This window comes from Vibrio natriegens NBRC 15636 = ATCC 14048 = DSM 759 (assembly GCF_035621455.1).
Taxonomy (GTDB): domain Bacteria; phylum Pseudomonadota; class Gammaproteobacteria; order Enterobacterales; family Vibrionaceae; genus Vibrio; species Vibrio natriegens.
Genome location: NZ_CP141822.1, coordinates 3,114,016 through 3,171,686, shown reverse-complemented (window position 1 = coordinate 3,171,686; position 57,671 = coordinate 3,114,016). Strand labels below are relative to the sequence as shown.

Here is a 57,671-nt window from a genome sequence, read left to right as displayed (position 1 = left end):
ATGGTCGACGGCACCACAACTGATGCGACCGATCCAAAGGACATCTGGCCCGACTTTGTTGATCGCCTGCCAGACAGTATTGGTATGACGGTGATCCGCAACAAAGCCGATCAAACCGGTGAAGAGATGGGGATCTGTCATGTGAACAACCCCACTCTGATCCGCCTGTCGGCAAAAACAGGGACTGGTGTTGACGCCTTACGTGCACATTTGAAAGAGTGCATGGGCTTCTCGGGTAATACCGAGGGTGGCTTTATGGCTCGTCGCCGTCATCTGGATGCATTAGAACGCGCTGCACAGCACCTTCAAATCGGTCAGGAGCAGCTTGAAGGCTATATGGCGGGTGAGATACTCGCAGAAGAGCTGCGCATCACTCAGCAACATCTGAACGAGATTACCGGGGAGTTCAGCTCAGACGACTTGCTCGGCCGTATTTTCTCTTCATTCTGTATCGGCAAATAATATAACGCGCGGTGTTAAGCTTAGGTTTATCACCGCGTTTCTTTTTGTACCCTCGCTCATCGTACGAGCGCAAGTATGGCTTATAAGGAAGATAAATGATCCACATAATTACAGGCAGTACCCTGGGTGGCGCTGAATACGTGGGGGATCACCTGAGTGATCTACTTATCGAGAACGGATTTGAAACCACGATCCACAACCAACCGGAATTGGCGTCAATTGACAATCACGGCACCTGGCTGGTGATCACCTCTACTCACGGTGCAGGTGAATACCCAGATAACATTCAGCCGTTTATTGCCGCACTACAGAATACACCGCCAAAGATGACGGATGTTAGGTTTGCTGTGATTGCAATTGGTGACTCAAGCTATGATACGTTCTGTGCCGCTGGACAGCATGCGTATGATTTACTGGAAGACATCGGTGCAACCCCAATCACAGACTGCTTAAAGATTGATGTCCTTAGCCATGAAGTGCCAGAAGACGCCGCAGAAGAATGGCTAAAAGAGAACATCGAACGATTTTAACTGCCACTTTATCCTACTTACAGAGTCGCATTGCGGCTCTGTCCTACCCGATGTGAATAACTTTTTCTCCAAGCAGCCAATCAACCGATTAAAAAATGAGCAACCAGACTGTGGATAAGTAAGCTAATATCCAGTTACTTTCCTTTAGTTATCCAAAGAACAACTTTGATCGTTTCCCCCCCCTGTGTATAACCACCCATTTTGATCCCAGCTAATCCTCGATCAGATCCAAGCAAGATCACAAGATATGATCCAAAGAAGATCCATGATCTTGTTGATCATTTTTCGGTTATCCACAGAAACGGTCGATCCTAATAATAGATCTAATAAAAGATCATATATATAGATCTTATATATATATTACTTGGAGCTTAAAATGGATAAAGCGAGAAAACGATTTTCTCTGTGGCATAAAGCAGGTAAAATGCTGCTCCTTTATCTGTCCAATAAATCCTTTGAATACCTGAGGTCGGTTCATGCTTTATCACGAAAATTTTGACGTCATTGTTGTTGGTGGCGGACATGCTGGAACGGAAGCCGCACTCGCATCTGCACGTACAGGACAAAAAACGCTTCTCCTTACCCATAACATCGATACATTAGGCCAAATGTCTTGTAATCCGGCGATTGGTGGTATTGGTAAAGGTCATTTAGTTAAAGAAGTGGATGCAATGGGCGGTTTGATGGCGCAAGCTATTGACCATGCAGGTATTCAATTTAGAACGCTTAATGCCTCTAAAGGTCCGGCAGTACGAGCAACTCGTGCTCAAGCTGATCGTGCCCTTTACAAAGCCTACGTTCGCAGCGCATTAGAAAATGCACCAAACCTAACGCTATTCCAACAATCGGTAGATGATCTGATTGTTGAACAGGATCATGTGGTTGGTGTCGTGACTCAAATGGGTCTTAAATTCCACGCCAAATCGGTTGTATTGACGGTTGGTACCTTCCTGGGTGGTAAGATCCATATCGGTATGGAAAGTTCTTCTGGTGGCCGTGCAGGTGATCCACCATCGATCGCACTTGCTGATCGTCTACGTGAACTGCCATTCCGCGTGGATCGTCTCAAAACAGGGACACCACCACGTATTGATGCTCGCACCGTTGATTTCTCTGTACTCGAAGAGCAACACGGAGATAACCCAACACCAGTATTCTCATTTCTGGGTAATCGTGAGCAACATCCACGTCAAATTCCGTGTTTCATCACTCACACCAACGAAAGTACACACGATGTGATCCGCGCTAACCTTGATCGCAGTCCGATGTACGCTGGCGTTATCGAAGGCATTGGTCCTCGTTACTGTCCATCGATTGAAGACAAAGTGATGCGTTTTGCTGACAAAAACAGTCACCAGATTTTTATCGAGCCAGAAGGCCTGACAACCAACGAGCTGTACCCGAATGGTATTTCGACCAGCTTGCCGTTTGATGTTCAGGTACAAATTGTTCGTTCAATGAAAGGTTTTGAGAACGCACACATTGTGCGTCCGGGTTACGCGATTGAGTACGATTTCTTTGATCCTCGTGATTTGAAGCAGACGTACGAAACGAAATTTATCCATGGTTTGTTCTTTGCAGGCCAAATTAACGGTACAACCGGGTACGAAGAAGCGGCCGCTCAAGGCTTGATGGCGGGTTTGAACGCAAGTTTGTACAGCCAGGGCAAAGAAGGCTGGAACCCACGTCGTGATCAGGCTTACATGGGCGTATTGATTGATGACCTATCCACCATGGGCACCAAAGAACCGTACCGCATGTTTACGTCTCGCGCGGAATACCGTCTGTTGCTACGTGAAGACAATGCTGATTTACGTTTAACGGAAAAAGCGCGTGAGCTTGGTTTGGTTGATGATGTGCGTTGGGCACGATTCAATGAAAAAATCGAAAACATGGAAACGGAGCGTCAACGCCTGAAGTCAACCTGGATGAATCCAAACTCAGCGGGCATCGATGAGCTCAACAAACTGCTAAAAACACCAATGGCGCGTGAAGCCAGTGGTGAGGATCTGCTGCGTCGACCAGAGATCTCATACTCTCAGTTGACTCAATTAGACGCATTTGCACCAGCTTTGGACGATCAACAGGCTGCTGAGCAGGTTGAAATCCAGGTGAAATACGATGGCTACATCAAGCGTCAGCAAGAGGAGATCGAGAAGTCACTCCGCCACGAACACACCAAGTTACCGGTTGATCTGGATTACAAACAAGTAAAAGGTCTATCGAACGAGGTAGTGGCAAAATTAAGTGAAGCGAAGCCTGAAAGCATCGGTATCGCATCTCGTATTTCAGGAATTACACCAGCTGCTATTTCTATTCTACTGGTTCACCTGAAGAAGCATGGCTTACTGAAAAAAGGTGAGGACGAGTAATGAGTGTACTTCGAACTAAACTGGATGCATTGATTGCTCAAACCGACCTTGAAGTGTCAGAAAAGCAACGTGATCAGCTGGTCGGTTATGTTGAATTGCTCGACAAATGGAACAAAGCGTACAATTTGACGTCAGTACGTGACCCACTTGAGATGTTAGTGAAACATATTCTTGATAGCATAGTGGTTAGCGCTCACTTACCAGGTAAGCGCTTTATCGACGTTGGTACTGGCCCTGGATTACCGGGTATCCCATTAGCGATCATGAATCCGGACAAAGAATTCTACCTGCTCGACAGCTTGGGTAAACGCATTCGTTTTCTAAAACAGGTCGTGCACACACTAGGTCTGAAGAACGTCACTCCGGTCCAAAGCCGCGTAGAAGAGTTCCAGCCTGAAGAAAAATTCGATGGTGTGTTGAGTCGTGCTTTTGCTTCAATGACGGATATGGTGGAATGGTGTCACCATCTGCCGAAACAGGAAAATGGATTGTTTCTTGCATTGAAAGGTCAGCACCCTAAAGATGAAATAGATCTGCTTCCTGAGTGGTGTTATGTGACCGATGTCGTATCTTTGACTGTTCCTGAGTTGGAAGGGGATCGTCATCTAGTAATCTTATCGCGCAAGGAAAATTAGCGAGGTAGTCGTGTGGGTAAAATTGTAGCAATCGCCAACCAGAAAGGTGGGGTCGGCAAAACAACAACGTGCATTAACTTAGCGGCTTCGATGGCGGCAACAAAGCGCAAAGTTTTGGTTATCGATCTTGACCCTCAAGGTAATGCTACGATGGCCAGTGGTGTTGATAAGTACATGGTGGATGCCACCGCATACGATCTTTTAGTGGAAGACACGCCATTTGAACAAGTGGTGTGCTCTGAAACAACCGGAAAGTATGATCTTATCGCAGCAAACGGTGATGTTACCGCAGCAGAAATCAAACTGATGGAAGTTTTCGCGCGCGAAGTTCGCCTGAAAAATGCGTTATCGTCAGTTCGTGATAACTATGATTTCATCTTTATCGATTGTCCCCCTTCTCTAAACCTTCTTACAATCAACGCTATGGCTGCAGCTGATTCAGTGTTGGTGCCAATGCAATGTGAATACTTTGCGTTAGAAGGTTTAACTGCTCTTATGGATACAATTAGCAAATTAGCGGCGGTAGTGAATGAAAACCTGAAAATTGAAGGTTTGTTACGCACTATGTACGATCCGCGCAACCGCTTATCGAATGAAGTATCCGATCAACTTAAAAAGCACTTTGGTACTAAAGTTTACCGCACAGTGATTCCACGTAATGTTCGTCTGGCCGAAGCGCCTAGCCATGGTAAACCTGCCATGTATTACGATAAGTACTCTGCGGGTGCCAAAGCGTATCTTGCCTTAGCGGGTGAGATGCTTCGCCGCGAAGAAATCCCAGTTTAACTCTAACCTAAGGAATTCAATCCCATGTCTAAGCGTGGTCTAGGAAAAGGACTGGATGCGTTGTTGTCGACCAGTTCATTTGCTCGTGAGAAACAGCATATTGCATCGCAAAGCCAAGCCTTATCAGCAGACGGTGAGTTAATTGAACTCGCGATTGGTCAATTGCAGCCGGGTGTCTACCAACCGCGTAAAGATATGGCACCAGAAGCGCTGGAAGAATTGGCGGCTTCCATTCAATCACAAGGCATCATTCAGCCGATTGTGGTCCGTCAGGTGAATAGTGGCCAATACGAGATCATTGCTGGTGAACGACGTTGGCGCGCTGCTAAGCAAGCAGGATTGAAGCGTGTTCCATGCCTGGTGAAAAAGGTAGAAGACCGCGCTGCGATTGCCATGGCGTTGATTGAGAACATTCAACGTGAAGACCTCAATGTCATCGAAGAGGCGCAGGCTCTGGAGCGTTTGCAAGATGAGTTTACCCTGACTCACCAGCAGGTTTCTGACGTGATAGGCAAATCAAGAACGACGGTCAGTAACTTACTGCGTTTGAATCAGCTTGAGCTTGAAGTAAAGCGCTTAGTTGCTGATAAAAAACTAGAAATGGGCCATGCCCGTGCACTTTTAGCTCTAGAAGGTGAGCAGCAAATCGAAGTCGCTTTGCAGGTTGCAAACAAACAAATGACTGTTCGTCAAACCGAACAGTTAGTAAAAAAGTGTTTAGCGCCACAAAATGAGCAAAAAGGGCAACAAGAAGATACCGAAGCTATGCAAATGTCGCATAAATTAAGCCAGATGCTTGACGCTAAAGTTTCTTTGGTTCGTTCTGCAAGCGGAAAAGCGAAACTGACGATAAGTATTGATGAACCTCACAAATTAGAGCAACTTATTGCCAAGCTTGAGGCCTAAGTGAGATAATTGATTTAGGTCAATTAACTGAATAATTCGAATTTTGTGCGAAAGTTGTCGTTTTGTAAACAAAACTGTAAGTTTTTGATGCAATTTAATTGCATTCGGTTGGACTGAACGTATAATTTTCGCCAATTTCCCTGCACAGAGAGTTTAGTGCGAAGTGGATATTACTAGAGGTACGAATACATGGTAGCTGCGTTAGCTAGACCAGGACGAGAGCTTGCAAGGCAATTGTTAATGATCGAGTCTGGCGCGGTTATTTTTGTGGCTGCAGGAATGGCGTTAGCCGTAAATCCTGATTGGGGACTTTCAGCGTTAATTGGTGGGGGCATTTTTGTCATTGCCAATGCAGTTTTCGCATTATGTGCTTTCATGTTTAGTGGAGCTCGCGCTGCCAAGCGCATCGCTGCCTCCTTCTATACAGGTGAAGTACTGAAAATTCTCATCACGGTTGCACTGTTCTATGTCGCCTACATGTATATGCAGGTGGAACTTGTTCCCCTCAAACTAACCTATTTGCTGGTACTAGGTATTAATATCTTTGCACCAGTGCTATTCATTAACAACAAAAAATAGGATGAGTTATGGCTGCGCCAGGTGAAGCGCTAACATCGTCCGGATACATTGCCCACCACCTTTCTAACCTATCGTTATACAAGTTAGGCTTAGTTGCGGAGGAGACAAGTTTCTGGAACGTACATATCGATAGCCTGTTTTTTTCTTGGTTTACTGGTTTAATTTTCCTCGGAATTTTTTACAAAGTAGCGAAGAGAACAACAGCGGGTGTACCGGGTAAGCTTCAGTGTGCTGTAGAAATGATCGTAGAATTTGTCGCTGATAACGTCAAAGATACGTTCCATGGACGCAACCCACTGATCGCGCCTTTAGCACTGACTATCTTTTGTTGGGTATTTTTGATGAACGTGATGGACTTAGTCCCGATCGACTTCTTACCATACCCAGCAGAACATTGGCTTGGTATTCCTTACCTTAAGGTCGTACCGTCTGCTGATGTGAATATCACCATGGCTATGGCTCTAGGCGTTTTTGCATTGATGATTTTCTACAGCATCAAAGTGAAAGGTCTAGGTGGATTCGCAAAAGAACTTGCACTACATCCATTCAATCACCCACTGATGATTCCGTTTAACCTACTGATTGAAGTGGTATCGCTACTTGCGAAACCTCTATCACTTGGTATGCGTCTATTCGGTAACATGTTCGCGGGTGAGGTTGTATTCATTCTTTGTGCGGCAATGCTACCATGGTACTTACAATGGATGGGTTCACTACCGTGGGCAATCTTCCATATCTTGGTTATTACGATTCAAGCCTTCGTATTCATGATGTTGACAATTGTTTACCTGTCAATGGCACACGAAGATCCTGATCATTAATTTTTTTAGCTTTTTTATTTGGGCACTAAGCCAACAACTATAAATTGGAGATAGTAATGGAAACTTTACTGAGCTTTTCTGCAATCGCCGTAGGTATTATCGTCGGTCTTGCTTCTCTTGGTACAGCGATTGGTTTCGCACTGCTAGGTGGTAAATTCCTAGAAGGTGCAGCACGTCAACCAGAAATGGCTCCTATGCTACAAGTTAAGATGTTCATCATCGCAGGTCTACTTGATGCGGTTCCAATGATCGGTATCGTAATCGCGCTACTATTCACTTTCGCAAACCCATTCGTTGGTCAACTAGGTTAATCACCTTTAACTCGGGACGAGCTTCGGCTTGTCACTGATTAACACTAAGTCCAAATAGAGGGGTAGCTGTTGTGAACATAAACGCAACTCTGCTAGGTCAAGCAATCTCGTTCGCACTATTTGTGTGGTTCTGCATGAAGTATGTATGGCCACCATTGATGCAAGCGATCGAAGAACGTCAAAAGAAAATCGCTGACGGTCTTCAAGCAGCTGAACGTGCTGCTAAAGACTTGGATCTAGCACAAGCCAACGCTTCTGATCAGTTGAAAGAAGCGAAGCGCACAGCAACTGAGATCATCGAGCAAGCGAATAAGCGTAAGTCTCAAATTCTAGAAGAAGCTCGCGAGGAAGCTCAGGCAGAACGCCAGAAAATCCTAACGCAAGCAGAAGCTGAACTTGAAGCTGAGCGTAATCGTGCACGCGATGAGCTGCGCAAACAAGTTGCTACTCTGGCTGTAGCTGGTGCTGAGAAAATCCTTGAGCGTACTATCGATAAAGATGCGCAAAAAGATATTCTCGACAACATTACTGCAAAACTTTAAGTCTGGGGGCGCATATGTCTGATTTGACTACAATCGCACGCCCCTATGCTAAAGCAGCCTTCGACTTTGCGGTAGAAAAAGACCAACTCGACCAATGGGGTCAAATGCTGTCTTTTGCTGCTGAAGTTGCTAAAAACGAACAAATGAGTGAACTGCTAACCAGTTCATTCTCTGCTGAAAAAATGGCAGAAATATTTGTTGCAGTTTGCGGTGACCAAGTTGATGCAAACGGTCAAAACCTTTTAAAGGTGATGGCTGAGAATGGTCGTTTAACGGCCCTTCCCGATGTTTGTGAGCAATTCTTCATTCTGAAGAAAGAGCATGAGAAAGAAGTTGATGTTGAAGTAATTTCAGCGTCAGAACTTTCTGATGAACAGCTTGCAAATATCGGCAGCAAACTTGAAGCGCGTCTTGAACGTAAAGTGAAGCTGAATTGCAGTGTAGATGAGACCCTACTTGGTGGGGTTATTATTCGAGCCGGAGACCTAGTCATCGATGACTCAGCGCGTGGTCGTTTGAACCGCCTGAGCGATGCATTGCAGTCTTAATGGGGATTGGAGCATGCAACTTAATTCCACGGAAATTAGCGATCTGATCAAACAACGTATCGAATCTTTCGAAGTTGTTAGTGAAGCTCGTAACGAGGGTACTATCGTATCGGTAAGCGATGGTATCATCCGCATCCACGGCCTAGCGGACGTGATGCAAGGTGAAATGATTGAATTACCGGGTGGCCGTTTTGCACTGGCACTTAACCTTGAGCGTGACTCGGTTGGTGCAGTTGTAATGGGCCCATATGCTGACCTTAGGGAAGGCATGAAAGTTACAGGTACTGGCCGCATTCTTGAAGTGCCAGTTGGTCCAGAACTACTAGGCCGCGTAGTAAACACGCTGGGTGAGCCTATCGATGGTAAAGGTCCAATCGAAGCGAAAATGACTTCGCCTGTAGAAGTGATCGCACCAGGTGTAATCGACCGTAAATCGGTAGACCAACCTGTGCAAACTGGTTATAAGTCAGTTGACTCAATGATCCCAATCGGTCGTGGTCAGCGTGAACTTATCATCGGTGACCGTCAGATTGGTAAAACAGCACTGGCGATCGATGCGATCATCAACCAGAAAGACTCTGGTATTTTCTCAATCTACGTAGCAATCGGTCAGAAAGCATCGACTATTGCTAACGTGGTTCGCAAACTAGAAGAGCACGGCGCACTACAAAACACTATCGTTGTAGTTGCATCCGCTTCTGAATCTGCAGCGCTACAATACTTAGCGCCATACGCAGGTTGTGCGATGGGTGAATACTTCCGCGATCGCGGCGAAGACGCACTGATTGTTTACGATGATCTATCTAAGCAAGCAGTAGCTTACCGTCAGATCTCTCTACTACTTAAACGTCCACCAGGCCGTGAGGCATTCCCAGGTGACGTATTCTACTTACACTCTCGTCTACTAGAGCGTGCAGCTCGTGTAAGCGAAGAGTACGTAGAGCGTTTCACTAACGGTGAAGTGAAAGGTAAGACTGGTTCTTTGACTGCTCTTCCTATCATCGAAACTCAAGCAGGTGACGTTTCAGCATTCGTACCGACTAACGTAATCTCAATTACCGATGGTCAGATCTTCCTACAAACTGAGCTATTCAACGCAGGCGTACGTCCAGCTGTTGACCCTGGTATCTCAGTATCTCGTGTAGGTGGTTCAGCTCAGACGAAAATCATCAAGAAACTATCAGGTGGTATCCGTACAGCACTAGCTGCATACCGCGAACTAGCAGCATTTGCTCAGTTCTCTTCTGACCTTGATGAAGCAACGAAGAAACAGCTAGACCATGGTCAAAAAGTTACAGAACTAATGAAGCAGAAGCAGTACGCTCCAATGTCTGTATTTGACCAAGCGCTAACTATCTTCGCGGCAGAGCGCGGTTACCTTGATGATATAGAACTAAACAAAGTTCTAGATTTCGAGGCGGCTCTACTATCGTACGCTCGCGGTCAATACGCTGAACTAGCAGCTGAGATCGACAAGTCTGGTGCTTACAACGATGAAATCGAAGCTCAGTTGAAGAAACTGACTGACGACTTCAAAGCAACCCAAACTTGGTAATTAGGTCGGTGGCAGTTTCTGCCACCAACTAACGGAGAGTAACGATGGCCGGCGCAAAAGAGATACGTAATAAAATCGGTAGTGTTAAAAGCACGCAGAAAATTACGAAAGCGATGGAAATGGTAGCAGCTTCAAAAATGCGTCGCTCTCAAGATGCAATGGAAGCTTCTCGTCCATACGCTGAAACAATGCGTAAAGTGATCGGTCATGTGGCAAACGCAAATCTAGAGTACCGTCATCCGTACCTAGAAGAGCGTGAAGCTAAACGTGTTGGTTACATCATCGTTTCGACAGACCGTGGTCTGTGTGGTGGTTTGAACATTAACGTGTTCAAGAAAGCCGTTACAGACATGCAAGCATGGAAAGAAAAAGGTGCTGAAATTGAGCTAGCGGTAATTGGCTCAAAAGCGACCGGTTTCTTTAAACATGGTGGCGCAAAAGTTGCGGCACAGGTTTCTGGCCTTGGTGATAATCCAAGCCTGGAAGACCTAATCGGTTCTGTTGGCGTAATGCTTAAGAAATACGATGAAGGTGAACTGGACCGTCTATACGTAGTGTTCAACAAGTTTGTGAACACTATGGTTCAGCAACCAACGATCGATCAATTGCTACCTTTGCCTAAATCGGACAGCAAAGAGATGCAGCGTGAGCACTCATGGGACTACATCTATGAGCCTGAGCCAAAACCTCTACTGGATACGCTACTAGTGCGTTACGTAGAGTCTCAGGTATACCAAGGTGTGGTAGAGAACCTTGCTTGTGAGCAAGCGGCTCGAATGATTGCGATGAAGGCTGCAACGGATAACGCAACCAACTTGATTGATGATTTGGAACTTGTGTACAACAAAGCCCGTCAGGCTGCGATCACACAAGAACTGTCGGAAATCGTTGGTGGTGCATCTGCGGTTTAAGCTTAGGTAAAACGAAATAGTTTAGAGGATTAACGATGGCTACAGGTAAGATCGTACAGATCATCGGTGCGGTAGTCGACGTAGAGTTCCCACAGAGCGATGTACCTAGTGTATATGACGCTCTAAACGTAACGGACTCAAAAGAGCGTCTAGTTCTTGAAGTTCAACAACAGCTAGGCGGTGGCGTAGTTCGTTGTATCGTAATGGGTAGCTCTGATGGTTTACGTCGTGGAGTAGAAGTGGTTAACACTGGCGCTCCAATTTCAGTACCAGTAGGTACTAAAACTCTAGGTCGTATCATGAACGTCCTAGGTGACGCGATTGATGAGTGTGGTGAAATCGGTGCGGAAGAGACTTACTCTATCCACCGTGCAGCACCAAGCTACGAAGAGCAATCAAACGAAACAGCACTTCTAGAAACGGGTGTTAAAGTAATCGACCTAATTTGTCCATTCGCTAAGGGTGGTAAAATCGGTCTATTCGGTGGTGCAGGTGTAGGTAAGACCGTTAACATGATGGAACTTATCAACAACATCGCACTACAACACTCAGGTCTATCAGTATTTGCTGGTGTTGGTGAGCGTACTCGTGAAGGTAACGATTTCTACTTTGAAATGCAGGAAGCGGGCGTTGTAAACGTTGAGAATCCTGAAGAATCTAAAGTAGCAATGGTTTACGGTCAGATGAACGAGCCACCGGGCAACCGTCTACGTGTTGCACTGACTGGTCTTACAATGGCAGAACGTTTCCGTGACGAAGGTCGTGACGTACTACTGTTCATTGATAACATCTACCGTTACACACTTGCAGGTACTGAGGTATCAGCACTTCTAGGTCGTATGCCTTCTGCGGTAGGTTACCAGCCAACTCTTGCAGAAGAGATGGGTGTACTACAGGAGCGTATCACGTCAACTAAGCAAGGTTCTATCACGTCTGTACAGGCGGTATACGTACCTGCGGATGACTTGACTGACCCGTCTCCAGCAACAACGTTCGCGCACTTGGATGCAACGGTTGTACTTAACCGTAACATCGCAGCAATGGGTCTATACCCAGCGATCGACCCACTAGATTCAACGTCTCGTCAGCTAGACCCACTAGTAGTAGGTCAAGATCACTACGACATCGCTCGTGGCGTTCAGCAGACACTTCAGCGCTACAAAGAGCTGAAAGACATCATCGCGATTCTAGGTATGGACGAGCTATCTGAAGAAGATAAGCAAGTTGTATCTCGTGCACGTAAGATTGAGCGTTTCCTTACTCAGCCTTACCACGTAGCGGAAGTATTTACAGGTGACCCGGGCGTTTACGTACCTCTTAAAGAGACTCTACGTGGCTTTAAAGGTCTACTAGCTGGTGAATACGATGACATTCCAGAGCAGGCATTTATGTACTGCGGTAGCATCGATGATGCTATTGAGAATGCTAAGAAGCTATAAGGCTAACTAGGAGGCGATATGGCACCAATAACCTTTCACCTAGACGTAGTAAGCGCTGAGAAACGCATTTTCTCTGGTCGTGTAGAGACGTTTCAGGTGACCGGTAGCGAAGGTGAGCTTGGTATTTTCCATGGCCATACTCCGCTTCTGACCGCTATTCAGCCTGGTATGGTGCGTATTGTGAAACAGCACGGCCACGAAGAGTTCATTTATGTCTCTGGTGGTATGGTCGAAGTTCAGCCTGGTACTGCTACAGTACTGGCTGATACAGCGATTCGTGGTGAAGATCTAGACGCAGCGAAGGCAGAAGAAGCTAAGCGTCGTGCTGAGGAGAATATCCAGAACCAGCATGGCGATATGGACTTCGCACAAGCGGCCAGTGAACTGGCTAAAGCCATTGCTCAGCTACGAGTTATCGAGCTGACCAAAAAGCGTCGCTAAGCTCAATTAGCAACGTTGCATGAAAAAGGCGGCCAAATGGTCGCCTTTTTGATTATTTTTAGTTAGAAATTGACCTTTCACCATTAACTTATCCCTTCAAGCTGTCTAAAATATCCGCCGATTAAATAAATAACGTCAATAGGTTGTCCATGAAATTCAGTGCTGTAATTCTTGCTGCGGGTAAAGGAACCCGTATGTATTCGAATATGCCTAAAGTGCTTCACACTTTGGCAGGGAAGCCAATGGCAAAACATGTCATTGATACATGTACCGGTCTTGGTGCTCAAAATATTCACCTAGTTTACGGTCATGGTGGTGATCAAATGAAACAGGTGCTAGCGGAAGAGCCAGTAAACTGGGTCCTTCAGGCGGAGCAGCTAGGTACTGGTCATGCGGTGGATCAGGCGTCAGCACAGTTCGAAGATGACGAGAAAATTCTTATCTCGTATGGGGATGTACCACTGATTTCTGCGGAAACTATTGAGAGCTTACTTGATGCCCAGCCAACGGGTGGTATCGCGTTGCTGACGGTAGTTCTGGATAACCCGACTGGTTATGGACGTATCGTGCGTAAGAATGGTCCTGTCGTTGCTATCGTCGAGCAGAAAGACGCCACCGAAGAACAAAAACAGATCAAAGAAATCAACACAGGTGTGATGGTTGCGACTGGTGGTGATCTGAAGCGTTGGTTGTCAGGCTTAAACAACAATAATGCGCAAGGCGAGTACTACCTGACTGACATCATTGCTGCTGCTCACGATGAAGGTCGTGCAGTGGAAGCTGTCCATCCAGTGAATGCGATTGAAGTTGAAGGCGTGAATGATCGTGCCCAGCTTGCTCGTCTAGAGCGCGCATTCCAATCGATGCAAGCGCAAAAACTGCTTGAGCAGGGTGTTATGCTACGTGATCCAGCTCGCTTTGACTTACGTGGTGAGCTTCAATGCGGCATGGACTGCGAAATTGATGTGAACGTTATTATCGAAGGTAGTGTATCGCTTGGTGATAACGTGGTTATCGGTGCTGGCTGTGTTTTGAAAGATTGTGAGATTGATGACAACACGATCGTCCGTCCATACAGCGTGATTGAAGGTGCAACCGTTGGTGAAGATTGTACTGTTGGTCCATTCACTCGTCTGCGTCCTGGCGCGGATATGCGTAACGACTCTCACGTCGGTAACTTTGTCGAAGTGAAGAATGCGCGAATTGGTGAAGGCTCTAAAGCGAACCATCTGACTTATCTGGGCGATGCAGAAATTGGCCAACGCACTAACATTGGCGCTGGCACGATTACGTGTAATTACGATGGTGCGAACAAGTTCAAAACCATCATCGGTGATGATGTTTTCGTTGGTTCGGATAGCCAGTTAGTGGCACCTGTGGCTATCGCTGATGGTGCGACTATTGGTGCAGGCACTACTCTGACTAAAGACGTAGCCGAAGGTGAGTTAGTGATTACTCGTGCTAAAGAGCGCAGAATCACAGGCTGGCAACGTCCGGTAAAGAAAAAGTAACGCATCTCAGCGTAAGATAAATTTAAACCAAAGCCGCTCAAATTGAGCGGCTTTGTTGTTTTCCTTCTTGATTACACTGTTTGGACTAGTAGCTTGGAATTGCGATGCGTTTCTCCAGCCAGCGTACAGCCTGAGAGACAAAGAGAATCAATAGTAAGTACTCCAGAACTAAGAAGGTGTATATCTCTAATGGTAAGTACTCATTGACCACCAGCTCGTTAGCCCGACGTGTAAGATCACTCAGTCCAATGACACTGACCAGTGAACTCATTTTGAGGATATAGACAAACTGATTGCCCAGCGGCGGTAATATTTGCCTGAACGCCTGAGGCAAAATAACCAAGCGCATCTTTTGCCAGTAATTTAAACCTATCGACTCTGCCGCTTGATGCTGACCGCGACTGATTGCCTGAATCCCACCACGAAACACTTCCGCCATAAATGCACTCTCCGCAATGGTTAACGCGATCACCCCAGCCCAGTAATGATTGAGTGAGACTGAAAGTAACGTAGGCATGCCGTAATACACCCAAAGCAGCAATACCAGAACCGGAATAGAGCGAATCACTTCAACATAAATACGGTTTACCCATTTTAGCGCAGGCGAATTAGATAGGGCGGGTAAGGCGATGAGTAACCCCAGAGTCATGGCAAACAGCATACTCAGAAGTGATACTTGAATCGTGTCATTAAATCCAGACACTAAGAATCGAAGGTTTGTCCGTCCTTGTTCTGTCGAGGGGTCGAGCACGTACCAGCCCCATTGATAATCAGAGCAGCCAGTCAGTAATGGTAGTGAAGTGGAGAGCCAAAGATATCGATAATTCACGTTGATTTCCTGAATTAACCAAACATTTCCATTGTTACTGCTATGTTTTTCAATGGGGTTGTAATAAAGGTTAATCAGTAACCTGTATAAGGTCATTAATGTTAAGGGAATAAACATGAAAAAATTTTTGCTCACTTTAGGCATATGTTTACTCACCATGACTCAAGTTGCGTACGCCCAGAGTCGTCTTCAAGATATTTTAGACAAAGGGGTATTAAGAGTTGGCACTACGGGTGACTGGAACCCGATGACAATGAAAGATCCTGCGACGAATAGTTATCGAGGGTTCGATATTGATGTGATGACGGAGCTAGCTAGAGATCTTGGGGTAAAAGTGGAATACGTAGCTACAGACTGGAAGACGTTGGTGAACGGAATTATCGCCAACAAGTACGACATCACCGGAAGCGCGTCATTAAATATGTCACGTGCCAAAGTGGCCGGATATAGCCAGCCTTATTTTTATCTTGCGTTTGTGCCAGTCGTACAGAAGAGCGACCTCGAGAAATATACCGATTGGGCTGATTTTGATAACTCTGAGGTGAAAGTCGCGGCGACATTAGGCACGGTACAAGAAAAGATGGTGAAAGAGTTTTTCCCTTCCGCGCAGCATATTGTGATAGAAGCGCCCGCGCGAGATTTTCAGGAGCTATTAGCCCGCCGCGCTGACGTGTCAGTGACATCGAATGTAGAAGCCGCCACGCTGGTGGAGAAATTTAGTCAGTTAGCGATAGTACCAGTTGAAACACCTCGCAGGCCAACACCGATAGCCATGTTACTGCCACAAGATGATCAGGTCTGGATTAACTACATCAATCACTGGGTGAAGCTGAAAGAAACCCAAGGGTTCTTCAAGCAAGTTGCTGAAAAATGGGGCTTAAAAAGCCTATAAAAAGCAAAGAGCCGTATAGAACGGCTCTTGTTATCACCAGGTTGTCATCGAACTCTAGTGTAGCGTTACTCTTCGCTGACCACGCGAGAATTGTCTGGTGTAGCAAAGTGCTTAGCCAGCTCTCGATTAGACAGAATATAGCCGACCCACAAACCAGCCATACAAATCACAATCGCGATACCAGTGACCGATTGAGCCTGGCTGGCCATCGCAGCAACAAATGCGCTGGCAAGACTACTTACGCAGATCTGTAAGCTGTTTTGCAAGCCAGCTGCGGTTGCTGGGCTTTGATGAGCACTCTCTAGCGCTCGGTTTACTACGATTGGGTATAGCGCACCGTTTGCGACAGCGATCAGACAGAAAGGCGTCAGAATTGGCCAGATAGAGGTTAACGTCCATTGTGACGCAACGAATACCATCAGTGCCGCGACACTAAATAAGCCTATCAACTGGCGTAAAACGTTTTTGTCGCCATATTTGCGCACACCGACTTTGCCTAAGTAGCCACCAGCCATGAACGCAATAGTTTGTGGAATAAAGCTCATACCAATGTCTTTGGCTTCATAACCCAGTTGCGCCATGATTTCTGGCATACCTGTCAGGTAAGCAAAGAATGCAGCGGAAGCGGTGGCAAACATAGTCACGTTGCCAAGGTAAGTCTTAGAGCCCAGCAGTGCTTTAATATCTGTTGAGATGCTGGTCTGCTTTACTTCCACCTTTTCGTCTTTCTGCATCATGGTTGCCACGACAAGCAATACGCCAACCAGTGTTAAAGTGATAAAAATACTGTGCCAGCCAAAGTTGTCTGCCAGTACCACACCTAATTGAGGAGCAAGCGCTGGTGATAAGGCAACCAAAGGCATAATAGTGGCGAAAATCTGCTGGCTGCTGCTCGAGTAACGTTTAATAACCATCGCTTGCCAGATAACCGCTGGTGCACAGACACCGATAGCTTGGACAAAGCGGAGAGAGAGTAGCTGCCAAACCTGATCGCAGAATGCCAGACCGAATGAAGCAAGAGTAAATACAACTAAACCTGCGGCTAGTGTATTGCGGTGGCCAAACTTATCCGAAGCCAACCCCCACATCAGCTGACCAAATGCCATTCCCCCTAAAAATACGGTCAGAGATAGGGCAATTTGTTCCGGACCTGTCGCGAAGTCGATTTCCATTGCTTTAAAAGCTGGCAGGTACATGTCGGTAGCAACAAAGCCAAGCATCGACAGCACTGCAAGATAAACGAGTTGTAGTTTTGATATTTTCATTATTAACCAATCAAATTATTTAATTACTTTTTAACCAATATCAGTTGGCGCCAACCCTGATTTACTTGTTCTTTTATTCTATTTTTCGATTTGCAAAAAATAAAACGTTAAAATTGTTCACTATCAATCAAAAAATTTGAAAGGTACTTAGTAATGTTTTCCAAATCTTCATTAGAAATGCTGGATACTGTTGCCCGGTTGGGGAGTTTTACCGCTGCTGCAGAGGTGTTGCACAAAGTGCCTTCAGCAATCAGTTATGGTGTCCGTCAGGTAGAGCAAGATCTGGACGTGGTGCTGTTTCGCCGTTTGCCAAGAAAGGTTGAGCTGACACCTGCGGGAGAGTTGTTTATTTCAGAGGCGCGAGTGTTATTGCGTCAAATGGAAGAGGTTAAAGCTCAAACTCGCCGGGCGGCACATGGCTGGCAGACGACGCTCAAGCTAACTTTGGATAATGTGGTGAAACTGGAAAAGTTAAAACCATTGATTGAAGACTTTTATCGCGAATTTGAGTTTGCCGAGCTGCAGATCAACATGGAAGTGTTTAACGGCTCTTGGGAGGCGATTGCACAGGGGCGGGCGGATATTGTGATTGGAGCAACAAGTGCCATTCCGGTTGGTGGTGACTTTGAAGTGAGAGACATGGGAATGCTGGACTGGGCATTCGTTATGTCTCCAGCACATCCCTGTGTTCGTCAGCAGGCGTTGACTGAAGCCTATGTCAGCCAGTTTCCTGCTATCTGTCTGGATGATACTTCAAACGTACTGCCTAAGCGACACACAGGTCATTATCCCCATCAGCGTCGTTTGTTACTGCCAAACTGGTATGCGGCGATTGAATGTCTGAAAAATGGGGTAGGGGTCGGGTTTATGCCGCGTCATATTGCAATGCCATTGATCAATGATGGCGTGCTGGTGGAGAAGGTTCTACCGGACGACAAGCCCGTAAGCCGTTGTTGTTTAGTATGGCGTAAAGATGAGAACCATAATTTGATCCAATGGATGGTGGATTACTTAGGATCATCCAGTCAGCTACATCAGGATTGGCTGCAGGCTTAAATATCAAATAAAAACACCTCGCTATAGCGAGGTGTTTTTTTGGCTGTTTATGATAAGAAGAACTTATAGGATGGGTTGTCCGTTTCGTCTTTACACTGGTAGCCAAGTTCGCGCAAATGTGCGGAAAATTGGGCTAAATCGCTTTCATCTAGCTCGAAACCACAAAGAACACGCCCGTAATCTGCACCATGGTTGCGGTAGTTAAACAGGCTGATATTCCAGTGGGTACCAAGAGTGCTTAAGAACTTCAGCAGCGCGCCCGGATATTCCGGAAACTCGAAGCTGTAAAGACGTTCTTTGAGCTTCTTAGAAGGTTTTCCACCGATCATGTAGCGAATGTGTAGCTTTGCCATTTCATCATCAGATAGATCCACCACCGGATAACCGCCTTCGCGCAGATCGCGAATAATATGATCCAGCTCTTCCTGGCCGCCCTGAAGACGCACACCAACAAAGATGTTTGCCAGTTCATCATCGTTGTAACGGTAGTTAAACTCAGTAACCGCTCGGCCACCAATCAAGTTACAAAACTCAAAGAAAGCGCCTTGGCGTTCTGGGATCGTGACAGCGAGTAAGCCTTCACGCTTTTCACCTAGTTCACAACGTTCAGAGACATAACGTAAGCCATGGAAGTTGGTGTTGGCACCAGACAGTACTGTACCGAGTTTTTTGTCTTTGAGTTTGTTCTGTTCAGCAAACTTCTTCAAACCTGCCAGAGCAAGCGCACCTGAAGGCTCTGCTATCGCTCGTGTATCTTCAAAGATATCTTTCACGGCTGCGCAGATTTCGTCGCTTGATACCGCAATATGCCCATCAATGTATTTCTGACATAAACGGAATGTCTCTTCACCGATGCGTTTTACCGCCACACCATCGGCAAACATACTGACCTGATCAAGTACGACAGGTTCTCCGGCATCTAAGGCAGCTTTCAAACAGGAAGAATCTTCTGGTTCGACAGCAATCACTTTGATTTCTGGCATCAGTTGTTTAACCAATACCGCGACACCTGCCGCCAGACCACCACCGCCAACCGGAACAAAGATGTAGTCCAGATGGCCATTTTGCTGCAGCATTTCCATACCAATGGTGCCCTGACCAGCAATCACCAATGGATGATCGAACGGTGGCACAAAGGTGTAGCCATGTTCTTCTGACAGGCGTTCAGCTTCTGCTTTTGCTTCATCAAAGTTGTTGCCATGCAGCACCACGTTACCACCAAAGCTACGTACAGCATCAACCTTGATATCCGGCGTAGTTTTTGGCATTACGATCGTGGTCTTGATACCTAGCTTAGTGCCTGATAACGCCATCCCTTGAGCATGGTTACCCGCCGACGCCGCAATAACACCAGCAGCTTTTTGCTCTTCAGACAGGCTGGCAACCATGTTGTAAGCGCCACGCAGCTTGAAAGAGTGCACTGGCTGGCGATCTTCACGTTTGATTTGCACATTGTTGCCAATGCGTGCCGACAGACGCGGCATATCTTGCAGTGGCGTAACCGTTGCGACTTCATAAACAGGCGCACGCAGGATTTGGCGCAGATAGTCTGCGCCAGTTTGATTTACTTTCTTTGCGGGTTGAGATTCCATCATTGCTAGCCCTCTAGCTTAGACTTGTCTCGTACTGCACCTTTGTCAGCACTGGTTGCCATGCTAGCGTACGCTTTAAGTGCAAAAGAAACTTCACGTTGGCGATCAACTGGTTTCCAACCGAGTTCATCTTGTTTTGCACGACGTGCTGCCAGCTCATCTTCTGCTACATCGAGGGTGATAGAGCGACTTGGGATATCAATGGTGATAATGTCGCCATCTTGAACCAAGCCAATCGTACCGCCACTGGCTGCTTCTGGGGATGCATGACCAATTGACAGACCCGATGTGCCACCTGAGAAGCGACCATCTGTTAGCAAGGCACAAGATTTGCCTAATCCCATCGATTTCAGGTAAGTAGTTGGGTAGAGCATTTCCTGCATACCCGGACCGCCTTTAGGACCTTCATAACGAATAACAACGACTTCACCCGCTTTAACTTTACCACCTAAGATGCCATCAACTGCTGAATCTTGGCTTTCAAAAACAATCGCAGGGCCTTGGAACTTAAGGTTTTCCTCATCCACACCAGCTGTTTTGACTATACAGCCATCAACCGCAATGTTGCCTGAGAGAACGGCTAGGCCACCTTCTTGACTGAATGCGTTCTCTTTTGAACGGATACAGCCATTTTCACGGTCATCGTCTAGACGATCCCAGCGGCAGTCTTGTGAGAATGCTTGGGTGGTGCGGATACCCGCAGGGCCTGCTCGGAAGAACTTAAGTACTTCTTCGTTTTCCGTTTGCATGATGTCGTACTCGGCAAGCTGCTGCTGCATAGTCATGCCCAATACCGTACTCGTACTGCCGTTTAGCAAACCAGCACGGTCGAGTTCACCTAAGATAGCCATTACGCCACCTGCACGGTGTACATCTTCCATGTGGTATTTCTGTGTCGATGGCGCCACTTTACACAAGTGTGGTACGCGACGAGACATTTCATCGATATCGTTCATATCGAAGTCTATTTCACCTTCTTGAGCCGCAGCTAAAAGGTGTAAAACGGTGTTACTTGAGCCACCCATTGCGATGTCCAGCGCCATTGCGTTTTCAAAGGCGTCGCGGTTGGCAATGTTGCGTGGTAAGGCGGACTCGTCATCTTGTTCGTAGTAGCGTCGAGTCAGATCAACGATACGTTTACCAGCGTTAATAAACAGTTGTTCACGATCTGCGTGTGTTGCCAGCATCGAACCATTGCCTGGTTGAGAGAGGCCTAGCGCCTCTGTCAGGCAGTTCATTGAGTTGGCGGTAAACATGCCTGAGCACGAGCCACAGGTTGGACAAGCCGAGCGTTCGACCTGTTCGCTCTGTTGATCTGACACGGTTGGATCTGCGCCCTGGATCATCGCATCAACCAAGTCCAACTTGATGATTTGATCAGAAAGCTTGGTTTTACCTGCTTCCATTGGGCCGCCAGAAACAAAGATAACCGGAATGTTCAGGCGCATAGCGGCCATCATCATTCCTGGAGTGATTTTGTCACAGTTAGAGATACACACCATAGCATCGGCACAGTGTGCATTGACCATGTACTCTACAGAGTCGGCAATCAATTCACGTGAAGGCAGTGAGTAAAGCATACCGCCGTGACCCATTGCGATACCGTCGTCGACAGCAATGGTATTGAATTCTTTTGCGATGCCACCTGCTTTTTCGATTTCACCTGCAACCAATTGACCCATATCTTTCAGGTGTACGTGGCCAGGTACAAATTGAGTAAACGAGTTCACCACAGCGATGATTGGCTTACCAAAGTCTTCATCTTTTACGCCAGTTGCACGCCAAAGCGCGCGTGCGCCCGCCATGTTACGACCATGTGTGGTGGTTGCTGATCTATATTTTGGCATTTCCTAATTCCTTCTTACTTCTGCTCTGAGTACACACAGTCTAAACAGCCCACTTCTCTTTCGTGGTGCTGTTAAATAGGCCATCGTCGGCCTCTTGCAGTAGTTTAGTTGTTGGACAACGCTCGGCGCTGTCCATTTCCATTGTTTCGCTTGTTGCCACAGGGCTCTTATGCACTTACCTGTTGTTGTAAGTTGTGATTTGGCAGTTCATCGTTGCGGATTTTTAGTACCTCAACTTTGCGAACATCCCACAGCTTCTCAATTTGATTGATCAAAAATGAGATTGGTCGATCGCTGTCGACGATGATCTCCACACTGGCAACTTTACTTTCGTGGTTTTGAGTCGCAGCAACTTGTTTGATCACGAAGCCTCGGTGACGAATCACACGTAGAACGCGCTCTAACAATACCGGTTTGTCATCGGCTTTGATGTCGAGTAAATATCTGTCCATGTGATCGTCTCCTAGGTGTTTTCCAACATATCACTGTTTGATGCGCCAGGTGGCACCAAAGGCCACACGTTTTCTTCTTCGTCGATTAACACGTGAAGCATGTAAGAAGTTTTGCTTTCCAGCATCTCTTTCAGAGCCGGTTCCACTTCTTCTTTTTTGGTGATGGTTTTGCCCGGAATGTCGAATGCTTTTGCCAGCATCACGAAGTCAGGGTTGTCATCAAGGATAGTTTCACTGTGTCGGCCATCAAAGAACAATGACTGCCATTGGCGGACCATGCCAAGACGTTGGTTGTTAAGAAGAACAATCTTCACCGGAATCTGGCGACGTTTTAGCGTACCTAATTCCTGCACGTTCATCATAAATGAACCGTCACCAGTAATAAGGATAGACTGATCATCCGGACGTGCGACTGCAGCGCCCATTGCAGCTGGAAGACCAAAACCCATGGTGCCCAGACCGGCAGAAGTGATGAAGTTTTGTGGGTCACGCGGCTGAATATGCTGCGCTGCCCACATTTGGTGTTGGCCTACGTCTGTTGAGACGATAGAGCTATCCGGCATCATGTCAGACAACTGCTTAAGCAGAAGTGGTGCGTAGATCAGTTCACCCGGATGGTCGTAACGCCACTTGAAGCCACTGCGTAAGCTTTCACTGTGGTGAACCCAAGGTGTGATGTCTTGTGTAAGTTCAAGCTGAGGAAGAATGGTATTGATATCGCCACGTAGTGGTGCGTTTGCGTGGCGCAATTTATGAATTTCTGCCGCATCGATATCGATGTGAATCACTTTCGCATTGGGTGCAAAAGTATCAAGCTTGCCCGTCACACGGTCGTCAAAGCGTGCACCGACCACAATCAGCAGATCGGCTTCCTGAACCACGAGGTTGGCCGCTTTAGTGCCGTGCATGCCTAACATGCCTAGATAGTGAGGGTCATGGCGTTCAATCGTGCCTAGGCCTTTCAGAGTGCTTACCGCTGGCATCGGGTTCAGACGTAAGAACTCTCGTACTGCATCGGTCGCTTTCGCTAACTGAACACCACCACCGACGTATAAAACCGGGCGAGTAGAAGCTGCTAGCACTTCTTGCGCACGTTTAATATCTTCGGCAGCGACATCTTCAATTGCTGGAGCAACGTATGGAGTCAGTAAATCGGTTGGTGCTTGAGCGAGTTGAACATCTTTCGCGATATCAACAATGACAGGACCCGGACGTCCGGTTTTCGCTACTTCAAAGGCTTCAGCCAGAGTCGGGGCAAGATCTTCGATCTCGGTAACCAGATAGCTGTGCTTAGTACAGGCTAGAGACATACCAATCACATCCATTTCCTGGAAAGCGTCGGTACCGATATGAGAGCTGGCAACCTGACCTGTGATGGCTACCAGTGGAACTGAATCAAGGAAAGCGTCGGCAAGGCCGGTCACTAGGTTGGTCGCGCCAGGGCCAGAAGTTGCCATACAAACTGCAACGTCCTGAGTCGAGCGAGCCATACCGATTGCAGCCATGGCTGCCCCTTGTTCATGACGACATAAGATGTGCTCTACACCTCCGTCATACAAAGCATCGTAGATTGGCATGATCGCCCCACCGGGGTAACCAAAGATGGTCTTGATACCTTGCTGTCTTAAAGCGGCTACGACAAGTTGTGCACCAGTCATCGTAAACCTCCTTTGCTACGTTGCGGCTCGTAGCTATTACCATTTGTTTTGCACTTCATGTGCACTCCCATTCTTCCCGTTAAACTGTCTAAGGGTTAGACAGATGACAACTTGTAGTTGTAAAAAAACCCCCGGACCTTTCAGTGCGGGGGTTTTTTGTAATTTGTGGTTATCTTTCGCCCACAATACCCCGCGCGGTGCCAATAATGACCACGATAATCAGGGCTAGCAGTGAGTTAATGTAAGCGAAAAGATTCATCTGTCTGTCGTTCTGTTTTCGTTAAATTTTGTTGTGTAATGTTCTACGAAATTGTTTGCGTCACTAGTGGTATCACACAATTCCTCTGCATGACAAGCAAAAAGTCATTCTTTTTTCACATTAACTCCCAATTAAGACGCGGTATATAACATAAACACATAGTGAAAACATTTGTTTATAAAGCAGTCAATAATTGGTTGGGGATCGTATGGGGCTGGCAATCATTCATAGTCGGGCAAGTGTCGGTGTACAAGCGCCGTCAGTTAGTGTGGAAGTACATATTAGTAACGGTATGCCGGGCTTTACTCTGGTTGGGCTGCCAGAAACCACGGTAAAAGAATCAAAGGATCGTGTACGCAGTGCCATTATCAATTCCAATTTTCAATTTCCTGCCAAACGCATTACGGTCAACTTAGCTCCGGCGGATTTACCCAAAGAGGGCGGACGCTTTGACTTACCCATTGCGCTGGGTATTTTGGCCGCTTCAGAGCAAATCGCGACAGATAAGCTCAAAAACTACGAATTTGTTGGTGAGTTAGCATTGTCTGGAGGCTTAAGGCCAGTAAAAGGGGTGCTACCTGCCGCACTCGCTGCAAGCAAGTTTCAGCGCCATTTGGTCGTGCCACATGTGAATGGTGATCAGGCGGCGCTGGTGGGTAAAGAACAGCATAAATCCGCTCAGTCGCTGCTTGAGGTGTGTGCTGAATTGTGTGGTCAACATCGGCTTAATTTGCATAAATCACCTAAGCGTAAAACAACAGAAAGCCATAACCGAGATTTACAGGACATCATTGGCCAGCAACAGGGTAAGCGAGCGCTTGAGATTGCTGCAGCAGGAAGCCATAACTTACTTTTCCTTGGCCCGCCGGGAACAGGAAAAACCATGTTAGCGTCGCGCTTATGCGATTTATTACCTGAAATGAGTGATGATGAAGCGATGGAAACCGCATCCGTCGCGTCATTAACACAAAGCGAAATCAATGAGCATAACTGGAAGATACGGCCGTTTCGTTCTCCACACCATTCTAGTTCGATGGCGGCATTGGTCGGCGGAGGTTCGGTTCCGAGGCCGGGTGAAATTTCTCTGGCCCATAATGGCTTGTTGTTTCTGGATGAAATGCCGGAGTTCGATCGTAAGGTGCTGGATTCGCTGCGAGAACCGCTGGAGTCGGGCGAAATCATCATCTCTCGAGCTCAGGGAAAAACTCGATTTCCTGCCCGCTTTCAGCTGGTGGGCGCACTCAACCCCAGTCCGACAGGTTATTACGAAGGCAACCAGGCACGCACTAACCCACAAGCCATTCTGCGTTATTTAGGTCGTCTGTCGGGACCGCTACTCGATCGATTCGATATGTCTCTGGAAATTCCTGCTTTGCCAAAGGGCACATTATCTGAGGGTGGGGACCGCGGTGAGCCAACAGTGGTTGTGAAAGAGCGCGTTAATGACGCACGTCAGCAGATGTTAAGTCGCAGCGGTAAGGTGAACGCTTTGCTGGGTAGTCGTGAGATAGAAGCGTTTTGCCCGTTACAAAAAAGTGATGCAGAGTTTCTGGAGACAGCTTTACATAGACTGGGACTGTCCATTCGTGCGTATCACCGAATCATTAAAGTTGCCCGCACTATTGCCGATCTCGACGGGGAAGATCGAATTGAGCGCTCCCATCTGGCGGAAGCCCTTGGATATCGAGCAATGGACCGATTACTGAAACAGCTTACTGCTCAGGCTGTGTAATCAGTCCTTACCCTAAATAGCGGCCAGAAAATTAAAAGCGATAGCTGAAGCCTAATGAGAACAGGTATTCCTTCTCGTCATAGAAAGTAATGTTTGAGTCGGTTTGACTATAGCCTGCGAATGAAATGAAAGACCAGTCTTGCCAATCAAACACATTTTGGTATTCGTAAGCGGCAAACAAGCTCAACGTATCGTCACTGCGCGTCTTGGTGAAGGTCTGGCTTTCAGATTGATAGTCCTCAAGGGTATAACCGCCAGTCAGAGCTAAACGGTGACGATTGATGAACTTAAACCAGCTCAGTTCAAACCCATACGAGTCGAAGGATTCTGCTTTACCATCGGCATCTTGGTTAATGTAAGTAAATGCAGGTTGCAGGATGGAAGTCCGATCAAGTGAAATTCGATAGTCACCTTTGATGTAGTAAATATCAGCATCACGAGCCAAAGAGCGATCCGTCACTTCCTCTTTATCAATTTCTTTGTTGGCATAGGCAAGATCAAGATTGAAGTTTTTATCAATCAGCCCTTTAACCTGAAAACGGTACGCGTTACCGCCCTCATCGGTTGTGCGCCTAGCCACGCCCACCTGATACGGATTACGCCAGGTTTCACCTTCTAATATGGTTGGCAAGTACGATACATCGAGTACGGTGCCTGATGGCAATTGGTATTGATAGCCTAGCTGAAATGCAAGTGTACCAATGGCCACATCTGAACGAGTGGTCCCTGCATAGACTTGTTGGTTGAGCTGCGTACCGAAGGTATAGGCGATGTTTCCAAGCGGCGCTGCGACTACCGAGCTGTCGCTGTCTGCACTGTGATTGAGTGAATCGATGGTCTTGTTGTTATCGGTATTAAAGTTAGATTCTGATGCAATAAAGGCAGCGTTAAGTGAAATCTCACCGCTGAATCCAGCGGTTTCTGCGAGCTGAGCTTGAGCTGAACTGACGATAAAGGCCAAGGTCAAGACAGTGAGTCTTGGTTTCATTCATGATCTCCCTATTTGCGAATGAATGGTCCGAGAAATGGTTGAGCGTTTATTTGTATTGGAGAGTGACTTAATTTCTTTGCTCAACTAACACGACAATATATTCCCTTTATTTCATATTGTGCAAGGTCAAGCGGATAAGTGGTAACTAATCAGACCATTCTCATAAATGTTTCAATGTAGCAATGTGACAGTATAATTACACGCTGTTTTATTACTCACACCTTAGCGCTGTTATCATGTTGGCATATTTGTTACTTCTTCTTAATGCGTCTCTAGTCATAATCAATTCGGCGATCTGTTCATTGGTTATTTGCTTTATCGCCGTGATTAAACTGTTACTTCCAGGCGTAAAGCAAAAAGCGAAGGGAACCGAAGCCGCTAACAAGGTGATGTGGGCGTGGGCAACGGTAAATGCGGGGATACTCGCGCTGTCCAATCGCGTTGAATGGGATGTTCAAGGTGGCGATGAGCTAAAGAAAGATGGTTGGTACCTTTTGATCAGCAATCATCTGAGTTGGACTGACATTGTGGTGCTGTGTTGTGTGTTTAAAGATCGTATCCCAATGCCAAAGTTTTTCCTCAAACAGCAACTGTTGTATGTGCCATTTATTGGTATGGCTTGCTGGGCTTTGGATATGCCGTTTATGCGCCGTTATTCGCGCGAATATCTGATCCGTAATCCGCATAAGCGTGGTCAGGATTTGGCCACCACGCGTCGCTCTTGCGCTAAGTTTAAGCATACTCCCACGACGGTAGTCAATTACGTAGAAGGCACGCGTTTTACGCTAGAAAAGCAACGCCAGAGCAAAGCACGATATCAACATTTGTTGCAGCCAAAGTCTGGTGGCATCGCTTACACGCTGGCTGCGATGGGTGATCAATTTGATAGTATTATTGATGTCACGTTGGCTTATCCGGAAAATACCCATAAACCATTCAGAGACATGTTAATGGGCCGTATGAGCAAGATAGTGGTTCGTGTGAAGGTACTGCCGGTCGATGAACAAGTGCAGGGTGATTACTTTAACGATAAACCCTACAAGCGTCAGTTTCAGCAGTGGTTGGGTGATGTCTGGCAAGAGAAAGACCAGTTACTGCAAGAGATACACAGATAAAACAAAGGGGAGCCGAAGCTCCCCTTTGTGCAATCTAGACGGATTATTTAAGTTCTAATAAGTAGTTTACCAGAGCAAAGTACTCATCCATGGTTTTGATGCTTTGCGCTTGTACCAGGTATTTGTTGTTTACAATCACGGCCGGAACACCTGTCAGGCCACTGTCTTCAAACTGTTTGTCCATACGACGAACCATAGAGTCGACAGCAAAACCTTTGAATGCTGAGTCGAACTTCTTCTCGTCCACACCTTCATCTAAGAAGATTTGACGCAGTTCCGCATCGTCGCGCGGCGCTTTGCGCAAATTGTGAATGCGGTTAAACATCACAGGTACCATTTTATCTTCAACCTTAAGCGCAACCATAGTTGCGAATGCTTTGCTCATTGAAGGGCCCATGCTGCCACCCATAAAGGATACGTGGTTCTTTTGTAGCTTCACGCCTTCTGGTAACTGCTTTTTAAGTTGCTGAATAATTGGCTCAAACGAATTACAGTGTGGGCAGTAAAATGAGAAGAATTCAGTCACTACAGGCTTATTAGAAGCCTCTAGATCTAATACTTTGTAGTGTTCACCTTCGTTGAATTGTGCGGCTTGTGCTGAAAGGCTCAGCATCAACATAGAAAACAGTGCGAACAGCTTTTTCATTTATATATCTCCATTTTGAATTAGTTGGCTGACTTACCATTGAGGCATTAAAGAAAGGGGTGCTTCTTCTAAGTTGGCAATCTGCTCTTTAAAGCCAAGAACCTGACCTTCCCAATATTTTGGCTCATTAAACCATGGAAAAGCCAACGGAAATGCAGGGTCGTGCCAACGTTTTGCTAACCATGCCATGTAATGCACCATTCGTAGACCGCGAAGTGGTTCAATTAGTTTCAATTCTGCGGAGTTAAAATCACAAAACTCTTGATAAGCTTCCAGAACGATATCCAGCTGCATTAGCTTATCTTGTCGCTCACCATTCAACAGCATCCACAAATCTTGTACTGCGGGTCCGTTTCGGGCGTCATCCAGGTCGACGAACATCGGTCCATCGCGCCAAAGAATATTACCTGGGTGGCAGTCTCCATGCAGACGAATAGAGCTAAAGCTGTCCTGCCAGTGATTTTCGATAGCTTTGATCAGGATATCCAGGTCGTTAAAGAAACTGTTCTCCAGATGCATTGGAATCATGTTCGAATTTTGCAGAATCTCTCTAGGCTGATAGAGGTATTCTTGTAAACCGATGCTTGGCCTGTGTTGAAAGGTCTTTTTACCTCCAACCTTATGTATTCGACCTAAAAATCGACCGACGCCTTCCAGTTGATCCAGATTGTCGACTTCAAACTGGCGTCCGCCAACACTTTCAAACAGGGCAAAACCGTAGCCTTGGTAGTGATGTAATGTTTGACCGTTAAGAATGACAGGTGGAGCGACCGGGATTTCGTTTTCGATAAGCTCTAAAGTGAAATCGTGCTCTTCCTGAATTTGTTCGTTGCTCCAACGCTCAGGGCGGTAGAACTTCACCACATAGCGGCGACGCTCTTCATCGGTAAACTGATAAACGCGGTTTTCATAACTGTTGAGAGGGAGAAAGCCAGATTCCGCGCGAATACCAATGCTTTCTAACGCATACCACATAAAATCGGGTGTGAGTGCGTCAAAGTTAAACGTACCTTGGGACATATAAATAAAAAGGCTCATTACTGAGCCTTTTTCCGTTAGTCATCGAATTTGAAATCAGAGTTTCTTGATAAACCGGCTTTCCACTTCGATGGTGAATTCATTGCTCTTATCGGTGAGTATAAACTGAATTGTGGTTATCGCAGAGTTTAGCTTGTCAGGATCTGCGCCAAGACTCATTGGTAAGTTCAATACTTCTCCAGGTTGTACCTGAATGGTCTGTTTTCCATACCAGCTCACATCGCTCATGCCTTTCACATCCAGTTGGTACTCTTGCACTTGCTGGGTCTTGTTGATCACTTTAAGCGTATAAGTATTCTCGACTTCTCCGGCACTATTTACGCGGAACAGTTGGTTACGGTCTCGAAGCACGCTCATACCAGCCGGATCAACGGAGGCAATCTGAGCGAAGAATAAGCCGATCATAATCAGGAATACCGCACCATAGCCGATCAGTTTCGGACGCATAACCTTCGTATGTTTACCTGATAAACGGTGTTCGGTGGTGTAGTTGATCAACCCTTTTTCATAACCCATGCGATCCATGGTTTGGTCACACGCATCAATACAGGCACCACAGTTGATGCACTCATATTGCAAACCGTCGCGGATATCGATGCCAGTAGGGCACACCTGCACACATAAATCACAGTCGATACAGTCACCCAAACCAAGTTGTTTTGGATCGGCCTTACGTGAGCGTGGGCCGCGTTTTTCACCACGTTTGGTATCGTAACCAACTATGAAGGTATCTTTGTCGAACATGGCGGACTGGAAACGTGCGTAAGGGCACATGTGAATACACATGATAGATCGCATCCAGCCGGCATTACCGTAGGTACAGATTGCAAAGAACATCACCCAGAAAACAGGCCAGAAGCTGGAGTTAAACGTGAAGAAGTCGATCACCAGTTGCTTCATTGGCACAAAGTAACCGACAAAGGTGAATCCGGTGATCAGCGCTATCGAAAACCAGGCGATATGCTTGAGCGTTTTACGCATAGCTAAGTTGGCGGTGAGCTTGTTGGCGTCTTGCTTACGACGCTTATTCGCACTGCCTTCGAGTTTTTCTTCAAACCAGATGTACATGAAAGTCCAGACAGTTTGTGGACACAGATAACCACACCAGACCCGACCTAAAAAGGTGGTGATGAAGAACAGACCAAATGCCCCGATAACAAACAGCAGTGCAAGCAGAGTAAGATCTTGCGGATAGAGTGTGGTGCCAAAAAAGTTGAACTGCTGATTACCGATATCCAATAAAATCGCTTGGCGATCTCCGTACGGAATCCAAGGTGTCAAAGCAAACAGTAGCAGTAAAAACCAGCCGCCGTAGCGTCTTAGTTTTTGATAGGTTCCTTTACTTTCACGTACATAGATGCGATTGCTTGGGTTAAAACGATCCCCGTTACCTTTGTGGGTTTTGGGGTTAAAAGTTTTCGGAGTCACATCTTTAATGTCGATTTTATCCTGACTCATGTACTCATCCTTCTTAGGCTTTTTATAATGTTCGGCGTCATTTCTGATGATGTCGCTCTATGACATTGCTATTCGTTAACTATTTTAGTTAATGCTGATAAACGGTGATTATACAACCAATAACATTTCCTTTTCTTTAACGTAGTCAATGTTTAACTACAAAAGTCAGCACAGTTAACCTGATAATTGGCTGAACAGTTTTAACTTCCTATTATCTCTTACGTTCGGTTGTAAAAAAGCGACTCAATTGAGTCGCTTGGAATTTTGCCGGTGGGTGGCTTATTTGATGATGCCACGTGCACGCAACAGAGCCGTTTTGAAATCGTCTTCCTGGTCTTTTTTCAAACCTGGGATCATTTCATCTTTACTGCTGTTACGCATTTTCAAATGGTAGATCAGAACATCGTCGGTGAGGTCTTCCAGTTTGCCCTCATAACCAGCTTCTTCAGACAGCTTGATGATGAACTGTAGCAGGTTCATGTCTTGGTCTTTTTGCCACTCTGGCTCTAACAGCTGAAGTAGTTCTTCGATACGATGACACTTCATTTCTTTCTCCACAAATTTTATAGGTATTTTGTTTAAGGTATCAAATTGTAGAGAGGATACAAATAGGCGTGAGAGGAAAAGAAAAAGCGCAGCTGATGCCGCGCTTTTTATTAAGCTGCTTTGATAACTTTGGACGGAGCTTTCGACGTTACCGCTTTTTTCTCAACCAATGTTTTAGCAGGCGCAACTTGGTGTGCCTTTGGTGCAGCAGCAAAGCCACTGCGGCGACGCATTGCACTACTATTGGTGTGTGCGAACCTGACTGTTGTTGGGCGCATTTAGTTACCTAACTGTCAGGCATATCCATTGCCGTTCTAATGCCCTGAAGCACTACGAGCTAGTCTCAAACTGCTTAAAGCTTCGCTCTTTTGGCTCGCGCCAATCCAGTTAGTGAGTCAGGAATAACGATATGCATGCATATCAAATAATAGGTTAGCACTCTTGTTATAATTGGTCGATACTTGAGCAATTGAATTCTTTCGATTTTGTCATTTTAAACCGAAAATGAGTGCAAAAATTTGTTTTGATCCCCTGATCAGCAGTAGTAGTATGAGATCTCTACAAAGGAGGTGCATATGTCATTTTTAAAGAAGACACTTGCGAGTTTTGGTATCGGCAGTGCTAAGGTAGATTCGATCCTCAATCAGGATGTGATATACCCGGGTCAGAGTGTGGATGTTTCTATCCATGTTTATGGTGGAGCGACAGAACAAAAGATCGATAACATCGATATGAAGCTCTGTTGTCGCTATATTGCTGAGGCACCTGATGACCGAGGCTCTCGAGAAGGGCATAACATGCGTCGAGTGCCACAGACTCATGTCTTGGCTGAATGGAGCCTCCCTTACTCGTTCACCATTCATTCCGCAGAAGAGCGTACCTTTGATGTGAAGCTCGATGTTCCCTGGAATACCCCAGTCACGATTGGCGATGCGAAAGTATGGCTTGAAACAGGGTTGGACGTTGCCGCCTCACTTGATCCAACCGATAAAGACACGCTCACCATTCGACCTGATCCGCTTATGGACGCCATTTTGTCGGCATTTGAAGCGCAAGGATTACGTATTCGCCAAGTGGAGTGTGAAGAAGTGAATGGCTTCGATCTGCCATTTGTTCAGGAATTTGAAATGGTGCCAACTGATGGGCCGTACCATGGTGTATGGCGTGAGTTGGAATTTGTTGCCCATCGCAGCGAGGACGAGTTGAAACTATGGTTTGAAGTTGACCGAACGCGCAGCGGTGCTGGAGGGATGCTGGCGAGCTTGCTCGGAAGCGGTAAGCTCAACCGAGAATTGACGATTCCAGTGACGACCAGCCCTGAAGAGGTGGGAGAGATGGTGCTAAATTATCTCGACCAAACTACGGCCGCTCATGACTCTGAATTTTAGCTTACACGTGTACGCCTAATGTGCCATACTAGAGTGAAATCACACGCTCTAGTATAGGTGCTTCGATGTCATCATCACAGAAACCTGAATACAGTCAGAGTGAAGAATTTGCCAATTCTCTCACCCATGGCCTCGGGATGGTTCTAGGTATTGTAGGGCTGATTCTGCTGCTAGTACGAGCATTGGATCAGCAAGCTGATACCCTGACCATAACCAGCATGGCGATCTATGGCTCAAGTATTATTGTGCTGTTTCTCGCATCAACACTCTACCATGCCATTCCGCACCCGAAAGCCAAACGCTGGCTGAAAACGTTTGACCATTGCGCGATCTACTTATTGATAGCGGGTAGCTACACGCCGTTTTTATTGGTGAGCTTACGTACGCCTCTCGCGATTGGTTTGATGATCGTGATTTGGAGTATTGCCTTGCTTGGCATCATCATGAAGGTCGCGTTCATTCATCGCTTTAAGCATCTGTCACTGACGAGCTATCTGGTGATGGGCTGGTTATCGCTGATTGTTATCTATGAGTTGGCGATCAACCTAGATATCGGAGGTCTGACGCTGCTAGCCGTAGGTGGCTTAATCTATTCTCTTGGCGTTATATTTTACGTGGCTAAGCGCATTCCATTTAATCATGCGATTTGGCACGGCTTTGTTCTGGCGGGGTGCGTGTGCCACTTCTTCGCTATCTACTATTTTGTCGAGCCGATCTAAGCTTGGCTAAATCAGCTCGACAACGTAGGCGTATTAGCGAGTTTGTACTTCGACCACTTTTGCCGAAAACTGGTATTGCTGCGATTGCGGCACTGCCAGTTTGATGGTTTTACCTTGCTCAGCTTGTTGTGGGCGAAGATAGGTATCTGCCATACGCTTGATTGACTGCCAAACAGTGACCTTTTCTTTCGCCAATGCCTCACCAGACATATCGAATACCTGAATTTCGACTTCAATCTGAATTACTGACTGCGAGCTTTGATTAGTGATCGAAGTAGGAAAAACCAGTTCGCCGCCTTCGTAACTTGCAGAGCCAATCAATATATCCACACCTGAATCTGATAGCTGCATGGTTGGTTTTTTTGCATTGACGGTAACCGTCGTGCCCACGGTTTTCGAAACGACCGGAATGGTCGCTATTGCCGGAACAGCAACAGATTCAGTCGCTGCGGTGACCGCTTTGGTTGCTGAAGCAGCAGTGGCTTTAGGTGCAGTATTCTCAACCACATATTCCCAAGTAAAATCATCATTTAACTTTACATTTCTTCCATCGGCTAACGTTACTACCTCGGCAGCATAAACCGATGATGTGGCCAGCAGAGTAGCCAAAGTAATCCAAGTTTTCATTGTTGTACCTTTTATTTCATTGCCGTTAACGACGCCAGAAGGCTGGAAAGAACAATACAAGAATAGTCAGAATTTCCAGACGGCCCATTAACATGCCAAAACTTAATAGCCATTTTGCGGAGTCTGGTAATGGTGCAAAGTTACCTGTCGGGCCAATCACAGAGCCCATGCCCGGGCCTACGTTGGCGACTGCCGTAATTGAGCCAGATATGCTGGTGATGGGGTCTAAACCGAGTGCACTCAGACAACCAGCGATAAAGATGATGGTGATAAAGAACATCAAAACAAATGCAACTACAGAGCGCACAATGTCGTCGTTCACGGGGCGTTGGTTATAACGCTGGACGAACACACCGGAAGGGTGAACCAGTTTCAGCATCTGCTTGTTCAGCAGGGTCATGGCAACCTGAAAACGGAATATTTTGATCCCACCGGATGTTGAACCAGAGCAAGCACCTGCAATCATCAAGAATGCGAATAATGTGGTTGGTAATGCTCCCCATGCTGTGAAGTCTTCCAGGCCAAATCCGGTGGTCGTCACGACGGATACGATATTAAACATCGATACACGCAGCGCATCGATCATGGTGTAACCATCACGAATAACCAGCCAACTGGCAATCACTAGACTTGAGAAGAGGAACAGGTAAGCAAAACCACGAACTTGGGCGTCTTTGAGTAATATATCAATGCGACGTTTTCTCAGTGCGGCCACGAATAGCAAGAAAGGCAATCCGCCCAAGAACATAAAGGTTGTCGCTACCCAGTGCGCTCCGTTAGAGAAGTGATTCATTGAGCCATCAGAGGTCGAGTAGCCACCTGTCGACAGGGTGGTGAAAGCATGGTTTATTGCTTCAAATACCGTCATACCTGTCAGTATGTAACCGCCGATACACATTCCGGTTAAGATCAGATAAACCAGCACGATGTTTTTCGCCACGGTCTTGGCTCTTGGGCTACTTTTATCAGACCAGTCAGAAGATTCCGTTTGGAACAGCTTCATACCACCGACGTTAAGCATAGGCAAAACGGCTACCGCCATCACGATAAAGCCCACACCACCAAGCCACTGCAGAATTGAACGCCATAATAAGATGCTCGGTGCCATATCATCCAAGCCGCTTAAAACGGTTGAACCCGTGGTGGTGATCCCCGACATGGTTTCGAAATAGGCATCGGTAAAACTGATGTGGTTAATGAAAACAAACGGCAACGCTGCGAAAGCACTGGCGATGGTCCAGACCAAACTGGTAATGAGGAACATGTCGCGCACACTGAGTTTGAATTTAGCCGTTCGGCCGATACTCAGGCAGATAAACGCAGCCAGGTGCGTAATCAAGACGGCTTGGGCAAAGTCGAGAAACCCGCCCGTACCAGTGAAGAAAGCGACCAAAGTAGGCACGTACATGAAAAGGGCCAGTTTGGATAAAACCAGCCCGATAACAAACAGTACGGGACGTAAGTTGACCATAAGAGAGTCCTAGAGGAAGAATGGGCTCGGCTGGAACAGAGCTTCGACGTCTGGTACGTACTTTTTGTCGACCAGGAACATCACAACATGGTCATCTTGTTCGATGATAGTGCGGTCGTGAGCGATAAGTACTTCTTCGCCACGAACAATGGCACCGATGGTGGTTCCTGGTGGAAGTTTAATATCCCCAATGGCGCGACCGACAACTTTCGATGTGGTTTCATCACCGTGGGCAACGGCTTCGATCGCTTCCGCTGCACCGCGGCGTAGCGAAGATACGTTAACAATATCGGCACGGCGAACGTGGGTCAGCAATGCGGAAATGGTCGCTTGCTGAGGCGAAATGGCCACATCAATCACACCACCTTGTACAAGATCGACATAGGCACCACGCTGAATCAGTACCATTACCTTTTTGGCACCCATGCGTTTTGCCAGCATCGCGGACATGATGTTGGTTTCATCTTCGTTGGTCAGCGCAATGAACACGTCGACCTGATCGATGTTTTCTTCGGTTAACAGCTCTTGGTCGGCAGCATCACCACAGAAGACGATGGTGTTACCGAGCTGCTCAGACAACTGTTCAGCGCGTTGGTAGTTTCGCTCGATTAATTTCACGCTGTAGGTCTGCTCTAAGCGTTTTGCTAAGCTCGCACCGATGTTACCACCACCAACAATCATAATACGGCGGTAAGGCTTCTCAAGGCGCTGTAGTTCACTCATTACGGAGCGAATATGATTACTTGCCGCGACAAAGAACACTTCATCATCAGCTTCAATGATAGTCGTGCCTTGCGGACGAATCGGACGACCCTGACGGAAGATTGCCGCTACTCGGGTATCGATATGAGGCATGTGCTCTCGTAGTGCTGAGAGTGCGTTACCCACCAATGGGCCGCCATAGTAGGCTTTTACGGCAACCAGGCTGACTTTCTGCTCAGCAAAGCTGACTACCTGTAGTGCACCAGGATATTGGATCAGACGTTCGATATAGCTGGTTACCAGCTCTTCTGGTGCAATCAGGTGGTCGACGGGGATCGCACCAGACTTAAATAGGGCTTCTTTTTCTGCCAGATACTCAGGCGAACGGATACGTGCAACACGGTTAGGTGTGTTAAACAGAGTGAAGGCTACCTGACATGCTGCCATGTTGGTTTCGTCAGTGTTGGTGACTGCAACCAGCATGTCGGCATCTTGCGCGCCAGCTTCGTGGAGTACATCCGGATGGCTTGCGTGGCCATTGACCACACGCAGGTCATATTTGTCCTGTAGTTCACGCAGTCGGTCAGAATTGTTATCGACGATAGTGATGTCGTTGTTCTCACCAACCAGGTTTTCTGCCAGTGTGCCGCCAACCTGACCAGCACCAAGAATAATGATCTTCATACTCTTTTCTCGTTATCTGAAAAAGGCGATTGAATGACTCCAATCGCCCTATTTAGCCTGCTGTTACGCGTGTGTTTTCGTCAGCACAGCGTAGTAGAATCCATCCATGTCTTCTTCACCTGGTAGAATTTGACGACCAGGGTGTTCAGGGTCAGAATCCAGCAATTTCGCATCAGCGGTGCGAGCTAAGAATGCTTTCACTTGCTCTACGTTTTCTTGTGGAGTGATTGAACAAGTTGCATAAACCATTGTGCCGCCTGGTTTTAGCTGTGTCCACATCGCATCGAAAATTTCGCTTTGCAGCTCTGCTAATGCCGCAATGTCGTCGGCTCGGCGCAACCATTTGATATCAGGGTGACGACGAATCACGCCCGTCGCAGAACACGGCGCATCCAGCAAGATGCGGTCAAATTGCTCACCTTGCCACCATTCTTGAGGATTACGTGCATCGCCGCAAACCACTTTTGCCTGAAGATTGAGACGCTTCAGGTTTTCATGTACGCGTTTCAGGCGAGTGTCGTCACAGTCAATCGCGACCACTTCACTACCGGATGTACGCTCAAGAATATGTGCGGTTTTGCCACCTGGTGCTGCGCAGCAATCCAGAATCAACTCACCGTCTTTTGGCTCTAGGTAGTTAATTGAAAGCTGAGCCGCAGCATCTTGTACCGATACCCAGCCTTTCTCAAACCCAGGCAACTTGGTCACATCGCATGGCGCAGCCAATTTTAGCGCGTCCATTGCCTCTGTGTGCGGCGTGGCCTCAATGTTTTCATTTTTGAGTAGTGCCAGATATTCATCACGATTATGGTGCTGGTGGTTAACCCGCAGCCACATTGGCGCTTTCTGATTGTTGGCATCGACAATGCTTTCCCACTGCTCTGGGTAAGCGTCTTGCAGCAGCTTAAGTAGCCAACTTGGGTGACCATACTTGCCAGCGTTGTGACTAACGGCAATCTCGTCAAGTTCTTCCTGATTGCGTTGGTAATTACGTAATACCGCATTAATCAGACCACGTAGGCGAGGGCCTTTTAAATCTTTAGTGCCTTCAACGGTTTCGCCAACGGCTGCATGCGCAGGAATACGCATAAAGCTCAGCTGATAAATACCAACCAGGATTAAGTGATGGAAAACACGCTGTTTACCTTTCAGAGGCTTATCCATTAGCTGGCTTGAAATGGTTTCAAGGCGAGGTAAGTAGCGAAGTGCTCCGTAACAGATCTCTTGCAAAAGCGCGTGATCACGAGGTCGGATGGTTTGTTGAGCCGCTGGTAGAGCGCTAGAAAGAGAATGGCCCTTGTCGACGACAAGATACAGGACGTTGGCAGCCGCAGCGCGAACATTCATGATGAGTACCTTAAAGTAAAGGAGGGCATCTCTGCCCTCTAAAAGTTCGTATTATTAGGGGAATAACTCACCCTAGTATGGCTTAAATCAGCTGGGTGCCAACTTCAAACCAAGATGCACGCGAGTTCAGAATGTCTTGAACTGGCATGGCTTTTTTACCAGGAACCTGTAGTTGCTCCAGAACTAATACGCCATTGCCTGTCGCTACATAGATACCTGTTTTGTCTGCTTGCACAATCGTGCCTGCTGGCTTATTGCTGGTTTGCTCAGCGACTCGGCTTTGCCAAACCTTGATGCTGTTCTCAGCCGCTTCAAAATGGCTCATAGGCCAAGGATTGAATGCACGAACGCAACGCTCGATGTGTGCAGCGTCGTCGCTCCAGTTGATACGAGCTTCTTCTTTGCTAAGCTTTTTCGCGTAGTTTGCGAGCTCATCATCTTGCTTAACTGGCACTGCTTTATCCGCAGCGATATCTGCCAGACAATCAATCAGCGCTTGCGGGCCAAGGTCGGCAAGCTTTTCGTACATAGATGCGCTGGTATCCGTCGCTTCGATTGGTAGCGTCGCGATTTTCAGCATATCACCCGTATCCAGACCAATATCCATCTGCATGATGGTTACGCCAGTTTCTGCATCACCTGCCCAAATAGAACGTTGGATTGGTGCCGCACCACGCCAGCGAGGCAGGATAGAACCGTGTACGTTAATACAACCGAGCTTAGGCGTGTCTAATACCGCTTGTGGTAGTAGAAGGCCATAAGCCACAACAACCATGATATCGGCGTTCAGATCAGCCAGCGCTTGTTTCGCTTCATCTGATTTGAAGTTTTCTGGTTGATAAACAGGGATGTCGTGTTCTAGTGCAATGTTTTTAACCGGGCTTGCAGTAAGCTTTTTACCGCGACCCGCAGGGCGGTCTGGTTGAGTATACACTGCAATTACTTCGTGCTCCGAAGACAACAACGCCGCCAAGTGACGGGCGGCGAAATCCGGAGTACCTGCAAAGACAATACGTAAAGACTGACTCAAGGTAGACTTCCTTCTAAATTGGTATGGGTCGCGATTAAGCGTTTAGCTGCTTTTCGTTGTAGCGTTTGATCTTTGCCAGCTTTTCCTGAATGCGTTTACGCTTCAGAGGCGATAGATAATCAACGAACAATTTACCTTGTAGGTGATCGAGTTCGTGTTGAACACAAATCGCTAGCAGGTCGTCAGCGTCAAAGGTAAATTCTTTGCCGTCGCGATCTAATGCTTTAACGGTAACCTCGGCCGCGCGAGGCACAAGGGCGCGAGCACCCGGTACCGATAGACAGCCTTCTTCGATGCCATCTTCGCCGCGCTTTTCCAGAATCTCAGGGTTGATAAGCACCATTGGCTCATCACGAGTTTCTGAAATATCAATCACTACGATACGCTTATGAATATCAACCTGCGTTGCAGCAAGGCCAATACCTTCTTCGTCGTACATGGTTTCAATCATATCATCGACGATTTTTTGAATTTCAGGTGTCACCTCTTCCACAGGCTTAGCTACTGTGCGTAGGCGATCATCTGGAAATGTTAATACTTGTAATACAGACATATTCACTCGAAATATTGAACTGTGCCGAAACAGCACAAACCTTGTTGGCTCAATTCTAGACATTTTATGACCTAAATGACAGCATCCTTGCATTAATTTCCATACCAACTACTGCTTAATAGACCAAGGATGAGGGGCATGAATCGCATTTTTCGCAATGTTTCCAGCATTATGTTGCCGTTACTATTCTCCTTCACTGCAGCAGCAAACGCTGACTCTAAACCGCTCGCAGTCAAAGCGGATGCCCCACAAACCTATGTGGTAGTGAAAGGCGATACCCTGTGGGACATTTCGGCGATGTATCTGGACAGTCCGTGGTTGTGGCCCCGCTTGTGGCAAATTAACCCAGAGATAGATAATCCACATTTGATTTATCCCGGAGATAAGTTGTCTCTGGTATGGATTAACGGTCAGCCAGTCCTGAGCTTAAAGCCCGTTAAAAAACTGAGTCCACAGGCTCGTATTACCGAAAAGAAGGCTGTGCCGACGGTTGCGGAAGGTCTGGTGATGCCTTATCTCAGTTCTGACCGACTGGTGGATAAAGAGACGCTCGACAATGCAGTCAAAGTGATGGGCAGTTCCAAAGGCAGTCGGTATTTGACCGCAGAAGATGTGTTGTACATCAGCGGTGAGCATACCGCGACGGAATGGGCGATTTACCGCCCGGTCGAGACTTTCTCTCGTGAAGACGTTTCAAAGGAAATCACCGCATTGCGCTTGATCGCAAAAGGGGAGTTGGTGGATGCATCTGAAGCGTTTTCTGGATTAAAAATCACCGCTCAGTTGCAAGAAATTCTCCGTAATGACATCGCCTTACCAAATCAAATGGTAGAGAGTGGCGAGTTTTCCACGACGTTCTATCCCCTTCCTTCGCCGCAGGGGAGCACTGCGAAGCTCCTGGGAAATATCGAAGGTATTCGCTTCAGTTCAACCAATCAGGTTGTTGTTATTGATAAAGGGACGGCGGATAAGCAGAAACAAGGCAGTGTGTTTGACCTCAAAGAAGACGCTCATCCGGTTGCTAAAGATGGCGATGGCTTCCAAAAAGAGGTGGGTTTATTCGATAAACCAATTATTCTGCCCCAAAGTAAAGTGGGTGAACTGCTGGTAATCCGTCCTTATGAATACTTCAGCTTGGCTTTGATCACTAACAGTACTAAACCAATTAGTAACGAGGTAACGGTCGTTTCGCCTCTTGCTGAAGTGCCTGTCACAGATGAAACCACTCAATGAGAATGACCTTGTTGCCTGGCTGAAGCTAAGTTGCTTGCCAGGCATAGGCGGGGTCAAGCTGAATAAGTTACTTGCAAAAGACACGCCTCGAAACATCATCAACTCCTCTCATGAATACCTGCAGCGCCTTGGACTAAGTCAGAAGCAACTTCAGGCTTGGACGTCAGCCGATAAAGAAGTTGAAGCTTGCCTCAATTGGAAAGAGATCGCTTCGAACCACCATATTCTGACTTTAGATGATCCGCTTTACCCTCCGCTACTTAAACAGATTGTTGCACCGCCGCCCCTGTTGTTTTTGCAAGGCGATCCTACGTGTTTATCTCAGCCTCAGATTGCTATAGTGGGAAGCCGTAACGCGAGTGTTGACGGATTACAGTACGCCCGACACTTTGCTGCAGATTTCGTCAGTAATGATCTTATTGTAACCAGTGGATTAGCTTTGGGCATTGATGGTCATGCGCATGACGGAGCGTTGCAAGCGGGAGGAAAGACGATAGCAGTTCTTGGTTCTGGCTTAGCTCATATTTACCCAGCGCGGCACCGGGGGTTGGCGCAGCGCGTCGCAGATAGCGGTGCACTGATTTCAGAATTTCGCCCCAATGCGAAACCAAGGCCGGAACACTTTCCACGTCGCAACCGAATTATTAGTGGGTTATCTCTGGGGGTGTTTGTTGTCGAAGCGGCAGAGAAAAGCGGTTCTTTAATTACGGCCCGTTATGCGCTTGAGCAAGGACGAGAAGTGTTTGCTCTGCCCGCTTCTATTAATGCGAAAAATGCCAGTGGCGGAAATCATTTGATTCGCAATGGTGCTTGCCTCGTAGAAAAGACAAAAGATGTACTCGATGAAATACAGTCATTACTTGATTGGTCTGTTAATCAGAGCAGAGATTTATTTTCTACCTTAATTGATGAAGAAGAATTGCCATTTCCTCAGCTGTTAGCTAACGTAGGAAATGAGGCTACACCAGTTGATATTCTTGCAAGCAGGACCAATATACCTGTCCAGGAAGTCATGATGCAGCTCTTAGAGCTTGAGCTCTCAGGGCACGTTGTTGCAGTTTCAGGTGGCTATATTCGAAAGGGGAGGGGCTAGCTATGATGATGGATATACTGATGTATCTATTCGAAACCTACATCCATAGCGATGCAGAGTTACAGGTCGAACAAGACGAGTTGGAAGATGAGTTGCTTCGTGCAGGCTTCCAGCAAAAAGATATCTACAAAGCCCTTGTCTGGTTAGAAGAGCTTGCCGCGCTGCAGCAAAGTGATACATCTTCTGCTATATCGGCTTGTATCGCATCGTCATCGACTCGTATCTACACTGCGAAAGAGATGCAGCGTTTGGATCTGGAATGCCGAGGCTTTTTGTTATTCCTCGAGCAAATTAATGTCCTAACAACAGAAACTCGTGAAATGGTGATTGATCGGGTGATGGGACTGGAAACAAACGAATTTGAGCTTGAAGACCTCAAATGGATCATTCTGATGGTGCTGTTTAATGTACCCGGCAATGAGAACGCTTATACGCTGATGGAAGAGCTGTTGTATACCAAAGAACAAGGGATCCTTCATTAAGCCTAATCCCAACAAGTTCGTGTTCCGTTGGATGTGAACACGAGCTTGTGTATTTGGTGTGTCTTTCAATTAAACGGTAAGTATGAGTAGTAAAATCGACAACAACCTTTTCTCTGCCCATGAACATGCGCTCGAACATGAGCCGTGCCCTAAGTGTGGATCAGCGTTGACGCTCAAACACGGTAAGCATGGTCCATTCTTGGGCTGTAGCCAGTACCCAGGTTGTGATTACATCAAAGCACTGCACAGTAACGATGGTCACATCGTCAAAGAGTTGGGCGTACCTTGCCCTGACTGTGGCAATGAGTTGGTGTTGCGCCAGGGTCGTTATGGCATGTTTGTCGGGTGCAGCAGTTACCCAGCTTGTCATCATATTGAGTCTATTAACCAGCCAGAGCCGGAAAAGCAGTCACAAGAACAGCATGCTTGTCCTGAATGTGGTAAAGGTCATTTAGTTGAGCGTAAGACCCGCTTCGGCAAAACATTTTATGCGTGTGATAACTACCCGAAATGTAAGTTTGCCGTGAACCTGCCACCGGTCAAAGGCCGTTGCGAAGCGTGCGGTTTTTCATTGCTGGTTGAGAAGAAGCTCGCCAGCGGGGTGAAGTTACAGTGCGCTAACCGCAAGTGTCAGCATACGCAAGCTAAGTAAACGAAACTACCAATTAAAAAGGGTCGCATGATGCGACCCTTTGTTGTTTTTAGCTGGATTCTAAGCTTGAGACTGCTTGGCAAAATCATGCACGGCAGGAAAAGCCTCTGCATCCAGTACTTTGCCTAACGCACATAGTCTGCGATGAAGTTCGCCAGGATAGTCTCCACACACATTAATGTGGCCCATCTTGCGTCCTGCACGTTTTTCTTTGCCATACCAATGAATATGGCAACCATCCATCGCTAATACAGCTTCTGGCAAAGTATCTTCACCGAGAATATTAACCATCGACGTTTCGCGAACCAGTTTCGTGCTGCCTAGTGGCAAACCACAAACCGCGCGCAAATGGTTTTCAAACTGACAGGTTTCTGCACCTTGCTGTGTCCAGTGACCTGAGTTGTGAACGCGTGGCGCGATCTCATTCACCAGTAAAGTGCCATCAACATCGAAAAACTCTAGGGCTAACACGCCAACATACCCCAGACTTTCTGCAACCGCAGTAAACATCTGCTTGGCTTGGGTTTGAAGTTCTGGTTCATCAATGGCGGTAGAAAGGCTCAGTACACCATCAGTGTGCACGTTCTCTGCCAGTGGATAAACTTCAATGCTGCCATCTTTACCGCGAGCACCAACTAAAGATACTTCACAGTTAAATGGAACAAACTCTTCAGCCACTATAGCTTGGGTTGGTGTTGCTGCGATGCACTCGGCCATTTCCGTCCAGATAGTCTCTACCTGAGAAGCTTCTTTCAAGCGCCATTGGCCTTTACCATCGTAACCGCCTAATGCACTTTTCAGTACCATTGGCATACCAACGTGTTCAATCGCGCGGTCAAAATCTTCACGTGTTTCAATCACGTAGTATTTCGCATTACGCACGCCAGCGTTGTCGAGTAGGGCTTTTTCAAGACGACGATCACCGCCTGCCTTGATCGCTTCTGTGCTCGGAAGGAACTTTCCACTCTCTTCACAGATGTCGAGCACATCATGAGGGATATGTTCGAATTCTGCTGTGATCACATCGACTTGCTCAATGGCATTTTCCAGACCATGACCAAGCACATGTTGAGTGAGAGGGTGAACGATATTGCCGCTACCCACATCGTAAGCAGAGATTTGAATATTCAGTGGTGCACCAGCCAGAGACATCATACGAGCCAACTGACCAGCTCCTAGAACCAGTACGTGCATCCGATTAGTCCTCAGCTGGGTTTGGGTTAGCCAGAACCGTTTCTGTCTGTTCGTTGCGGAATGCTTCTACCTTCGCCATGATACTTTCATCATGCGTACCCAGAATTTGTGCTGCCAGGATACCGGCGTTTGCCGCACCTGCTTCGCCAATCGCTAACGTGCCGACTGCAATACCTTTAGGCATTTGTACGATAGACAGCAGAGAGTCCATTCCTTTCAGAGCACGTGACTGAACTGGAACGCCAAGTACTGGCAAGCTCGTGAATGCCGCCGCCATACCTGGTAGGTGAGCAGCGCCGCCCGCACCTGCGATGATTACTTTGATGCCGCGCTCTTTCGCACTGCTTGCGTAATCAGCCAATAGTTGAGGAGTACGGTGAGCTGACACCACTTTTGTTTCGTAAGACACGCCAAATTGATCCAGCATGTCCGCTGCTAGTTTCATGGTTGGCCAATCTGATTTAGAACCCATGATGATACCGACTTTCATCTCAAACTCCTTCAAGCTGCAAAATTAGGTGAGCTGATAAATTTGTGCGCATTATACGGGGATTTTTATCTCAAGCAAACGTTTGCGCGCCTTTGTAAATGCTATTGATACATTTTATAAAAAAATTGCTTTAGTCTCTGAGAATGAATCTTTGTACACTTAGGTATAGAGAAAATAATACAGTCAGATAATCAGGAAGTAATCGGTGGATAACTTTGAACAAGTGCTCAATGCACTACAGCAAGGCGAAGTGATTGCCTATCCAACAGAAGGTGTTTTTGGCGTCGGGTGTGATCCTGATAATCCAGAGGCAATCCAAAAGCTGCTGGAACTAAAACAGCGCCCGGTAGAAAAGGGTCTCATCCTTATTGCTGCCAGCTATGATCAGCTATTACCTTACATTGACGAGTCTCAGCTGACGCAAGCACAGTTAGATAAAGTTCATGCCACCTGGCCTGGTCCTTACACTTGGATCATGCCTGCGAGCGATAAAGTATCTAATTGGGTTTCAGGGCAGTTTGATTCGATTGCCGTTCGTGTGACCGATCATCCTTTGGTGCAAAAAATGTGTAATGCATTCGGAAAGCCGTTAACCTCTACCAGCGCGAATCTTTCAGGCTTGCCGCCGTGTATGACGACGGAAGAAGTTGAGCAGCAGCTGGGTGATAAGTTGGTGGCGATTCTTCGTGGTGAAACCAGCGGGCGTGATAAGCCAAGTGAAATTCGTGACGCCAAAACCTCGCAAATATTAAGACAGGGCTAACCCTGCCTACCAGCCTTCAAATAGGTACCAGATAATAGGTAATAACGTATGTCAGCAATCGATAAGCATGCCGTAAAGCAGTTCCTGATGTCGCTTCAGGATTCCATTTGTCAGCAGTTAGAACAAGAAGATGGAAAGGCCGTCTTTGTCGAAGATGCGTGGCATCGTGAGCCGGGAGAGCGTCTTGGTGGTGGCGGCCGTTCACGAGTTCTGCGTGATGGCGACGTCTTTGAGCAAGGTGGAGTGAACTTCTCTCATGTAGAAGGCAAAGAAATGCCAGCGTCAGCAACAGCGCATCGTCCTGAATTAGCGGGGCGCCGTTTTGAAGCGATGGGAGTGTCTTTGGTTATTCACCCTAAAAACCCGTATGTGCCGACTTCACATGCCAATGTGCGCTTCTTTATCGCAGAAAAAGACGGAGAAGATCCGATTTGGTGGTTCGGTGGTGGCTTTGACTTAACGCCGTTCTATCCTTTCGAAGAAGACTGCCAGTCATGGCACGATACCGCGAAGGCAATCTGTGCCCCGTTCGGTGATGAAGTCTATTCGGATCACAAAGCTTGGTGCGATAAGTATTTCTTCCTTCCACATCGAAACGAAACTCGTGGTGTCGGTGGTTTGTTCTTTGATGATTTGAACCATTGGGAGTTCGACAAATGTTTCGATTACATCAAAGCGGTGGGTGAAGGCTTCTGTCAGGCTTATCTGCCAATCGTTGCACGACGTAAAGATATTGAGTTTGGCGAGCGTGAGCGAGAGTTTCAGTTGTATCGTCGTGGCCGTTATGTTGAGTTTAACTTGGTGTACGACCGTGGCACCTTGTTTGGTTTGCAAAGTGGTGGACGTACGGAGTCGATTCTTATGTCCATGCCGCCACTAGCACGCTGGGAATACAGTTATCAGCCTGAAGCTGGGACACCTGAAGCCGAGCTTTACGAGCGATACCTAAAACCACGTGACTGGTAAGCGCTGAATCTCCTTTTCTATATAGAAAGATAGTGATAGGGTCATCTTTAATCAGATGGCCCTGTTTTTCTCTATATTAAGGTAAGGAATAAAGGTAAGGAAATGACTCAGCAAGTTGATCGCTATGCGGTGTTTGGTAATCCCATCGGGCACAGTAAGTCGCCATTTATTCACACACTCTTTGCTCGCCAAACGAATCAATCGCTGACTTACACAGCCGAATGTGCCCCTGTCGACGGGTTTATTGAAGCTGTGAACGTGTTTTTTGCTGAAGGTGGTAAAGGATGTAATGTCACTTTGCCTTTTAAAGAACAGGCGTATCAGTTTGCCACTCGTTTAACAGAGCGTGCCCAACTTGCCGGAGCTGTGAATACACTCAAAAAGCTTGATGATGGTGAAATCATCGGTGACAACACCGACGGCGCTGGTCTGGTGCAAGACCTACTGCAGCACCAAGTCGTTTTAGAAGGCGCTCGTATCCTAATCATCGGAGCTGGTGGCGCTTCTAGAGGAGTAATTCTGCCGTTACTTGAGCAAAGGCCTGCTTCATTGACGGTAACCAACCGTACATTTTCTAAAGCTAAAGAATTGGCAGCGCTGTTTTCAGATTACGGGCCTGTGGCAGCGAAAGAGATGAATAGTATTACTCAAGAATACGACGTCATTATTAACTCAACGTCAGCGTCGCTGAGTGGAGAACTTCCTGAAATATCGTCAGCTATCTTTGCTCCCAACAGCACAAGCTATGACATGATGTATGGCGGTGGTGATACCAAGTTTAACCAATGGGCTAAAGAACATGGTGCAGCTCAAGCTTATGACGGTTTAGGAATGTTGGTCGGTCAAGCGTCTGAAAGCTTTATGCTCTGGCGTGGTTTGCGTCCTGGTGCTAAACAGATTTTACGTGAGCTTAGAAAAAATCTTGAAGGTCAATAATCGATGAATCAATCCATTTTATTCCCAGACATCCAGTCCTGGGATGAATCATCACAATCAATCCACTTTCCTGCGCAGCAATCGGGCGCACTGATTGAATGCTACGTCACGAAACAACAACTCTCAAAAATGAGTGGCTTGGATATTGAAGATGAGCAAAAAGCTGTAGAAGCATTTTTAGCCTTACGCTTTGATCTGGAAGAAATGGCCGAAGAGCTCATAGAAGATGAAGCCTTCAATGAAGAAGGCCACATTGTAATTGATTAACTAGATTATCGGATGACTAACCAATGATTTCGACTTCATTCATATAGTCGTTCTTATTCTGGACGTAGTTATCTGAAGACTTTTGTAAAAAAGCGCGCTCTTTTTCTGACAGTGGGCGTGCTTGTTTTACCGGGCTACCAACATAGAGGTAACCACTTTCTAATACTTTGCCAGGCGGAACTAAACTGCCAGCGCCAATCATCACTTCAGATTGTATAACTGCACCATCAAGAACGATTGCTCCCATACCTACTAATACGTGATCGTGAATCTCACAACCATGCAGCATGACTTTGTGACCGACAGTGACATCATTGCCAATAATTAATGGATAGCCGTTTGGGTTTTCCTGATTCTTGTGTGTCACGTGTAATACACTGCCATCTTGGATATTTGTTCGTTCGCCGATGTGGATATGATTAACGTCACCACGAGCAGCAACCAACGGCCAAACGCTAGAATCGTCCCCAATAACGATGTCTCCGACTAAAACAGATGTTGAGTCGACGTAAACTCGCTCACCAAGCTGAGGCTTTATACCTTTATAACTTCTTATTGAACTCATCTTTTCTCCTTATTGTGGGCGATTAAAGGGTATATAGGGGTAGAAGAGTAGTAAAAACTCGCCTTTTAGAATAAAAAACACCCAAACGACAAATAAATCAAAAAAAACATCAAAAAGGGCTTGCCAATGTGATCGCAATCTCTATAATGCCACCTCGCTGACACGGCAACGCTTCGAAAGAAACGAGCAGGGTTAGCAAGCCAAATTAGCCAAGCGGAAACGTTTGAAAAAAGTTTGAAAAAAGTGATTGACACTAAACTTTAACTCGCTAAAATGGCCGTCCGATTTGAGCGAAGCTCAATAGGAAAGCTCTTTAACAATATAGACCTATCAATCTGTGTGGGCACTCGTTGATGATAATCCAATTAGAAACTTCGGTTTCAAATTAGGTTTCAATGATACGAAGTGACCATTGAATCTTCGGATTCAGCACAGTCAATTCAAACATTACTTTATGTAATGTTCAGTATTCATTGAGCCGACAAAATCTTAAATTGAAGAGTTTGATCATGGCTCAGATTGAACGCTGGCGGCAGGCCTAACACATGCAAGTCGAGCGGAAACGAGTTAACTGAACCTTCGGGGAACGTTAACGGCGTCGAGCGGCGGACGGGTGAGTAATGCCTAGGAAATTGCCCTGATGTGGGGGATAACCATTGGAAACGATGGCTAATACCGCATGATGCCTACGGGCCAAAGAGGGGGACCTTCGGGCCTCTCGCGTCAGGATATGCCTAGGTGGGATTAGCTAGTTGGTGAGGTAAGGGCTCACCAAGGCGACGATCCCTAGCTGGTCTGAGAGGATGATCAGCCACACTGGAACTGAGACACGGTCCAGACTCCTACGGGAGGCAGCAGTGGGGAATATTGCACAATGGGCGCAAGCCTGATGCAGCCATGCCGCGTGTGTGAAGAAGGCCTTCGGGTTGTAAAGCACTTTCAGTCGTGAGGAAGGTAGTGTAGTTAATAGCTGCATTATTTGACGTTAGCGACAGAAGAAGCACCGGCTAACTCCGTGCCAGCAGCCGCGGTAATACGGAGGGTGCGAGCGTTAATCGGAATTACTGGGCGTAAAGCGCATGCAGGTGGTTTGTTAAGTCAGATGTGAAAGCCCGGGGCTCAACCTCGGAATAGCATTTGAAACTGGCAGACTAGAGTACTGTAGAGGGGGGTAGAATTTCAGGTGTAGCGGTGAAATGCGTAGAGATCTGAAGGAATACCGGTGGCGAAGGCGGCCCCCTGGACAGATACTGACACTCAGATGCGAAAGCGTGGGGAGCAAACAGGATTAGATACCCTGGTAGTCCACGCCGTAAACGATGTCTACTTGGAGGTTGTGGCCTTGAGCCGTGGCTTTCGGAGCTAACGCGTTAAGTAGACCGCCTGGGGAGTACGGTCGCAAGATTAAAACTCAAATGAATTGACGGGGGCCCGCACAAGCGGTGGAGCATGTGGTTTAATTCGATGCAACGCGAAGAACCTTACCTACTCTTGACATCCAGAGAACTTTTCAGAGATGAATTGGTGCCTTCGGGAACTCTGAGACAGGTGCTGCATGGCTGTCGTCAGCTCGTGTTGTGAAATGTTGGGTTAAGTCCCGCAACGAGCGCAACCCTTATCCTTGTTTGCCAGCGAGTAATGTCGGGAACTCCAGGGAGACTGCCGGTGATAAACCGGAGGAAGGTGGGGACGACGTCAAGTCATCATGGCCCTTACGAGTAGGGCTACACACGTGCTACAATGGCGCATACAGAGGGCGGCCAACTTGCGAAAGTGAGCGAATCCCAAAAAGTGCGTCGTAGTCCGGATTGGAGTCTGCAACTCGACTCCATGAAGTCGGAATCGCTAGTAATCGTGGATCAGAATGCCACGGTGAATACGTTCCCGGGCCTTGTACACACCGCCCGTCACACCATGGGAGTGGGCTGCAAAAGAAGTAGGTAGTTTAACCTTCGGGGGGACGCTTACCACTTTGTGGTTCATGACTGGGGTGAAGTCGTAACAAGGTAGCGCTAGGGGAACCTGGCGCTGGATCACCTCCTTATACGATGATTATTCACGATGAGTGTCCACACAGATTGATATGGTTTATGAAGTTTAAGAGATAGAACATCCCCCAAGATGTTCAACTTAGTGTCCCGTTCGTCTAGAGGCCTAGGACACCGCCCTTTCACGGCGGTAACAGGGGTTCGACTCCCCTACGGGATACCATTGGGTCGTTAGCTCAGTTGGTAGAGCAGTTGACTTTTAATCAATTGGTCGCAGGTTCGAATCCTGCACGACCCACCATTATCTCAAGATATGGGGCTATAGCTCAGCTGGGAGAGCGCCTGCCTTGCACGCAGGAGGTCAGCAGTTCGATCCTGCTTAGCTCCACCATTCTTGATTCTATGGGCGATTAGCTCAGTTGGGAGAGCACCTGCCTTACAAGCAGGGGGTCACTGGTTCGAGCCCGGTATCGCCCACCATCTTTAAGCGCATTTCTTTTGAAACAGAAAGTCTTAAGTGTTCTTAAAAATGGTTCTTAAATGAATCTAGCTCTTTAACAATTTGGAAAGCTGACAAAGTAATCTTTAAGATTACTTGTAAAGTTCTCAAAGTATTCATGTATTTGAATACAACTAAAAACACATTCAAGTGTTCTTGGGAATAATCTTAGGATTATTCATATTTGAGTCCGGCAAAATCGAAAGCTGTCTCGCTCATTCAAGTAATGAGACAGCAACTTTGGTTGTTTAACATCAATTCGAAACTCCTTCGGGTTGTATGGTTAAGTGACTAAGCGTACACGGTGGATGCCTTGGCAGTCAGAGGCGATGAAGGACGTATTAACTTGCGATAAGCCCAGATTAGGCAGTAAAAGCCACTTGAGTCTGGGATTTCCGAATGGGGAAACCCACTTACATAAGTAAGTATCGTTATGTGAATACATAGCATAACGAGGCGAACCGGGGGAACTGAAACATCTAAGTACCCCGAGGAAAAGAAATCAACCGAGATTCCGAAAGTAGCGGCGAGCGAAATTGGACTAGCCCTTAAGCTTTATAAGCGTTAGGTGAACAAGCTGGAAAGCTTGGCGATACAGGGTGATAGCCCCGTAACTGACGACGCATATTCAGTGAAATCGAGTAGGGCGGGACACGTGATATCCTGTCTGAATATGGGGGGACCATCCTCCAAGGCTAAATACTACTGACTGACCGATAGTGAACCAGTACCGTGAGGGAAAGGCGAAAAGAACCCCTGTGAGGGGAGTGAAATAGAACCTGAAACCGTGTACGTACAAGCAGTAGGAGCAGGCTTTGTCCTGTGACTGCGTACCTTTTGTATAATGGGTCAGCGACTTATATTCAGTGGCAAGGTTAACCATCTAGGGGAGCCGTAGGGAAACCGAGTCTTAACTGGGCGTTCAGTCTCTGGATATAGACCCGAAACCAGGTGATCTAGCCATGGGCAGGTTGAAGGTTGAGTAACATCAACTGGAGGACCGAACCGACTAATGTTGAAAAATTAGCGGATGACTTGTGGCTAGGGGTGAAAGGCCAATCAAACCTGGAGATAGCTGGTTCTCCCCGAAAGCTATTTAGGTAGCGCCTCGGACGAATACTACTGGGGGTAGAGCACTGTTAAGGCTAGGGGGTCATCCCGACTTACCAACCCTTTGCAAACTCCGAATACCAGTAAGTACTATCCGGGAGACACACGGCGGGTGCTAACGTCCGTCGTGGAGAGGGAAACAACCCAGACCGCCAGCTAAGGTCCCAAATTACTACTAAGTGGGAAACGATGTGGGAAGGCTCAGACAGCCAGGATGTTGGCTTAGAAGCAGCCATCATTTAAAGAAAGCGTAATAGCTCACTGGTCGAGTCGGCCTGCGCGGAAGATGTAACGGGGCTAAGTAGTAAACCGAAGCTGCGGCAATACTCTTTGAGTATTGGGTAGGGGAGCGTTCTGTAAGCGGTTGAAGGTGTGTGGTAACGCATGCTGGACGTATCAGAAGTGCGAATGCTGACATGAGTAACGATAAAGGGGGTGAAAAACCTCCTCGCCGGAAGACCAAGGGTTCCTGTCCAACGTTAATCGGGGCAGGGTAAGTCGACCCCTAAGGCGAGGCCGAAAGGCGTAGTCGATGGGAAACGGGTTAATATTCCCGTACTTCTTACAATTGCGATGGGGGGACGGAGAAGGCTAGGTGGGCCTGGCGACGGTTGTCCAGGTTCAAGTGCGTAGGCTTGAGAGTTAGGTAAATCCGGCTCTCTCTAAGGCTGAGACACGACGTCGAGCACCTACGGGTGTGAAGTCATTGATGCCATGCTTCCAGGAAAAGCCTCTAAGCTTCAGATTGTAAGGAATCGTACCCCAAACCGACACAGGTGGTCGGGTAGAGAATACCAAGGCGCTTGAGAGAACTCGGGTGAAGGAACTAGGCAAAATGGTACCGTAACTTCGGGAGAAGGTACGCTCTCGACGGTGAAGTCCCTTGCGGATGGAGCTATTGAGAGTCGCAGATACCAGGTGGCTGCAACTGTTTATTAAAAACACAGCACTGTGCAAAATCGTAAGATGACGTATACGGTGTGACGCCTGCCCGGTGCCGGAAGGTTAATTGATGGGGTTAGACTTCGGTCGAAGCTCTTGATCGAAGCCCCGGTAAACGGCGGCCGTAACTATAACGGTCCTAAGGTAGCGAAATTCCTTGTCGGGTAAGTTCCGACCTGCACGAATGGCGTAATGATGGCCACGCTGTCTCCACCCGAGACTCAGTGAAATTGAAATCGCTGTGAAGATGCAGTGTACCCGCGGCTAGACGGAAAGACCCCGTGAACCTTTACTACAGCTTGGCACTGAACATTGACCCTACATGTGTAGGATAGGTGGGAGGCTTTGAAACGAGTACGCCAGTATTCGTGGAGCCGTCCTTGAAATACCACCCTTGTAGTGTTGATGTTCTAACGTTGACCCCTTATCGGGGTTGCGGACAGTGCCTGGTGGGTAGTTTGACTGGGGCGGTCTCCTCCCAAAGCGTAACGGAGGAGCACGAAGGTGGGCTAATCACGGTTGGACATCGTGAGGTTAGTGCAATGGCATAAGCCCGCTTGACTGCGAGAATGACAATTCGAGCAGGTGCGAAAGCAGGTCATAGTGATCCGGTGGTTCTGAATGGAAGGGCCATCGCTCAACGGATAAAAGGTACTCCGGGGATAACAGGCTGATACCGCCCAAGAGTTCATATCGACGGCGGTGTTTGGCACCTCGATGTCGGCTCATCACATCCTGGGGCTGAAGTCGGTCCCAAGGGTATGGCTGTTCGCCATTTAAAGTGGTACGCGAGCTGGGTTTAGAACGTCGTGAGACAGTTCGGTCCCTATCTGCCGTGGGCGTTGGAGAATTGAAAGGGGCTGCTCCTAGTACGAGAGGACCGGAGTGGACGAACCTCTGGTGTTCGGGTTGTGTCGCCAGACGCATTGCCCGGTAGCTAAGTTCGGGATCGATAACCGCTGAAAGCATCTAAGCGGGAAGCGAGCCTTGAGATGAGTTCTCCCTGATACTTTAAGTATCCTAAAGGGTTGTCGTAGACTACGACGTTGATAGGCAGGGTGTGTAAGCGTTGTGAGGCGTTGAGCTAACCTGTACTAATTGCCCGTGAGGCTTAACCATACAACACCCAAGGGGTTTTGATGGACTCAAAGTAAGAACGTTGAATGTGTAAAAACGAGAATTAAAAACAGCTTTCCAGATTAAAGAATTTGCTTGGCGACCATAGCGTTTTGGACCCACCTGACTTCCATTCCGAACTCAGAAGTGAAACGAAATAGCGCCGATGGTAGTGTGGGGTTTCCCCATGTGAGAGTAGGACATCGCCAGGCTTTAAATTTTGGACACTTGCGTCAGCGAGTGATACCACTGCGGAGTGGTAGTTCAGTTGGTTAGAATACCGGCCTGTCACGCCGGGGGTCGCGGGTTCGAGTCCCGTCCACTCCGCCACTTATTCAAAAGCCTCGCTTATGCGAGGTTTTGTCGAATTTAAAAGATACAAAATTTTAAGGGTGCAGCTCCAATTGGCAGAGCAGCGGATTCCCTAAAGTTTGCGAGATGGCGCGTGTCGGGAGTTTTAATCTCCTAAACCATCGACAATTTGATTACCTATTTCTAGGGGTGTAGCTCCAATTGGCAGAGCAGCGGATTCCAAATCCGCGTGTTGGGAGTTCGAATCTCTCCACCCCTGCCATGTTTAAAGCCTCAGTCGAAAGACTGGGGCTTTTTTGCGTTTGTACTTGGCGACTTTAAGGTGCAATTATAATTCAATACTTATGGCTGGTATGGTTCTGCTTTGTATATAGCAAAGCGCAATGGCAGAAATAGTACTGTTATAAAGTAAATTAACGATAAAACGCTTTGACGTTGCTTTTATCTGACCTCTTATATTTACATTATGGTGAGAATACGTTTTATTACCCCTTCACTATACTGTTTTAGTTGGAGTAGAAATGGAACTAACTCGCCGTCGCTTTCTTTCAATGAGCTCTATTTTGGGTATGTCAGCTCTTTTGCCTGCATGCTCTCTTAAGAAGTCGGTCAGCGGCCAAGGCTATGTTTATGAGCTTACTGCTGAACCAGCAAATGCTGAATTGGTTCCTGAACATCAGACACCAGTACTCGGTTTTAATGGCTCTATCCCTGCTCCAACAATACGTTGTCGCCAAGGCGAGAAGGTTACTATCCGGTTTACCAACAAGCTTGATGAACCAACAACGATTCATTGGCATGGTCTGCGTATCCCTATAGGTATGGATGGCGTCCCTTTTCTAAGTCAGAAACCAATCATGCCCGGTGAAACCTTCGTCTATGAATTTACTCCGCCCGATGCTGGTACGTTTTGGTATCACCCACATATGAATAGCGTAAAGCAGCTTGGAATGGGCCTTGTTGGCCTGATAGTGGTGGAAGAAGCACAACCCGTTGAGTTTGATGAAGAGCACGAGCTGGCACTTAAACACTGGCACCTGAGTAAAACTGGTCAGTGGAAAGATTTGATGATCCCTCGCTATAGTGCGCGTATGGGTACTCCAGGTGAGTGGGGGACAGTGAACGGCCAACATAATCCAACTTATAGCCTTAAGGAAAACGCAACAGTACGGTTGCGCATAGCTAATGTAGATAACACCATTACGTATCCAATCGCTGTCGAAGGGGTTGATGCCTTGGTCGTTGCTATTGACGGAAACCCGATTAAAACGCCTTATAAGCTAACTCAGCATAAGATTGGTCCGGGTATGCGGCTTGATGTCGCCTTCATTGCTCCTCCTGCGGGTAACCTCGTAAGTGTTCGTCAGATGAAAGGAAAGTTTCCATTCCCACTATGTGATTTTAAATGCCAGGAATCTAGCTTGGCTGAAAACCAAAGTATTCCCGCTTTACCATTAAATCCTGTTCCCGCTGTTGATTTAGATAATGCTGAATTGATTGACTTCGTGTTTGAGTGGGAAGGTGCGGTCACACCTGCAGATAGCTCGGGACAAGCGGTACCTAAATTTTGGTTAACGAATAAAAGGGCTTGGGAGGGCATGAGTGCTGAAAGTATTCCAGAGCCCCTCGCAAAATTGGAGTTGGGTAAAACTTACATTTTTAATTTACGTAATGTCACTCAATACCATCATCCGATTCACTTGCACGGCCATACGTTTACCGTATTGGAACTTGATGGAAAGCCCGTCGAAAAACCATTTCATACCGACACGGTTTTATTAGGTAAAAATGGATCAGCAAAAGCTGCTTTTGTCGCAGATAACCCTGGTCAGTGGATGTATCACTGTCATGTGATAGAACACATGAAAACCGGATTGATGGGTTTTATTGAAGTTGCATAAAGTGACTCCTGTAACTTTTTTATAAATGCAAATTGTTGAAGCCTAAGTTATGTATTTTGAGAACATTATTTTCACTCGTTTAGGCTCAATTGTGCCCAATAAATAAGTACAATAGTTGAAATTATATTTGGAGGGGTCATGGGACAATTCGCAATTTTAGGGCTTATCGCAATCGGTGGAGCGATAGGGGCTTGTTCACGTTATCTAGTATCTGAATATTGTGTGACACTTTTTGGTCGCTCTTTCCCATACGGTACGCTAACCGTTAACATCGCCGGTTCATTTATTATGGGGCTGCTTATTGCCGCGGTAGAAAATGAGTGGTTAGCTCCATATCCATGGCGCCAAATTATTGGGTTAGGTTTTCTTGGCGCATTAACTACGTTTTCTACTTTCTCCATGGATAACGTGTTACTGATGCAACAAGGCGCATTTTTAAAAATGGGATTCAACGTGCTACTAAATGTGCTGTTAAGCATTTCTGCAGCATGGTTCGCGTACCATTGGTTGATTATACCTAAGTAATTTTCAAATCATCCCAGGTGAGTTTCTGCTCTCCTGGGTCTTTTCCTGCCTTGTAGTTAATTCAAACCTGTCTCTATTTAAATCCAGTCATATGTCACCTTTTGGTACTTGAGATACATAAAATTGATTAAAAATACGACTTTTATACTTGGTTAACTAATTTCCTTTCTCTATAATCGATTTACTTGTCGGAGTGCCATAAGGCTGAGACCGTTAATTCGGGATCCGTTGAACCTGATCTGGTTAGTACCAGCGAAGGGAACAGGAGAAGATACCTACACCAGATCTAATCTGGCTAACCTATCAAAACGTCGAATGTTGTTTTAGAGCTCTGTCAGTTCTTTATTCGACCCCTCTTGTCGCATCTATCCGCCAAGCATTTTTATCCCAA

Annotated in this window: 53 protein-coding genes, 6 tRNA genes, 3 rRNA genes and 1 riboswitch (1 of these 63 running past the window's edge); of the genes, 41 read left to right on the top strand and 21 right to left on the bottom strand. The window is 46.9% G+C overall.

Going from position 1 to position 57,671, the window contains the following annotated elements:
* From mnmE to glmU, 16 genes are all read left to right on the top strand, one after another.
* Positions 1-462, top strand: the end of a protein-coding gene (gene mnmE / locus VER99_RS14535; RefSeq protein ID WP_020333574.1) for a tRNA uridine-5-carboxymethylaminomethyl(34) synthesis GTPase MnmE. It extends 900 nt beyond the left edge of the window; only the last 462 of its 1,362 coding nucleotides appear in the window; its start codon lies beyond the left edge, outside the window; the stop codon is at positions 460-462.
* 95 nt (positions 463-557) lie between these two features.
* Entirely contained in the window at positions 558-992 is a 435-nt protein-coding gene (mioC, locus tag VER99_RS14530; RefSeq protein ID WP_020333573.1) for an FMN-binding protein MioC, read from the top strand.
* A 476-nt stretch (positions 993-1,468) separates the two neighbouring features.
* Complete coding sequence (gene mnmG, locus VER99_RS14525; protein WP_020333572.1) at positions 1,469-3,364, top strand: tRNA uridine-5-carboxymethylaminomethyl(34) synthesis enzyme MnmG; 1,896 nt, start codon at positions 1,469-1,471, stop codon at positions 3,362-3,364.
* On the top strand, positions 3,364-3,999 hold the full coding sequence (gene rsmG, locus VER99_RS14520) for a 16S rRNA (guanine(527)-N(7))-methyltransferase RsmG (protein ID WP_020333571.1): 636 nt from the start codon (positions 3,364-3,366) through the stop codon (positions 3,997-3,999). Before mnmG ends, rsmG begins: the two co-directional genes overlap by 1 nt.
* Before the next feature lie 12 nt (positions 4,000-4,011).
* Positions 4,012-4,785 carry a ParA family protein gene (locus VER99_RS14515; protein WP_014233420.1) on the top strand — a complete coding sequence of 258 codons (774 nt, stop codon included), beginning with the start codon at positions 4,012-4,014 and terminating at the stop codon, positions 4,783-4,785.
* 24 nt (positions 4,786-4,809) lie between these two features.
* On the top strand, positions 4,810-5,691 hold the full coding sequence (locus VER99_RS14510; RefSeq protein WP_020333570.1) for a ParB/RepB/Spo0J family partition protein: 882 nt from the start codon (positions 4,810-4,812) through the stop codon (positions 5,689-5,691).
* Positions 5,692-5,880: 189 nt separating this feature from the next.
* Positions 5,881-6,270, top strand: coding sequence for a F0F1 ATP synthase subunit I (locus VER99_RS14505; protein WP_014233418.1), 390 nt, complete (start codon positions 5,881-5,883; stop codon positions 6,268-6,270).
* 8 nt (positions 6,271-6,278) lie between these two features.
* Positions 6,279-7,091 carry a F0F1 ATP synthase subunit A gene (atpB, locus tag VER99_RS14500; RefSeq protein WP_014233417.1) on the top strand — a complete coding sequence of 271 codons (813 nt, stop codon included), beginning with the start codon at positions 6,279-6,281 and terminating at the stop codon, positions 7,089-7,091.
* Positions 7,092-7,147: 56 nt separating this feature from the next.
* Positions 7,148-7,402: a F0F1 ATP synthase subunit C gene (gene atpE, locus VER99_RS14495; protein ID WP_002540812.1), complete on the top strand. Its 255-nt coding sequence runs from the start codon at positions 7,148-7,150 to the stop codon at positions 7,400-7,402.
* Between the two features lie 71 nt (positions 7,403-7,473).
* Entirely contained in the window at positions 7,474-7,944 is a 471-nt protein-coding gene (gene atpF, locus VER99_RS14490) for a F0F1 ATP synthase subunit B (RefSeq protein WP_014233416.1), read from the top strand.
* Between the two features lie 14 nt (positions 7,945-7,958).
* Positions 7,959-8,492: a F0F1 ATP synthase subunit delta gene (gene atpH, locus VER99_RS14485; RefSeq protein ID WP_020333565.1), complete on the top strand. Its 534-nt coding sequence runs from the start codon at positions 7,959-7,961 to the stop codon at positions 8,490-8,492.
* A 13-nt stretch (positions 8,493-8,505) separates the two neighbouring features.
* Complete coding sequence (gene atpA, locus VER99_RS14480) at positions 8,506-10,047, top strand: F0F1 ATP synthase subunit alpha (protein WP_014233414.1); 1,542 nt, start codon at positions 8,506-8,508, stop codon at positions 10,045-10,047.
* A 44-nt stretch (positions 10,048-10,091) separates the two neighbouring features.
* Positions 10,092-10,958 carry a F0F1 ATP synthase subunit gamma gene (gene atpG, locus VER99_RS14475; RefSeq protein WP_014233413.1) on the top strand — a complete coding sequence of 289 codons (867 nt, stop codon included), beginning with the start codon at positions 10,092-10,094 and terminating at the stop codon, positions 10,956-10,958.
* Positions 10,959-10,993: 35 nt separating this feature from the next.
* Complete coding sequence (gene atpD, locus VER99_RS14470; RefSeq protein WP_014233412.1) at positions 10,994-12,397, top strand: F0F1 ATP synthase subunit beta; 1,404 nt, start codon at positions 10,994-10,996, stop codon at positions 12,395-12,397.
* A gap of 18 nt (positions 12,398-12,415) precedes the next feature.
* A complete protein-coding gene (locus VER99_RS14465; RefSeq protein WP_014233411.1) occupies positions 12,416-12,838 on the top strand; it encodes a F0F1 ATP synthase subunit epsilon in 423 nt (140 codons plus the stop codon).
* Positions 12,839-12,987: 149 nt separating this feature from the next.
* A complete protein-coding gene (gene glmU / locus VER99_RS14460; RefSeq protein ID WP_014233410.1) occupies positions 12,988-14,349 on the top strand; it encodes a bifunctional UDP-N-acetylglucosamine diphosphorylase/glucosamine-1-phosphate N-acetyltransferase GlmU in 1,362 nt (453 codons plus the stop codon).
* A gap of 85 nt (positions 14,350-14,434) precedes the next feature.
* Here glmU and VER99_RS14455 read toward each other — a convergent pair whose 3' ends face one another.
* Positions 14,435-15,178, bottom strand: coding sequence for an amino acid ABC transporter permease (locus VER99_RS14455; RefSeq protein WP_024372655.1), 744 nt, complete (start codon positions 15,176-15,178; stop codon positions 14,435-14,437).
* Positions 15,179-15,293: 115 nt separating this feature from the next.
* On the opposite strand from VER99_RS14455, the gene VER99_RS14450 reads away from it, so the two are divergent.
* Complete coding sequence (locus VER99_RS14450) at positions 15,294-16,070, top strand: transporter substrate-binding domain-containing protein (protein ID WP_020333562.1); 777 nt, start codon at positions 15,294-15,296, stop codon at positions 16,068-16,070.
* Positions 16,071-16,135: 65 nt separating this feature from the next.
* Here VER99_RS14450 and punC read toward each other — a convergent pair whose 3' ends face one another.
* Positions 16,136-17,335, bottom strand: coding sequence for a purine nucleoside transporter PunC (gene punC, locus VER99_RS14445; RefSeq protein ID WP_020333561.1), 1,200 nt, complete (start codon positions 17,333-17,335; stop codon positions 16,136-16,138).
* Positions 17,336-17,488: 153 nt separating this feature from the next.
* Between punC and punR the strand changes: the two genes are divergently transcribed.
* Positions 17,489-18,391, top strand: a complete 903-nt coding sequence (gene punR, locus VER99_RS14440; protein WP_014233406.1) for a DNA-binding transcriptional activator PunR — start codon at positions 17,489-17,491, stop codon at positions 18,389-18,391.
* A 47-nt stretch (positions 18,392-18,438) separates the two neighbouring features.
* Here the strand turns inward: punR and ilvA are convergent, their stop codons facing one another.
* The 4 genes from ilvA to ilvG form a co-directional block, all read right to left on the bottom strand.
* Positions 18,439-19,986, bottom strand: a complete 1,548-nt coding sequence (ilvA, locus tag VER99_RS14435; protein WP_020333560.1) for a threonine ammonia-lyase, biosynthetic — start codon at positions 19,984-19,986, stop codon at positions 18,439-18,441.
* Between the two features lie 2 nt (positions 19,987-19,988).
* Complete coding sequence (ilvD, locus tag VER99_RS14430; protein WP_020333559.1) at positions 19,989-21,830, bottom strand: dihydroxy-acid dehydratase; 1,842 nt, start codon at positions 21,828-21,830, stop codon at positions 19,989-19,991.
* Positions 21,831-21,997: 167 nt separating this feature from the next.
* Positions 21,998-22,282 (bottom strand): acetolactate synthase 2 small subunit, encoded by a 285-nt coding sequence (gene ilvM / locus VER99_RS14425; RefSeq protein WP_014233403.1) that lies wholly within the window; start codon positions 22,280-22,282, stop codon positions 21,998-22,000.
* 11 nt (positions 22,283-22,293) lie between these two features.
* Positions 22,294-23,940, bottom strand: coding sequence for an acetolactate synthase 2 catalytic subunit (gene ilvG / locus VER99_RS14420; protein WP_020333557.1), 1,647 nt, complete (start codon positions 23,938-23,940; stop codon positions 22,294-22,296).
* Positions 23,941-24,407: 467 nt separating this feature from the next.
* Here ilvG and VER99_RS14415 point away from each other — a divergent pair, with 467 nt between their 5' ends.
* Positions 24,408-25,931, top strand: coding sequence for a YifB family Mg chelatase-like AAA ATPase (locus VER99_RS14415; protein WP_020333556.1), 1,524 nt, complete (start codon positions 24,408-24,410; stop codon positions 25,929-25,931).
* Positions 25,932-25,962: 31 nt separating this feature from the next.
* On the opposite strand, the gene VER99_RS14410 is transcribed toward VER99_RS14415, so the two are convergent.
* On the bottom strand, positions 25,963-26,919 hold the full coding sequence (locus VER99_RS14410) for a DUF2860 domain-containing protein (protein WP_020333555.1): 957 nt from the start codon (positions 26,917-26,919) through the stop codon (positions 25,963-25,965).
* A 239-nt stretch (positions 26,920-27,158) separates the two neighbouring features.
* Here VER99_RS14410 and VER99_RS14405 point away from each other — a divergent pair, with 239 nt between their 5' ends.
* Positions 27,159-28,037: an acyltransferase gene (locus tag VER99_RS14405; RefSeq protein WP_020333554.1), complete on the top strand. Its 879-nt coding sequence runs from the start codon at positions 27,159-27,161 to the stop codon at positions 28,035-28,037.
* A 43-nt stretch (positions 28,038-28,080) separates the two neighbouring features.
* Here VER99_RS14405 and VER99_RS14400 read toward each other — a convergent pair whose 3' ends face one another.
* From VER99_RS14400 to VER99_RS14380, 5 genes are all read right to left on the bottom strand, one after another.
* Positions 28,081-28,683, bottom strand: a complete 603-nt coding sequence (locus tag VER99_RS14400; RefSeq protein WP_014233398.1) for a thiol:disulfide interchange protein DsbA/DsbL — start codon at positions 28,681-28,683, stop codon at positions 28,081-28,083.
* 33 nt (positions 28,684-28,716) lie between these two features.
* Positions 28,717-29,703 carry a serine/threonine protein kinase gene (locus VER99_RS14395; protein WP_024372656.1) on the bottom strand — a complete coding sequence of 329 codons (987 nt, stop codon included), beginning with the start codon at positions 29,701-29,703 and terminating at the stop codon, positions 28,717-28,719.
* Positions 29,704-29,757: 54 nt separating this feature from the next.
* Complete coding sequence (ccoG, locus tag VER99_RS14390; RefSeq protein ID WP_020333551.1) at positions 29,758-31,179, bottom strand: cytochrome c oxidase accessory protein CcoG; 1,422 nt, start codon at positions 31,177-31,179, stop codon at positions 29,758-29,760.
* 279 nt (positions 31,180-31,458) lie between these two features.
* Entirely contained in the window at positions 31,459-31,725 is a 267-nt protein-coding gene (locus tag VER99_RS14385) for a YihD family protein (RefSeq protein ID WP_014233395.1), read from the bottom strand.
* 110 nt (positions 31,726-31,835) lie between these two features.
* Positions 31,836-32,003: a hypothetical protein gene (locus VER99_RS14380; protein ID WP_014233394.1), complete on the bottom strand. Its 168-nt coding sequence runs from the start codon at positions 32,001-32,003 to the stop codon at positions 31,836-31,838.
* A 297-nt stretch (positions 32,004-32,300) separates the two neighbouring features.
* Between VER99_RS14380 and VER99_RS14375 the strand changes: the two genes are divergently transcribed.
* Together VER99_RS14375 and trhA are read left to right on the top strand one after the other, a co-directional pair.
* Positions 32,301-33,113 (top strand): sporulation protein, encoded by an 813-nt coding sequence (locus VER99_RS14375; RefSeq protein ID WP_014233393.1) that lies wholly within the window; start codon positions 32,301-32,303, stop codon positions 33,111-33,113.
* Between the two features lie 65 nt (positions 33,114-33,178).
* A complete protein-coding gene (gene trhA / locus VER99_RS14370; protein WP_020333550.1) occupies positions 33,179-33,832 on the top strand; it encodes a PAQR family membrane homeostasis protein TrhA in 654 nt (217 codons plus the stop codon).
* 33 nt (positions 33,833-33,865) lie between these two features.
* Here trhA and VER99_RS14365 read toward each other — a convergent pair whose 3' ends face one another.
* The 6 genes from VER99_RS14365 to def all read right to left on the bottom strand — a co-directional run bounded on the left by VER99_RS14365 (position 33,866) and on the right by def (position 40,246).
* Positions 33,866-34,459 (bottom strand): DUF3157 family protein, encoded by a 594-nt coding sequence (locus VER99_RS14365; protein ID WP_020333549.1) that lies wholly within the window; start codon positions 34,457-34,459, stop codon positions 33,866-33,868.
* A gap of 25 nt (positions 34,460-34,484) precedes the next feature.
* Positions 34,485-35,930, bottom strand: coding sequence for a TrkH family potassium uptake protein (locus tag VER99_RS14360; protein WP_020333548.1), 1,446 nt, complete (start codon positions 35,928-35,930; stop codon positions 34,485-34,487).
* 9 nt (positions 35,931-35,939) lie between these two features.
* Positions 35,940-37,316: a Trk system potassium transporter TrkA gene (gene trkA / locus VER99_RS14355; RefSeq protein WP_014233389.1), complete on the bottom strand. Its 1,377-nt coding sequence runs from the start codon at positions 37,314-37,316 to the stop codon at positions 35,940-35,942.
* A gap of 63 nt (positions 37,317-37,379) precedes the next feature.
* Positions 37,380-38,663, bottom strand: coding sequence for a 16S rRNA (cytosine(967)-C(5))-methyltransferase RsmB (gene rsmB / locus VER99_RS14350; protein WP_020333547.1), 1,284 nt, complete (start codon positions 38,661-38,663; stop codon positions 37,380-37,382).
* Between the two features lie 82 nt (positions 38,664-38,745).
* Complete coding sequence (gene fmt, locus VER99_RS14345; protein WP_020333546.1) at positions 38,746-39,693, bottom strand: methionyl-tRNA formyltransferase; 948 nt, start codon at positions 39,691-39,693, stop codon at positions 38,746-38,748.
* Positions 39,694-39,727: 34 nt separating this feature from the next.
* Positions 39,728-40,246: a peptide deformylase gene (def, locus tag VER99_RS14340; protein ID WP_014233386.1), complete on the bottom strand. Its 519-nt coding sequence runs from the start codon at positions 40,244-40,246 to the stop codon at positions 39,728-39,730.
* Positions 40,247-40,384: 138 nt separating this feature from the next.
* On the opposite strand from def, the gene VER99_RS14335 reads away from it, so the two are divergent.
* The 4 genes from VER99_RS14335 to VER99_RS14320 all read left to right on the top strand — a co-directional run bounded on the left by VER99_RS14335 (position 40,385) and on the right by VER99_RS14320 (position 43,706).
* Positions 40,385-41,479 carry a LysM peptidoglycan-binding domain-containing protein gene (locus tag VER99_RS14335; RefSeq protein ID WP_020333545.1) on the top strand — a complete coding sequence of 365 codons (1,095 nt, stop codon included), beginning with the start codon at positions 40,385-40,387 and terminating at the stop codon, positions 41,477-41,479.
* The gene (dprA, locus tag VER99_RS14330; RefSeq protein ID WP_020333544.1) at positions 41,463-42,572 is read left to right on the top strand and encodes a DNA-processing protein DprA; all 1,110 of its coding nucleotides are present in this window, start codon (positions 41,463-41,465) and stop codon (positions 42,570-42,572) included. The genes VER99_RS14335 and dprA overlap by 17 nt, the downstream gene beginning before the upstream one ends.
* A gap of 2 nt (positions 42,573-42,574) precedes the next feature.
* On the top strand, positions 42,575-43,054 hold the full coding sequence (locus VER99_RS14325; protein ID WP_031779194.1) for a DUF494 family protein: 480 nt from the start codon (positions 42,575-42,577) through the stop codon (positions 43,052-43,054).
* Positions 43,055-43,136: 82 nt separating this feature from the next.
* Positions 43,137-43,706: a DNA topoisomerase family protein gene (locus VER99_RS14320; RefSeq protein ID WP_020333542.1), complete on the top strand. Its 570-nt coding sequence runs from the start codon at positions 43,137-43,139 to the stop codon at positions 43,704-43,706.
* Positions 43,707-43,766: 60 nt separating this feature from the next.
* Here VER99_RS14320 and VER99_RS14315 read toward each other — a convergent pair whose 3' ends face one another.
* Both VER99_RS14315 and purE read right to left on the bottom strand, forming a co-directional pair.
* The gene (locus VER99_RS14315) at positions 43,767-44,900 is read right to left on the bottom strand and encodes a 5-(carboxyamino)imidazole ribonucleotide synthase (RefSeq protein WP_020333541.1); all 1,134 of its coding nucleotides are present in this window, start codon (positions 44,898-44,900) and stop codon (positions 43,767-43,769) included.
* 4 nt (positions 44,901-44,904) lie between these two features.
* Positions 44,905-45,390: a 5-(carboxyamino)imidazole ribonucleotide mutase gene (gene purE / locus VER99_RS14310; protein WP_005394016.1), complete on the bottom strand. Its 486-nt coding sequence runs from the start codon at positions 45,388-45,390 to the stop codon at positions 44,905-44,907.
* Between the two features lie 205 nt (positions 45,391-45,595).
* Here purE and VER99_RS14305 point away from each other — a divergent pair, with 205 nt between their 5' ends.
* The 4 genes from VER99_RS14305 (at position 45,596) to VER99_RS14290 (ending at position 48,322) form a co-directional block, all read left to right on the top strand.
* Positions 45,596-46,153, top strand: a complete 558-nt coding sequence (locus tag VER99_RS14305; protein ID WP_014233380.1) for an L-threonylcarbamoyladenylate synthase — start codon at positions 45,596-45,598, stop codon at positions 46,151-46,153.
* Between the two features lie 48 nt (positions 46,154-46,201).
* On the top strand, positions 46,202-47,119 hold the full coding sequence (gene hemF / locus VER99_RS14300) for an oxygen-dependent coproporphyrinogen oxidase (protein WP_020333539.1): 918 nt from the start codon (positions 46,202-46,204) through the stop codon (positions 47,117-47,119).
* 102 nt (positions 47,120-47,221) lie between these two features.
* A complete protein-coding gene (gene aroE / locus VER99_RS14295) occupies positions 47,222-48,055 on the top strand; it encodes a shikimate dehydrogenase (protein WP_020333538.1) in 834 nt (277 codons plus the stop codon).
* Between the two features lie 3 nt (positions 48,056-48,058).
* Positions 48,059-48,322, top strand: a complete 264-nt coding sequence (locus VER99_RS14290) for a DUF1488 family protein (protein ID WP_020333537.1) — start codon at positions 48,059-48,061, stop codon at positions 48,320-48,322.
* A 16-nt stretch (positions 48,323-48,338) separates the two neighbouring features.
* On the opposite strand, the gene VER99_RS14285 is transcribed toward VER99_RS14290, so the two are convergent.
* Positions 48,339-48,887 carry a gamma carbonic anhydrase family protein gene (locus VER99_RS14285; RefSeq protein WP_020333536.1) on the bottom strand — a complete coding sequence of 183 codons (549 nt, stop codon included), beginning with the start codon at positions 48,885-48,887 and terminating at the stop codon, positions 48,339-48,341.
* A 491-nt stretch (positions 48,888-49,378) separates the two neighbouring features.
* On the opposite strand from VER99_RS14285, the gene VER99_RS14280 reads away from it, so the two are divergent.
* From VER99_RS14280 to crcB, 11 genes are all read left to right on the top strand, one after another.
* Positions 49,379-50,931: ribosomal RNA gene (locus VER99_RS14280) — 16S ribosomal RNA — on the top strand.
* Between the two features lie 91 nt (positions 50,932-51,022).
* Positions 51,023-51,098, top strand: a tRNA-Glu gene (locus VER99_RS14275).
* Between the two features lie 2 nt (positions 51,099-51,100).
* Positions 51,101-51,176 (top strand) — tRNA-Lys (locus VER99_RS14270).
* 14 nt (positions 51,177-51,190) lie between these two features.
* Positions 51,191-51,266: transfer RNA gene (locus VER99_RS14265), tRNA-Ala, on the top strand.
* Positions 51,267-51,279: 13 nt separating this feature from the next.
* A tRNA-Val gene (locus VER99_RS14260) sits at positions 51,280-51,355 on the top strand.
* 300 nt (positions 51,356-51,655) lie between these two features.
* Positions 51,656-54,545: ribosomal RNA gene (locus VER99_RS14255) — 23S ribosomal RNA — on the top strand.
* Positions 54,546-54,637: 92 nt separating this feature from the next.
* A 5S ribosomal RNA gene (gene rrf, locus VER99_RS14250) occupies positions 54,638-54,754 on the top strand.
* The 16S, 23S and 5S rRNA genes sit together here with 6 tRNA genes alongside, the layout of an rRNA operon.
* Before the next feature lie 41 nt (positions 54,755-54,795).
* Positions 54,796-54,872, top strand: a tRNA-Asp gene (locus VER99_RS14245).
* A gap of 167 nt (positions 54,873-55,039) precedes the next feature.
* Positions 55,040-55,116 (top strand) — tRNA-Trp (locus VER99_RS14240).
* A 259-nt stretch (positions 55,117-55,375) separates the two neighbouring features.
* A complete protein-coding gene (locus VER99_RS14235; RefSeq protein ID WP_020333409.1) occupies positions 55,376-56,755 on the top strand; it encodes a multicopper oxidase family protein in 1,380 nt (459 codons plus the stop codon).
* Positions 56,756-56,893: 138 nt separating this feature from the next.
* The gene (crcB, locus tag VER99_RS14230; RefSeq protein WP_020333408.1) at positions 56,894-57,280 is read left to right on the top strand and encodes a fluoride efflux transporter CrcB; all 387 of its coding nucleotides are present in this window, start codon (positions 56,894-56,896) and stop codon (positions 57,278-57,280) included.
* A gap of 179 nt (positions 57,281-57,459) precedes the next feature.
* Positions 57,460-57,558, top strand: a riboswitch (TPP riboswitch).
* The last annotated feature ends 113 nt before the right edge of the window (positions 57,559-57,671 follow it).

What these genes read in the sequence shown, in the direction of transcription:
- mioC (WP_020333573.1), top strand. Translation starts at nt 558, where the DNA reads ATGATCCACATAATTACAGGCAGTACCCTGGGTGGCGCTGAATACGTG.
- mnmG (WP_020333572.1), top strand. Translation starts at nt 1,469, where the DNA reads ATGCTTTATCACGAAAATTTTGACGTCATTGTTGTTGGTGGCGGACAT.
- rsmG (WP_020333571.1), top strand. Translation starts at nt 3,364, where the DNA reads ATGAGTGTACTTCGAACTAAACTGGATGCATTGATTGCTCAAACCGAC.
- VER99_RS14510 (WP_020333570.1), top strand. Translation starts at nt 4,810, where the DNA reads ATGTCTAAGCGTGGTCTAGGAAAAGGACTGGATGCGTTGTTGTCGACC.
- VER99_RS14505 (WP_014233418.1), top strand. Translation starts at nt 5,881, where the DNA reads ATGGTAGCTGCGTTAGCTAGACCAGGACGAGAGCTTGCAAGGCAATTG.
- atpB (WP_014233417.1), top strand. Translation starts at nt 6,279, where the DNA reads ATGGCTGCGCCAGGTGAAGCGCTAACATCGTCCGGATACATTGCCCAC.
- atpE (WP_002540812.1), top strand. Translation starts at nt 7,148, where the DNA reads ATGGAAACTTTACTGAGCTTTTCTGCAATCGCCGTAGGTATTATCGTC.
- atpH (WP_020333565.1), top strand. Translation starts at nt 7,959, where the DNA reads ATGTCTGATTTGACTACAATCGCACGCCCCTATGCTAAAGCAGCCTTC.
- atpA (WP_014233414.1), top strand. Translation starts at nt 8,506, where the DNA reads ATGCAACTTAATTCCACGGAAATTAGCGATCTGATCAAACAACGTATC.
- atpG (WP_014233413.1), top strand. Translation starts at nt 10,092, where the DNA reads ATGGCCGGCGCAAAAGAGATACGTAATAAAATCGGTAGTGTTAAAAGC.
- atpD (WP_014233412.1), top strand. Translation starts at nt 10,994, where the DNA reads ATGGCTACAGGTAAGATCGTACAGATCATCGGTGCGGTAGTCGACGTA.
- VER99_RS14465 (WP_014233411.1), top strand. Translation starts at nt 12,416, where the DNA reads ATGGCACCAATAACCTTTCACCTAGACGTAGTAAGCGCTGAGAAACGC.
- glmU (WP_014233410.1), top strand. Translation starts at nt 12,988, where the DNA reads ATGAAATTCAGTGCTGTAATTCTTGCTGCGGGTAAAGGAACCCGTATG.
- VER99_RS14450 (WP_020333562.1), top strand. Translation starts at nt 15,294, where the DNA reads ATGAAAAAATTTTTGCTCACTTTAGGCATATGTTTACTCACCATGACT.
- punC (WP_020333561.1), bottom strand. Translation starts at nt 17,335, where the DNA reads ATGAAAATATCAAAACTACAACTCGTTTATCTTGCAGTGCTGTCGATG.
- punR (WP_014233406.1), top strand. Translation starts at nt 17,489, where the DNA reads ATGTTTTCCAAATCTTCATTAGAAATGCTGGATACTGTTGCCCGGTTG.
- ilvA (WP_020333560.1), bottom strand. Translation starts at nt 19,986, where the DNA reads ATGATGGAATCTCAACCCGCAAAGAAAGTAAATCAAACTGGCGCAGAC.
- ilvD (WP_020333559.1), bottom strand. Translation starts at nt 21,830, where the DNA reads ATGCCAAAATATAGATCAGCAACCACCACACATGGTCGTAACATGGCG.
- ilvM (WP_014233403.1), bottom strand. Translation starts at nt 22,282, where the DNA reads ATGGACAGATATTTACTCGACATCAAAGCCGATGACAAACCGGTATTG.
- ilvG (WP_020333557.1), bottom strand. Translation starts at nt 23,940, where the DNA reads ATGACTGGTGCACAACTTGTCGTAGCCGCTTTAAGACAGCAAGGTATC.
- VER99_RS14415 (WP_020333556.1), top strand. Translation starts at nt 24,408, where the DNA reads ATGGGGCTGGCAATCATTCATAGTCGGGCAAGTGTCGGTGTACAAGCG.
- VER99_RS14410 (WP_020333555.1), bottom strand. Translation starts at nt 26,919, where the DNA reads ATGAAACCAAGACTCACTGTCTTGACCTTGGCCTTTATCGTCAGTTCA.
- VER99_RS14405 (WP_020333554.1), top strand. Translation starts at nt 27,159, where the DNA reads ATGTTGGCATATTTGTTACTTCTTCTTAATGCGTCTCTAGTCATAATC.
- VER99_RS14400 (WP_014233398.1), bottom strand. Translation starts at nt 28,683, where the DNA reads ATGAAAAAGCTGTTCGCACTGTTTTCTATGTTGATGCTGAGCCTTTCA.
- VER99_RS14395 (WP_024372656.1), bottom strand. Translation starts at nt 29,703, where the DNA reads ATGTCCCAAGGTACGTTTAACTTTGACGCACTCACACCCGATTTTATG.
- ccoG (WP_020333551.1), bottom strand. Translation starts at nt 31,179, where the DNA reads ATGAGTCAGGATAAAATCGACATTAAAGATGTGACTCCGAAAACTTTT.
- VER99_RS14385 (WP_014233395.1), bottom strand. Translation starts at nt 31,725, where the DNA reads ATGAAGTGTCATCGTATCGAAGAACTACTTCAGCTGTTAGAGCCAGAG.
- VER99_RS14380 (WP_014233394.1), bottom strand. Translation starts at nt 32,003, where the DNA reads ATGCGCCCAACAACAGTCAGGTTCGCACACACCAATAGTAGTGCAATG.
- VER99_RS14375 (WP_014233393.1), top strand. Translation starts at nt 32,301, where the DNA reads ATGTCATTTTTAAAGAAGACACTTGCGAGTTTTGGTATCGGCAGTGCT.
- trhA (WP_020333550.1), top strand. Translation starts at nt 33,179, where the DNA reads ATGTCATCATCACAGAAACCTGAATACAGTCAGAGTGAAGAATTTGCC.
- VER99_RS14365 (WP_020333549.1), bottom strand. Translation starts at nt 34,459, where the DNA reads ATGAAAACTTGGATTACTTTGGCTACTCTGCTGGCCACATCATCGGTT.
- VER99_RS14360 (WP_020333548.1), bottom strand. Translation starts at nt 35,930, where the DNA reads ATGGTCAACTTACGTCCCGTACTGTTTGTTATCGGGCTGGTTTTATCC.
- trkA (WP_014233389.1), bottom strand. Translation starts at nt 37,316, where the DNA reads ATGAAGATCATTATTCTTGGTGCTGGTCAGGTTGGCGGCACACTGGCA.
- rsmB (WP_020333547.1), bottom strand. Translation starts at nt 38,663, where the DNA reads ATGAATGTTCGCGCTGCGGCTGCCAACGTCCTGTATCTTGTCGTCGAC.
- def (WP_014233386.1), bottom strand. Translation starts at nt 40,246, where the DNA reads ATGTCTGTATTACAAGTATTAACATTTCCAGATGATCGCCTACGCACA.
- VER99_RS14335 (WP_020333545.1), top strand. Translation starts at nt 40,385, where the DNA reads ATGAATCGCATTTTTCGCAATGTTTCCAGCATTATGTTGCCGTTACTA.
- dprA (WP_020333544.1), top strand. Translation starts at nt 41,463, where the DNA reads ATGAAACCACTCAATGAGAATGACCTTGTTGCCTGGCTGAAGCTAAGT.
- VER99_RS14325 (WP_031779194.1), top strand. Translation starts at nt 42,575, where the DNA reads ATGATGATGGATATACTGATGTATCTATTCGAAACCTACATCCATAGC.
- VER99_RS14320 (WP_020333542.1), top strand. Translation starts at nt 43,137, where the DNA reads ATGAGTAGTAAAATCGACAACAACCTTTTCTCTGCCCATGAACATGCG.
- VER99_RS14315 (WP_020333541.1), bottom strand. Translation starts at nt 44,900, where the DNA reads ATGCACGTACTGGTTCTAGGAGCTGGTCAGTTGGCTCGTATGATGTCT.
- purE (WP_005394016.1), bottom strand. Translation starts at nt 45,390, where the DNA reads ATGAAAGTCGGTATCATCATGGGTTCTAAATCAGATTGGCCAACCATG.
- hemF (WP_020333539.1), top strand. Translation starts at nt 46,202, where the DNA reads ATGTCAGCAATCGATAAGCATGCCGTAAAGCAGTTCCTGATGTCGCTT.
- aroE (WP_020333538.1), top strand. Translation starts at nt 47,222, where the DNA reads ATGACTCAGCAAGTTGATCGCTATGCGGTGTTTGGTAATCCCATCGGG.
- VER99_RS14290 (WP_020333537.1), top strand. Translation starts at nt 48,059, where the DNA reads ATGAATCAATCCATTTTATTCCCAGACATCCAGTCCTGGGATGAATCA.
- VER99_RS14285 (WP_020333536.1), bottom strand. Translation starts at nt 48,887, where the DNA reads ATGAGTTCAATAAGAAGTTATAAAGGTATAAAGCCTCAGCTTGGTGAG.
- VER99_RS14235 (WP_020333409.1), top strand. Translation starts at nt 55,376, where the DNA reads ATGGAACTAACTCGCCGTCGCTTTCTTTCAATGAGCTCTATTTTGGGT.
- crcB (WP_020333408.1), top strand. Translation starts at nt 56,894, where the DNA reads ATGGGACAATTCGCAATTTTAGGGCTTATCGCAATCGGTGGAGCGATA.